Below are 57,671 nucleotides of genomic sequence, written 5' to 3'. Positions count from 1 at the left end.
CGACTTCGGCATCACCATCGACGAGGACGAGCCGGCCGCCGAGGAACCGCCTGCGGCGGCCGCCGAGCCGGAGCTGGTCATCCCCCCGCCGCCGAGCCACCCGCCGACGCCGCCGAAGCCCCAACCGGCCGTCGAATCCGCGGCCGCGGCCCAACCCGCCACCTCTCACGGCTACGGCTACCCGCCGCCGTACCAGCCGGCGCTGCTCCCCGAGCCCGAGGGCTTCGCCCTGCCGCTGCAGGGTCCGCAGTTCCAGGGGGGCCAGCGCTGAAGCCTGCGGCATGTGCATGGCTGGTCGCGCAGTTCCCCGCGCCCCTAGCACGTGCAACTGGCCCAGTTGCAGCCCGCAGGGGCGCGGGGAACTGCGCTGCCAACCAGGCACACGCCGCAGCCGAAAATCCAACAGCCCGCCGCAGGCGTTATGCGCCGACCGGCTTGTAGCCCCGCTGCCACTGCATCCCCCACCCGTAGAGCCGGTCCAGCTCCGCCTGGAAGCCGTAGACGTACCTGGCCTCCCGGCGGACCGTCAGGTTCCCGCCGTTGTTCTCGATCAGCGCCACCGCGCAGGACCGCGCCTGCGAGGCCCGCTGGTCGAGCCGCACCTCAATCGGCCGGCCGCCGGGCGGCGCCAGCGTGACCACCGCGTGGGTACGGTCGAAGGCCGGGGTCTCGTCGTAGATGTAGACGAAGATCAGGATCCGCTTGAAGTGGTCCTTCTTCTCCAGGTCGATGTAGAGCATCTCCCCGGACGGCGCCCCGGAGCGGTCGTCCCGGCTGAGCCGGATGTACGGCGAGTGCTGCAGATCGCCGTAGAAGTTGCCCAGCGGCTGCACCACTCCCTTGGTGCCGTCGGCCAGTTCGTACAGCGCGCCGAGGTCGAGGTCCACGGCCAGGATCTGGTTCGCCGACTGAGGCATCGTCATCGGCCGGAACAGGGTCGGCCGCAGCAGCCCCCGCAACCGCTCCCCCGCAGGCCGGGCCGAGGGTTCCGCCTCGCGCGAGGTCCAGTGCAGATTGACCTGCATGGTCCCGTTCACCGCCCCCAGGTCGCTCAGCGACACCCGGGGCGAGCCCTTGGTGAGCGTCAGCCGGTCCACCCCTGGACCGAAGGTCTGGTCCGTCCTGCGCATGAAGTCCCGAATACCCGCCATGTCCCCACCCCTCCGCACTTCTCCCGAGCACCCAACCAGCGGATTACCCATCCACCGGCCTTCCCGCACCCCTGACTAGTGGTCACAACAGGCTCAGGCGTACGATGCGTTCTCTGCTGACGCGATAGCGTCATGCACGCACGCGTGTCGAGGCGTCAACTGCGCCGCCTCCGGGGGACACCGTCGTCGCACCGCTGCCCGACCCCGTCCCCCCAGTCCATGGCCCCCCGTGCCGCCCGACCCGAAGCCGAGGCTATCCCGCTTATGAACCTTTCCTCCATACAGCTGGTGTGGCTGGCCGTTGGATGTGCGATCGCCCTGGTCATCGCGGTCGTCATGGGCCTGCTGCGCACCAAGAAGCCCAAGCACGCCGCCGAGCCCGCCGACTCCTGGGAGCGCGGCGAAGCACGCCGCCGCCGCAAGGAGACCATCTACGGCAGCGCGTCCTACGTCCTGCTGTTCGCCTGTGCCTCGGTCGCCGCCGCGTTGTCGTTCCACGGGCTGGTCGGCTTCGGTGAGCAGAACCTGAACCTCTCCGGCGGCTGGGAGTACCTGGTCCCCTTCGGCCTCGACGGCGCCGCGATGTTCTGCTCGGTGCTCGCGGTCCGCGAGGCGAGCCACGGTGACGCCGCGCTCGGCTCCCGCATGCTGGTCTGGCTCTTCGCCGGCGCCTCCGCCTGGTTCAACTGGGTGCACGCCCCGCGCGGCGGCGACCACAACGGCGCCCCGCAGTTCTTCGCCGGCATGTCGCTGTCGGCCGCGGTGCTGTTCGACCGGGCGCTGAAGCAGACCCGCCGTGCCGCGCTGCGCGAGCAGGGTCTGGTGCCCCGCCCGCTGCCGCAGATCCGGATGGTCCGCTGGCTCCGCGCGCCCGTCGAGACCTACCAGGCCTGGTCGTTGATGCTGCTGGAGAACGTCCGCACGCTGGACGACGCGGTCGAGGAGGTCCGCGAGGACAAGCGCGAGCGCGAGGCCGCCGCCGCCCGGCAGCGCATGGAGAACCGGCGTGAGCGTGCCGAGTTGAAGGCCATCTCGCGTTCCGCGCCGCTGCGCGAGCTGACCACGCTGGAGGCGTCCGGCAGCTCCGAGACCGCCGCCGCACTGGAGCCCGCCTCGACCCGCGGCGTGCTGCCGCGCCGCCGCCGGCACGACGCGCTGGAGAGCACCGCCCCGGTGTCCTCGACCGGCTCGGACGACGGCGACTCCCCGCTGCCCCGGCTCGACTCGCTGGAGAAGAAGCTCAAGGACCTGGAGCAGCAGTTCGGCTGAGCCTGCGGTCCGGCTGAGCCCGCAGTTCAGCTGAACCGTTGACCGGGAGGGACGCGGTCCGGGGGCACTAAAGTGTGTGCATGATTGCCAGGCCCGCGACCTCCTCCACGCTCAAGGAGATCAACCTTCGGACCGTCCTGGACGTGATCCGCGCCGAGGCCCCGGTCTCCCGCGCGGAGATCGCCAGGCGGACCGGAATCTCCAAACCGACCGTCTCCGCTCTGCTCCAGGACCTCCTGGAGATGGGCCTGGTGTCGGAGACGGTCCGGGCCGAACTCGGGCCCACCTACGGCGCGCTGTTCTTCGCCCCGCGCCCCGAGGCCGCCTATGTGCTGGCGCTGGACGTCGGCGCGCGGCGGCTCCGGGGCGCGGTCGCGGACCTGGACGGCACCATCAGGATCCGCCGCGACGTACTGGTCGAGGGCCTGGACGCACCGAGGATCGTGCAGACCGGCGCCGAACTCGCCGAGGAGCTCTGCGCCGAGGCCGGTATCCCCCGCGAGGCGCTGCAGCACGCGGCCGTGGGCGTGCCCGGAGTCGTCGACCGCCGGGACGGGCGGATCTGGCAGGGCGCCAACATCCCCTCCCTGGACGGCTTCGCGGTCCAGGAGGCGTTCGAGGAGGCCCTCTCCATGCCGGCCACCGTGGAGAACGACATCCACCTGGCCGCGCTGGGCGAACAGCGCCGCGGCAACGGCACCGCCGCCGACAGCTTCACCTTCCTCTCGGTGGGCACCGGCGTCGGCGCGGGCCTGGTCCTGCACGGCGAGCTGCACCGGGGATTCGCCGGCGCGGCCGGCGAGCTGGACTGCGCGGTCGAGCCCGCGGACTTCGACGACCAGGACCCCTGCGCCGCCTCGCTGCTGCGCTACGCCGTCACCCGGCTCCCCGAGGAGGCCGCCCGGGGCGCGCTGACCACCGAACAGGTCTTCGCGCTGGCCCGGGACGGCCACCCGGGCGCCTGCGCGGTGGTGGACGAGGAGGCCAGGCGGATCACCGGCTACCTGGCCCCGGTCGCCGCCGTGGTGGACGTGGAACTGGTGGTCCTGGGCGGCGGCATCGGCCTCAACGGCGACCTGCTGCTGGACCGCATCAGGGAACGGCTGGCCGCCCGGGTCCCCTACCCGCCCCGCATCGAGGTCTCCGCCCTCGGCGACGCGGCCGTACTCACCGGCGCCGTCTCCGTGGCCACCCGCGCCGCCCTGGAGCAGATCCTCACCCTCCGCTTCGCCGCCCCGGGCCACCGCAGACCGTAGGGCCCCGAGGGGCCCCACGGCTTTTGCGGGAGCTACAGCTCGGGAACGTCCCCTGCGGCGGCCACCCGCTTGTTGCGCAGGATCGAGGACAGCAGTGCGAGGCCGATGAAGGCCACGCCGATCAGGCCGGTGACGATCTCCGGGATCGTGTACTTGATGGAGACCATCAGGATGATGGCCAGCGCGCCGATGGCGTAGTGCGCGCCGTGCTCCAGGTAGACGTAGTCGTCCAGGGTGCCCTGGCGGACCAGGTAGACCGTCAGGGAGCGGATGTACATCGCGCCGATGCCCAGGCCCAGGGTGATCTGGAAGATGTCCTGGCTGATGGCGAAGGCGCCGACGACGCCGTCGAAGGAGAACGAGGCGTCCAGCACCTCCAGGTAGAGGAAGAGGAAGAACGCGGCCTTGCCGGCGACCAGGATGGCCGGCTTGCCGGAGCGGGTCGGCGGGGTCGCGGCGACTGCCTCCTCCGCGTCGTCGTCCTCGCCGTCCTCGTCCTCGTCGTCCTCGCCCGCGCTCTCGAAGAGGTTGGACAGGCCGCCCACGGCCAGGTAGGTGGTGAGTCCGGCGACGCCGGCCAGCAGCACGGTCTCCGCGCCGCCCTCGGCGAAGAAGCGGGCGGAGAGCATCAGCACGATCAGCGAGACGACCACCGACAGCTGGTCCAGCTTGCCGATCTTCTCCAGCGGCTTCTCCAGCCACTCGAGCCACTGGATCTCCTTCTCACCGAGGATGAAGTCCAGGAAGATCATCAGCAGGAACATCCCGCCGAACGCGGCGATCGCCGGATGCGCCGCGTCCAGGTGCTGGGCGTAGGTCAGCCCGGCCTGGGTCTTGGTGGAGTCCAGTGCCAGTTGCACCACGCTGACCGGGCTGATGTGCGCGGTCAGCGCCACCACCAGCAGCGGAAAGACCAGGCGCATGCCGAACACGGCGATCAGCACGCCGACGGTAAGAAAGATCCTCTGCCAGAACGGCGTCATCCGCTTGAGGATGGTCGCGTTGATGACGGCGTTGTCGAAGGACAGCGAGATCTCGAGAACAGAGAGGATCAGGACGACGCCGAAGCCGTCCGCCCCCCAGAAATACGCGGCAGCCGCGAGGCCGATCAGGGTGATCCCGAAGGACCACCCGAAGGTACGGAGGAGCACGGAGGGGCCTGAACCTTTCTGTAGCGCGCGCAGCCACAGTCGCGGGGACCGCCCTTCACGACGTGTCCGTCACGCCGTGGGAGCGATCCCCGACAGTCCCCGCCCTGCCCGCAAGATTTTCTTACTGAACGTTAACTCCGAAGTCTAGAGCGATGCCCCTGAGCCCCGACGCGTACCCCTGCCCCACCGCGCGGAACTTCCACTCGTTGTTGTAGCGGTAGAGCTCGCCGAAAATCATCGCGGTCTCGTTGGAGGCGTCCTCGGAGAGGTCGTAGCGCGCCAACTCCGCGCCGTCGGACTGGTTCAGCACCCGGATGTAGGCATTGCGGACCTGGCCGAAGTTCTGCAGCCGGGCCTCGGCGTCATAGATCGAAACCGGGAAGACGATCTTGTCGACCTGCGGCGGGACCTGGGTCAGATTGACCTTGACGACCTCGTCGTCGTCCGCGCCGGTACCGCCCACGAGTTCGTCGCCCATGTGCTCGACCGAACCCTCGGGGCTCTTGAGGTTGTTGTAGAAGATGAAGTACTCATCCCCCAGCACCCGGCCGTTGGAGCACAGCAGGGCGCTGGCGTCCAGGTCGAAGTCGGCACCGGTGGTCGCCCTCGCCTCCCAGCCCAGCCCGATCTGCACGGCGGTGAGGTTGGGGGCGGCCTTGGACAACGAGACGTTGCCGCCCTTGGCGAGCGTGACACCCATCTGTTCTTCCCTCCCTGGGACGTCTACTGCTGAGAAAGCGGGCTGCCCGCGGCCTTGTGCGCGCCGCCGCGGGCAGCCGGTGGAACCTGGCCCGATGGCCCGATGCCCGACGTCAGACGTTGACGCCGAAGTCCTGGGCGATACCGCGCAGCCCGGAGGCGTAGCCCTGGCCGATGGCACGGAACTTCCACTCCGTCCCGTTGCGGTACAGCTCGCCGAAGACCATGGCGGTCTCGGTGGAGGCGTCCTCGGTGAGGTCGTAGCGGGCGATCTCCTGGCCGCCGGACTGGTTGACGATCCGGATGTAGGCGCTGCGGACCTGGCCGAAGCTCTGCAGCCGGGTCTCGGCGTCATAGATGGAGACCGGGAAGACGATCTTGGAGACATTGGCGGGGACGAGCGCCAGGTTCACCTTGATGACCTCGTCGTCGCCCTCGCCCTCACCGGTGGTGTTGTCACCGGTGTGCTCGACCGAGCCGTCCGCGGACTTGAGGTTGTTGTAGAAGACGAAGTCCTTGTCCGAGACGACCTTGCCGCTTTCGGACGTGAGGATGGCGCTGGCGTCCAGGTCGAAGTCTGCGCCGGTGGTGGTACGAGCGTCCCAGCCCAGGCCGACGAGGACCGCGGTCAGGCCGGGCGCCTCCTTGCTGAGCGAGACGTTGCCACCCTTGCTGAGGCTGACACCCACGAGTCCTCCAGATGCAGGGGGAGCACTTCGCCGTGCCCCCGTTGGTGCGGTTGCGGTTGCTGTCCAGCCAACGGATCGATCGTAGTGGCCAGTTCCCCAAAATGTCGGGATCACGCATACCGCAAGCCGCACCGCGGAGGGGTTCGGCTCAGATGGCGGCGAGCGCCTTCAGGTACTCCTGCTGGTCGCGCGCGTCCGGCAGTCCGTTGACGACGGTCCAGCGGACCACCCCGGCCTTGTCGATGACGAAGGTGCCGCGCACCGCGCAGCCCTTCTCCTCGTCGAACACGCCGTAGGCACGGGAAGCGGCGCCGTGCGGCCAGAAGTCCGACAGCAGCGGGTACTCCAGGCCCTCCTTCTCGGCGAACACGCGGAGCGTGAACGGCGAGTCGTTGGAGACGGCCAGGATCTGCACGTCGTCGTTCTGGAACTGCGGCAGGTCCTTCTCCAGGCTGCACAGCTCGCCGGTGCAGACACCGGTGAACGCGAAGGGGTAGAAGACCAGCACGACGTTCTTCTCGCCGCGGAAGTCGGAGAGCCCGACCAGCTCGCCGTGCTGGTTCTTGAGCTCGAAGTCCGGAGCCTCGGTGCCGACCTCGATAGCCATTGCTTTCCTCTCAGAGATGGTCGCGGGCCCCCGGCTCAGCGCCGCGGAACCCTGTCGGTCGTCGTGCCCGCGCTCATCCTGCCACCCGCCCCGCAGTCACCGGAGCCCGGGCAGCCGCCCGAGCAGTCCCACCACGCCCACCGCACGCCGCAGCAGCGCGCCCCCCGGCAGTCCCGGCACCTGCTCCACCAGCGGCGCCAGCGCCATCAGCCCGCCGATCCGGTGCAGCCGGATCTCCCCCTTCGCCAGCAGCGAAGGCAGTGCCGCCCGCCCGGTCGGTACGCCGAGCACGGTCACCGCGGCGCCCTCGATGCCCGGCACGCCCCCGCTCCCCGGTTCGGTCCGCCAGCCGTCGGCATCGGCGTGGAACACCCAGCCGCCGGTCCCCGCCCCCCACACCCCGGCTTCGGCGCGCACCCCCTGCCGGTACGCCAGCGCCCCGACCACGTCCACCAGCGCGGCGATCCCGGCGTCGGTGACCGCCCGGTCCAGCCCGGACCGGGCGGCGGCGCGGTCCGGGAAGCAGTCCAGGGCCGCCACGGCGATCTCATGGGCGGAGGCGTGGATCTGGGTGAGCAGCGGCAGCGGCCCCAGCGCCGAGTCCAGCTCCAGAAGGGCCAGCCGGGGCTGTTCCGCGATCTCCGCCAGCGCCTCGGCGACCCTGCTCCGCGCCTCGCCCAGCGCCGCCAGCACCTCCGGCCGGCGCTCGCCCGAGTGGTCCAGCCGCGGCGCCTCGGCCGGAACCGGAGCAGGACCCCTGGCGTCAAAGCCCCTGGCCTGCGCCATCAGCCGTCCCAGCACCGGGCGCTCGGACCAGGAGCCCAGCTCCGCCAACCGGCCGACAGCCCCGGGCGGCACCGTCGCGGCCAGGTCGAGGAGCGCGTCCCAGGCCCCCAGGGTCCGCTCCGCGAGTTCTGCGGGCGACCCGGTGGCGACGCCGCGATGATGGTCCATCCCAGCATTCTGCCCGTTGCAGAACGCAACGGCCCGCCGTATCGGCTGCACCCCTGGAGCCGGGCGGCCGGTACGGCGAGCCGTCACGGTGTTGAGCTGTCGGTCCCTCTGTTACGCCGTCAGCTGATCAGCGCTGGCCTGCCTTGGCGGCCTTGGGGGTGGCCAGCCGAACCGCCTGCCAGTCCTTGCTGACGGCGACGGTGCTGGTCTGGGAGAGGCCGGCGGTCTGCGCCGCTTCGGCGATGTCGCTGGCCTCGACGTGCCCGGTACGCCCGGTCTTGGGGGTGAGCAGCCAGACGAGGCCGCCCTCCACCAGGTACTCCTGGGCGTCGACGAGGGCGTCGGTGAGGTCGCCGTCCTCGCTGTCCTCGCGGAACCACATCAGCACGGCGTCCGCGACGTCGTCGTAGTCCTCGTCGACGAGTTCGCTTCCGGTGAGGTCCTCCACGGCCTCACGCAGATCCTGGTCGACGTCGTCGTCGTAGCCGAGCTCCTGGACCACCTGTCCGGGCTGGAATCCCAACCGGTTTGCCGGGTTGGTCCTGTCCTCCGCGGGGTCCGCGGTCGCGCTCACGGGAATTGCCTCCTATATCCGACCCTGCCTCCTGAAGGCAGGGCTGTGGCCGTAGTCCACACGGGCGGGGCGTTCAGCGCAAGTACCCGCTGCCCGATCCCGTACCGGCGACGCTGCGCCGCAACGCGACACGCCGCCGAGCGTGACACACATCACGCCCATTTGCCCCAGTATCAAGCGGTGCGGCGGATCCGCGCGGCGGATTGCCGTCTGATGTACCCCTCGCGCCGCCCGCTCACTCCCCGGACACCAATTCCAGAGCACTCCCGCTCCGGGCGTACAGTTCCTGATTGGCCCTCCCCAGCCCGCCCGTCGCCCGCCGCCACCCTTGCAGCGAGCGCTACGCGCACACCTCCTGATCACCACAACGCCGTGGTTTCGGTCGGGCCGCTAAGTCGCAGCCAGAGCCCCCACCCAGGGTTCCGACTGCAACAGCTGGGCCGGTTTCACCCTAATGGGGAGCTTTTGGATGGAGACATCCCAGGGCACGAACCGGTTACCCACTGGTAGAGATGACGTTTCTCGACCTGCGGTCCACGATGGAGGCGGCGCGACACCACCTCAGTTCGACCGACAGTGAAGGAACAGCGTGGCTTCCGGATCCGATCGCAACCCGATCATCATTGGCGGCCTGCCCAGCCAGGTCCCGGACTTCGATCCCGAGGAGACCAGCGAGTGGCTGGAATCGCTCGACGCCGCCATCGACGAGCGGGGCCGTGAACGCGCCCGCTACCTGATGCTGCGGCTCATCGAGCGCGCCCGCGAGAAGCGTGTCGCCGTGCCCGAGATGCGCAGCACGGACTACATCAACACCATCGCGACCAAGAACGAGCCGTTCTTCCCCGGCAACGAGGAGATCGAGCGCAAGGTCCTCAACGCGACCCGCTGGAACGCGGCCGTGATGGTCTCCCGCGCGCAGCGACCCGGTATCGGCGTGGGCGGCCACATCGCCACCTTCGCCTCCTCCGCGTCCCTCTACGACGTGGGCTTCAACTACTTCTTCCGTGGCAAGGACGCCGACGGCGAGTCCGGCGACCAGATCTTCTTCCAGGGCCACGCCTCCCCCGGCATCTACGCCCGCGCGTTCCTGCTGGACCGGCTCAGCGAGCAGCAGCTCGACTCCTTCCGCCAGGAGAAGTCGAAGGCCCCCTACGGCCTGTCGAGCTACCCGCACCCGCGGCTGATGCCGGACTTCTGGGAGTTCCCGACCGTCTCCATGGGCCTGGGCCCCCTGGGCGCGATCTACCAGGCGCGGATGAACCGCTACCTGCAGCACCGCGGCATCAAGGACACCTCGCAGTCGCATGTCTACGCGTTCCTCGGCGACGGCGAGATGGACGAGCCCGAGTCGCTGGGCCAGCTGTCCCTCGCGGCCCGCGAGAACCTGGACAACCTGACCTTCGTGGTCAACTGCAACCTGCAGCGCCTGGACGGCCCGGTCCGCGGCAACGGCAAGATCATCCAGGAGCTGGAGTCGCAGTTCCGCGGGGCCGGCTGGAACGTCATCAAGCTGATCTGGGACCGCAACTGGGACCCGCTGCTGGCGCAGGACCGCGACGGCGTCCTGGTCAACAAGCTGAACACCACCCCGGACGGCCAGTTCCAGACCTACGCCACCGAGTCCGGCGCGTACATCCGGGAGAACTTCTTCGGCGGCGACCTGCGGCTGCGGAAGATGGTCGAGGACCTCACCGACCAGCAGATCCAGCACCTGGGCCGTGGCGGCCACGACCACGCCAAGGTCTACGCGGCGTTCAAGGCGGCCCGCGAGCACGTCGGCCAGCCGACCGTGATCCTGGCGCAGACCGTCAAGGGCTGGACCCTCGGCCCCAACTTCGAGGGCCGCAACGCGACCCACCAGATGAAGAAGCTGACCACCGAGGACCTCAAGCGCTTCCGCGACCGGCTGCACCTGCCGATCACCGACAAGCAGCTGGACGAGGGCTACCCGCCCTACTACCACCCGGGCAAGGACTCGGAGGAGATCCAGTACATGCACGACCGGCGCAGCGAGCTGGGCGGCTACATGCCGACCCGCAAGGTGCGCCCGGTCAAGCTGGAGCTCCCCGGCGACGACACCTACAAGCTGCTCAAGAAGGGCTCGGGCAAGCAGGAGATGGCCAGCACCATGGCCTTCGTCCGGCTGCTCAAGGACCTGATGCGGGACAAGGAGATCGGCAAGCGCTTCGTGCCGATCGCCCCCGACGAGTACCGCACCTTCGGCATGGACTCGCTGTTCCCCTCGGCGAAGATCTACAACCCGCAGGGCCAGCTGTACGAGTCGGTCGACCGCGAGCTGCTGCTCGCCTACAAGGAGTCGCCGACCGGCCAGATGCTGCACGACGGCATCTCCGAGGCCGGCTGCACCGCCTCGCTGATCGCCGCCGGGTCGTCCTACGCGACCCACGGCGAGCCGCTGATCCCGGTGTACGTCTTCTACTCGATGTTCGGGTTCCAGCGCACCGGCGACCAGTTCTGGCAGATGGCCGACCAGCTGGCGCGCGGCTTCGTCCTCGGCGCCACCGCCGGCCGCACCACCCTGACCGGTGAGGGCCTGCAGCACGCCGACGGCCACAGCCACCTGCTGGCCTCGACCAACCCGGCCGTGGTCGCGTACGACCCGGCCTTCGGGTTCGAGATCGCCCACATCGTGCAGGACGGCCTGCGCCGGATGTACGGCAGCAGCGCCGAGTTCCCGCACGGCGAGGACGTCTTCTACTACATGACGGTCTACAACGAGCCGATGCTGATGCCCGCGGAGCCCGAGAACGTCGACGTCGACGGCATCCTCAAGGGCCTGCACAAGTACGCCCCGGCGACCGGCGGCCAGATCCCGGCGCAGATCCTCGCCTCGGGCGTGGGCGTGCCGTGGGCCCTGGAGGCCCAGCGCATCCTCGCCGAGGAGTGGAACGTCAAGGCCGACGTCTGGTCCGCGACCTCCTGGACCGAGCTGCGCCGTGACGCCATCGCGGTGGAGGAGTTCAACCTGCTCCACCCGGAGGAGGAGCAGCGCGTGCCGTACGTCACCAGCAAGCTGAGCGGCTCCGAGGGCCCGTTCGTGGCCGTCTCGGACTGGATGCGCGCGGTGCCGGACCAGATCTCGCGCTGGGTCCCGGGCCAGTGGCAGTCGCTGGGCGCGGACGGCTTCGGCTTCGCCGACACCCGTGGCGCGGCCCGTCGCTTCTTCCACATCGACGCGCAGTCGGTGGTCCTCGGCGTGCTCACCGAGCTCGCCAAGCAGGGCAAGATCGACCGCTCGGCGCTGAAGGCCGCCATCGACCGCTACCAGCTGCTCGACGTCTCGGCGGCCCACCCGGGCGCGGCCGGCGGCGACGCCTGACCGGCAGTCAGCCCCGGTAGTTCCCCTGCAGTACCCGGCCTCGGCCCGGCGACTTCCCAGTCGCCGGGTCGAGGTTTTTTCGTGTGACTTTCTGTTAAACCACTGTGCGGGGTGTCAGTGGCCGCTAGGTTGTGCGTACTCCGACAACATCGGGATCCCCCACCGCGAGAAGGAGCACCATGTCGACAACCCGTCGCGTCACCGCTCTGTCCGCCGGCCTGCTGGCCGTCCTCGGCTCCGCTGCCCCGGGACTGGCCGTGTCGGCCCCCGCGTTCGGCGACGCGCCGCTGCAACTGTCGTCCCCGGCCGGTCACCACCAGGTCGCGCAGGTCGGCGGAATCCGGAACAGCTCCTCCTCCAACTGGTCCGGCTACGCCGCGACCGGCGCCACGTTCACCAGCGTCAGCGCCAGCTGGGTGCAGCCCACCGGCAAGTGCACCAGCGCGACGACGTACTCCAGCTTCTGGATCGGCCTGGACGGCGACGGCAGCAACTCCGTCGAGCAGACCGGCAGCGAGGTCGACTGCTCCGGCGGCTCCCCGCAGTACTACGCCTGGTACGAGATGTACCCGGCCTACCCGGTGAACTTCTCCAACACGGTCAAGCCGGGCGACCACTTCACCTCCTCGGTCACCGAGAGCGGCACCGGCACCTTCACGCTCGTGCTCTCGGACACCACCCAGGGCTGGAGCAGGACAGTCAAGAAGACCTACCGGAGCGCCGCGCTGGCCTCCGCCGAGGTCATCGCCGAGGCCCCGTCCAGCAGCTCCGGCGTGCTGCCACTGACCAACTTCGGCACCGCGTCCTTCACCAGCGCCAAGGCCAACGGTCAGCCGATCGGCAACTACTCCCCCGACCAGATCAACATGGTCTCCGGCTCCACCACCAAGGCCACCACCTCCGCCCTGTCCGGCGGCAGCGCCTTCACCGTGACCTGGAAGCACAGCTGACCCCGGCACCACCGCTCCACTGCTTCGGGCCCGCACCCCCGGATGGGAGTGCGGGCCCGACGTGGCTCTCACGTGTGAAGCAGCCGTGAATCTGTGGGCCGATTGGCGCTGGTTGTGACGGTTGTCGCAGTTTGGTTACGCCGAGTACGGCGTACGCAGACCGGTATTGCGCTTAGGCTGACGCAGAACATCTCAGCAAGACCTCCGGGCACGGCCCGTCTGACGGTCGCCCCACGCCCAAGGAGAATCACGCGTATGCGGTTCAGGCGCACGCTGATAGCTGCGATGGTGTCCTTCACTGTTCTCGCCGGCACCGGGGCGGCAGCCGCGGGTGCCGCAGTCTCCGACGAGCAGATCGCGATCACCACTCCGCCGGCCGGCAGCAAGGCCTGGACCCAGGACCACTCGCTGGGCCGCGACCTCCCGAACCCGGCCAAGGCCACGGCGACCGAGGTCGCCGCGTTCTTCGCCTCGCTCACCAGGGCCCAGCAGCAGCGTCTGGTGCACGCCTACCCGCTGGTGGTCGGCAACTTCGACGGCGCCCCGCTGGCGCTGCGCTACCAGGCCAACGCGATCGCCATGGAGCAGGAGCTCGCCACCCAGAAGGCCCGCGCCGCGGACACCTCGCTCAGCGCCGGTGACCGTGCCACGGCCGCCGGACGGGCCGGGATCCTGAACACCCTGCTCACCCCCGGCCGCCAGATCCTGGCCTTCGACCCGCGCGGACGCGGTCTCGTGGCCGAGGTGTTCGGCAACCTGTCCACCGCACAGCGGGTGTCGGTGGTGGTCCCGGGCTCCGACATGGACCTGGCCCACTTCGTGCGCACCGACCAGCCGCTGAAGGGCGCCGCCGGGATGGCGGAGGCGCTGCGCGCGGAGGAGGCCAAGGTCTCGCCGGACACCAGCACGGCGGTCATAGCGTGGTCCGGCTATGTCACCCCGGTCGGCCTGGGCGCGGACGCGGCGACCGCGCGCCTCGCCGAGGCTGCCGCGCCGCGGCTGGAGAGCCTGCTCGACGGGCTCAAGATCACCTCGCATCCGGAGACGGCGCCTTCGCTGTACTGCCACTCCTACGGGTCGGTGGTCTGCGGTATCGCCGCCCCGAAGATCGACGCCCCGCAGGGCGTCACCGACATGGTGGTCTTCGGCAGCCCCGGCATGGACGTCCCCGACGCGGCGGCGCTCGGCACCGGCGTGCGGCTGTGGGCGACGGCGCGCAACCCCGGTGACTGGATCGGCAACGTTCCTTACCTGGAGGTCGCCGGGCTCGGCCATGGGGCCGATCCGACCAGCACGGACTTCGGCTCCCGGGTGATCGCCTCCACCGGGGCCAGCGGGCACAACGGGTACCTGTCTCCGGGGACGGCGAGCCTGCGGAACTTCGCAGACATTGCGCTGGACAGGTATGCGGATGTCGTCTGTTCGAACAACAACGGCGGGTGCATTTCGGGGCTCTGACCTCGGGTGCAGCTGAGTTGTGGGCTTGTCGCGCGCGCTTTTCATCGAGCAGAGCCCCGCGCCCCTGACGTGTGCAACTGGGCCAGTTGCAGACCCTTGGGGGCGCGGGGAACTGCGCGACAAGCCACCCACCTACTCGCGCGCGGCCGACGTCCCGGTCATATCCGCATACCGGTCGCCCACCACCGCGGCGGCAATCGGCTCCAGTGCAGCGAGCTCATCCGCGCTCAGGTGCAGCGCCGTCGCTCCCACGTTCTCCTCAAGCCGGCTCCGACGCCGCGTCCCAGGAATCGGCACCACCGCGAGGCCGTGGACCTCGGCCTGCTGCTGGACCCAGGCGAGAGCGACCTGCGCCGCCGCCGCACCGTGGGCCGCGGCGATCTTGTGGACCGGGGTGAGCAGCGCAGCGTTGTGCGCGGCGTTGTCGCCGGTGAAGCGGGGCTGATAGTTGCGGAAGTCGCCCGTCCCCAGCTCGCTCGCGTTGGCGAAGGCACCGGTCAGGAACCCACGGCCGAGCGGCGAGTAGGGCACGAAAGCCACCCCGAGCTCGGCTGCCGCCGGCACCGCGGACCGCTCCACGTCCCGGGAGAACAGCGACCACTCCGACTGCAGGGCCGTGATCGGGTGCACCGCGTGCGCCTCGCGCAGCTCCGCGCCGGTGACCTCGGACAGGCCCAGGTACCTGACCTTCCCGGCCGTCACCAGCTCCCCCATCGCGCCGACCGACTCGGCCAGCGGCACCTCGGGGTTGCGGCGGTGCATGTAGTACACGTCGATGACGTCCACGCCGAGACGGCTCAGGCTGGCGTCGACGGCCTGCCGGATGTACGCGGGGTCGTTGCGCACGGCCCGGTAGGTGGGGTCGTCGATCCGGCGTTCGATGGAGAACTTGGTGGCGACCACCACCCGGTCCCGGTTGGCCCGGACGAACGGGCCGATGAGCTTCTCGTTCTCGCCGTGGCCGTACATGTCGGCGGTGTCGAAGAAGGTGACCCCGAGCTCAAGGGCGCGGTCCAGGGTGGCCAGGGCCTCGGCGGTGTCGGTCTCGCCGTAGAAGTCGCTCATGCCCATGCAGCCGAGGCCCTGGACGCCGACCACCGGGCCGCCGGTGCCGAGGGTGGTGGTCGGGATGGTGCTGTTGCTGCTCATACCTGCGTCTGCCTCTCCGCGTAAAGTTCGATCTTGCAGTCGATGATCATCAGCGTGGCCTGCAGGTCCGCGATCCGCTGGCGCACCTCGTCGCGGTGCTGGATCAGCAGTTCCTGGCGGGCGGCGGCGGTGTGCTCGCCCTCGCGACGCAGCTCGGCGTAGCGGACCATGTCCGCCACCGGCATCTGGGTCAGCCGGAGCTTGTTGAGGAACTCCAGCCAGACCAGGTCGCGGTCGCTGAACCGCCGCTGGCCCGAGTGCGAGCGGGCCGGGTGCTCCAGCAGGCCGATCCGCTCGTACCAGCGCAGCGTGTGCGCGGTGAGGCCGGTCCGGGCGACGACCTCGCCGATGGTGTGGCGCGGGGTTTCGTCGGGTTCGGTCGGTTCTGCCGGTTCTGCGGCCATCGCCAGTGACATGCTTCGAACCTACCGACTTTGAGTGCGCTCTAAGCAAGCGCACCGACCCGGCACAACCGGTGCCTCCGTCCGAGTGCGGGCATCGATAGGCTGTCCGGCATGGACAGCCTGTTGATGATCGACAAGTGGCCGGTGCCGACGGCGGCCGCCGCCGTGGTGCTCCGGGACGGCACCCTGGCGGGGGCGCGCGGGCCGCAGGGGCACGCCTTCGCGCTGGCGTCGGTCACCAAGCCGCTGAGCGCGTTCGCGGTGCTGGTCGCGGTCGAGGAGGGGGCGGTCGAGCTGGACCAGCCGGCCGGCCCCGAGGGCTCGACGGTCCGTCATCTGCTGGCCCACACCTCGGGGCTGGCCTTCGACGAGCACCGGCAGATGGCCGCCCCCGGCACCCGCAGGCTCTACTCCAACGCCGGTTTCGACGTGCTGGCCGAGACCGTGGAGAAGGCCACCGGCATCCGCTTCCCGCAGTACGCCGCGGAGGCCGTGTTCGAGCCGCTGGGCATGGCCGACACCCTGATCGACCCGGGGTCCAAGAGCCCGGCCGGCGCGGGCGGCGTCTCCACCGCCGCCGACCTGGCCCGCTTCGCCGCGGAGCTGCAGGCGCCCCGGGTGCTGCACCCGTCCACCCTGGCGGAGGCGGTCACGGTGGCCTTCCCCGGTCTGGACGGCGTGCTGCCGGGCTTCGGACACCAGCGGCCCAACGACTGGGGCCTGGGCTTCGACCTGCGCGACCACAAGGCGCCGCACTGGATGGGCCTGAACAGCGCCCCCACCGCCTTCGGCCACTTCGGCCAGACCGGGACCTTCCTCTGGGTGGACCCGGTCGCCGGCGCGGCCTGCGTCGCCCTCACCGACCGCCCCTTCGGCACCTGGGCCGCGGAGCTGTGGCCCCCGTTCACCGACGCGGTGCTGCGGGAGCTGGCCGGGGGGTCTTGACGGATCCTGGGTGCGGCGTGTGCTGGGCTGGTCGCGCAGTTCCCCGCGCCCCTAGGGGCTGCTGCAGCACGATAGGGGCGCGGGGAACTGCGCGAACAGCCCACTACGGTCCGGAGCGTAGATCCGCCCGCTCAGCCGTAACGGACCGGCGAGTGCATCTCCCACACCAACGCCTCCACACCCTCCGGGCCCGCCACCGGGTCCACCGGCCCGGCCGCCCCGGTCATCCTCAGGCTGTCGCCAGGGCCCAGCTCCCGTCCCACCCCGCGCGGCCCGCCCGCCGTGCGGAAGCCGAGGCCGCCGCGCACGACATGCAGATAGCGGTAGTCGGCATCGGGCAGCGCGGGCAGCGCCGCGCCCGGGCCGACCCGCAGCAGGTGCAGGGCGGCGTCGGCGCGCCGCAGCTCGCCCAGGTCGGCGAGGGTGAGCAGCCCGGAACCGGTCGGCGCGGGCCGCAGGGCGTAGCGGGGCTCCGTCCCGAACGCGTCCGGCTGCAGCCAGAACTGCACGAAGCGCACCGGCCCGGCCGCACCGCCGACATTGGACTCGCTGTGGACGGCTCCGCTGCCCGCGCCCAGGTACTGCACCCGGCCCGGCCGGACCACCGCCGCGTGACCGTGGTCGTCCCGGTGCGCCAGTGCCCCGTCCAGCACCCAGGTCAGGATCTCGGTGTCGCGGTGCTTGTGCGGGGCGAAGCCCGCCCCGGCCGCCAGGGTCTCCTCGTTGCAGGCCAGCAGCGCCCCGAAATGGGTGTTCGCCGGGTCGTAGTGGCCCGCGAAGGAGAACGCATGCCGGGTCATCACCCCCGGCTCGGGCGCGGAGGCATAGCGCTCGAACGCGAGGTGGACCGTGAGGGCGGAGGCGGGCTGCTCGGACACGCGACCGACGCTACCGTGCCCCGGTTGTGACCGTTGCCACGCACCGGGAAGCTGCTGCTCGGCGCGCATCCCGCCGTAGGTAGGGCAGTCTTGTGCCTGTGCCAGCCGTCCCAGTCGATAAGCCAGCGAAGAAGACCGCCAAGAAGGCCGCAGCCAGGGCGACGCCGCCCGCCGCGCCGCCGGACGGCCCCGAGCCGGAGCCCGAGCGCCGGGGATCGCCCCGGGGGACGGCGATAGAGCGCCGGACCGCCGCCGAGCGGGCCGAGCGGCATGCCGCCACGCTCAAACGGCTGGAGAAGGCCGCCGGGAAGCTCTCCACTGCGGCGATCGCCCGGATGGACGAGCAGCTGTCCTGGTACCGCAACATGCCGCCGGAGCACCGCTCCTGGATCGGCCTGGTCGCCCAGGCCGGCATCGCCGCGTTCACCGAGTGGTTCCGCCATCCGGAGGCCCCCCAGGCGATCAGCACCGACGTCTTCGGGACGGCCCCGCGCGAGCTGACCCGGGCGGTGACGCTGCGCCAGACCGTGGAGATGATCCGGACCACCATCGAGGTGGTCGAGGAGGCCATCGACGAGGTCGCGGCCCCCGGCGGCGAGGACGGGCTGCGCGAGGCGGTGCTGGTCTACGCCCGGGAGATCGCCTTCGCCACGGCGCAGGTGTACGCGCAGGCCGCCGAGGCGCGCGGAGCCTGGGACGCCCGTCTTGAGGCCCTGGTGGTCAACTCGCTGCTGTCGGGGGACGCCGACGAGGGCGTGCTCTCCCGGGCCGCAGCGCTCGGCTGGAGATCGCCCGACCGGGTGATGGTGGTGATGGGCAGCGCGCCCGCCGGGGACAGCGAGCTGGTGGTCGAGGCCATCCGCAGGGCCGCCCGGCACGCCAAGCTGCATGTGCTGACCGGGGTGCTGGGGGCCCGGCTGGTCGTCGTGGTCGGCGACGGGGGCAGGAACTCGGACCGGGTCTGGGACCCGGTCCCGGCCGCCCGCGCGCTGATCGGGCAGTTCGCCGCGGGTCCGGTGGTGATCGGCCCCACCGTGGGCGACCTGCTGTCGGCGACCCGCTCCGCCCAGGCCGCCGCCGCCGGGCTGCGCGCCTGCGCGGCCTGGCCCGACGCGCCCCGTCCGGTACTGGCCGACGACCTGCTCCCGGAGCGGGCGCTGGCCGGGGACCAGGCGGCCCGCGCGCAGCTGGTCGAGGAGATCTACACCCCGCTGGACGAGGCCGGGTCCGCACTGCTGGACACCCTGTCGGTCTATCTGGAGCAGGCGTCCTCGCTGGAGGGCGCGGCGCGGATGCTGTTCGTGCACCCCAACACCGTCCGCTACCGGCTGCGGCGTGTGACCGACGTCACCGGGTATGCGCCCAGCGACGTCCGTTCTGCCTTCACCCTGCGCATCGCCCTGGCCCTGGGACGACTCCAGCCGTCATGACCTGGGGCTGCGACCTTTCGGGGGGCCACCCCCCGCGCCCCCGGGTGAACCCCCGGCGGGCGAGGCCCGCTGCGCAGACACCCCGGCTGACCTGCTGAAGTTTCGAACTGTAGGGAATCCACAACGACGACTGCGGTTATTGGTCGCCGTCCCCACCCGCGTCCGGTAGGTCCGGCGAGAGAAGGTTGGTTCTGTGCTCGTAATCGTTGCTCCCGGACAGGGTGCCCAGACGCCAGGATTCCTCGCCCCGTGGCTCGAGGTCGACGGTGTGGCCGACAGGCTGCACTGGTGGTCCGCCGTGGCCGGGCTCGACCTGGTGCACTACGGCACCGAGGCCGACGCGGAGACGATCAAGGACACCGCCGTCGCCCAGCCGCTGCTGGTCGCCGCCGGGATGGCCGCGGGCTCCGTCCTGTTCCCCGCCTCCCAGCCGCTGTCGGCGGGTCGGCTGGGCGCGGTCGCCGGACACAGCGTCGGTGAGATCACCGCCGCCGCGTTCTCCCGGGTGATGTCCCCCGAGCAGGCCGTCGCCTTCGTCCGGCAGCGCGGTCTGGCCATGGCCGGCGCCGCGGCGGAGACCGCGACCGGGATGTGCGCGGTCCTCGGCGGGGACCCGGACGAGGTGGCCGCGAAGCTCGCCGAGCACGGCCTGACCGCCGCGAACAACAACGGCGGCGGCCAGATCGTCGCCGCCGGCACCCAGGAGCAGCTCGACGCCTTCAAGGCCGACCCGCCCGCCAAGGCCCGGATCATCGCCCTCTCGGTCGCCGGCGCCTTCCACACCGCGCACATGGCCGCCGGGGTGGAGCGGCTGGCGAAGCTCGCCCCCGGCCTCACCGTGCAGGACCCGCTGACCGCCTATGTCTCCAACGCGGACGGCAAGACCGTGGAGAGCGGCGCCGAGGTGCTGAGCAGGCTGGTCTCGCAGGTCTCCAACCCGGTCCGCTGGGACCTCTGCATGGAGGCTCTGGAGCGGCTGGGCGCCACCTGTGTGATCGAGGTCCCACCTGCTGGGACACTGACCAACCTGGTTAAGCGCAACCTGAAGGGGGTGGCTACCCTCGCTCTGAAGACTCCGGACGACCTCGACAAGGCCCGCGAGTTGATCGCTGAGCACGCCGCACCCGAGGGGGCCGCTACATGACCATTGTTCCCGCTATCACCCCGAGCACCGGTGCCGCGTTCGCGCGGATCCTGGGCGTCGGCGGCTACCGCCCGGTCCGGGTCATCCCCAACTCCGAGGTGCTGAACTGGATCGACTCCTCGGACGAGTGGATCCGCACCCGCAGCGGGATCACCGAGCGCCGCTGGGCCGGGCCCGAGGAGAGCGTCGCCGAGATGTCGGTGCAGGCGGCGGCCAAGGCCATCGCCCAGTCCGGGATCGCCCCCGAGCAGATCGGCGGCGTGATCGTCGCCACCGTCTCGCACCTCAAGCAGACCCCGGCCATCGCCACCGAGATCGCCCAGCGGCTCGGCTGCGGCACCGCCCCGGCCTTCGACATCTCCGCCGCCTGCGCCGGGTTCGGCTACGGCCTGAGCCTGGCCGACGGCATGGTGCGCAGCGGCAGTGCCGAGTACGTCGTGGTCATCGGGGTGGAGCGGCTGTCCGACCTCACCGATGTGACGGACCGTTCGACGGCCTTCATCTTCGGCGACGGCGCCGGCGCGGTCGTGGTCGGCCCGTCCGAGACCCCCGGCATCGGCAAGGTGATCTGGGGCTCCGACGGTTCGCAGAAGGACGTCATCAGCCAGACGCAGGCCTGGGACACCGCCTTCGCCAAGCCGGACGCCGTCAACGGCACCGGTGACGAGGTGAAGTGGCCGGCCCTGCGGATGGAGGGTCAGGCGGTCTTCCGCTGGGCGGTCTGGGACATGGCCAAGGCCGCGCAGCGCGCCCTGGACGCCGCCGGGATCACCGCCGACCAGCTCGGCGCGTTCATCCCGCACCAGGCCAACATGCGGATCATCGATGCCATGATCAAGGCGCTGAAGCTGCCCGAGAGCGTTCCGGTCGCCCGCGACATCGCGGAGACCGGCAACACCTCGGCGGCCTCCATCCCGCTGGCGATGGAGCGCATGCTGCAGAGCGGGGAGGCCAAGAGCGGCGACCTCGCCCTGATCATCGGGTTCGGGGCGGGTCTGGTGTACGCAGCCGCTGTCGTTACCCTCCCCTAGTAGTCCCCCGCGGGCTCCGGCCTGCTGGGGTTGTGAAAATGACGACCGTGCCCCGCATTCCGGCGGGGAACGGACAGTGCACAACACGAAGGAGTGCCGACATGGCCACCAAGGACGAGGTCCTTTCCGGTCTCGCGGAGATCGTCAACGAGATCGCCGGGATCCCGGCCGAGGACGTCGAGCTGGACAAGTCGTTCACCGACGACCTGGACGTCGACTCGCTGTCCATGGTCGAGGTCGTCGTCGCCGCCGAGGAGCGCTTCGGCGTGAAGATCCCGGACGACGAGGTCAAGAACCTGAAGACCGTCGGCGACGCCGTGGACTTCATCCTCGCCAACAGCTGAGTCGCAGTAGCTGAGTCGCACCAGCAGCTGAGCCTCAGCGGTTCGACCCGGGTCGCCCCCCGGCCCGTTCTCAGGCCGGGGGCGTCCCGCCCCCTCCGCCGGCCCGATCCAGAAGCCATCCAGCAGACGTACACGTGGGAGATTTGCAGTGACGAACGACAGCCGCACCGTGGTCGTCACAGGCGTCGGCGCCTTCACGCCGCTCGGCGGTGACGCCGCCTCCACCTGGGAGGGCCTGGTCAACGGGCGCTCCGGGGTACGGCTCCTGGAAGAGGAGTGGGCCGCCGACATCCCGGTGCGCATCGCCGCCCGCACGGCGGTGGAGCCCGGTGACGTCATTCCCAGGCACCAGACCCGGCGACTGGACCGCTCGGCGCAGTTCGCGCTGATCGCGGCCCGCGAGGCCTGGGCCGACGCCGGCTTCGAGACCGCGGCCACCGCCCCCGGATCCACCGTGGACCCGGACCGCCTGGGCGCGGTCGTCGCCTCCGGCATCGGCGGCGTGACCACCCTGCTCGACCAGTACGACGTGCTGAAGGAGAAGGGCGTCCGCAGCGTCTCCCCGCACACCGTGCCGATGCTGATGCCGAACAGCCCGGCGGCCAACGTCGGTCTGGAGATCGGCGCGCGGGCCGGCGTGCACACCCCGGTCAGCGCCTGCGCGTCGGGCGCCGAGGCCATCGGCTACGCCATCGAGATGATCCGCACCGGCCGCGCCGATGTCGTGGTCGCCGGCGGCACCGAGGCGGCCATCCACCCGCTGCCCATCGTCGCCTTCTCCAACATGATGGCGATGTCCAAGAACAACGAGCACCCGCAGGCCGCCTCGCGTCCCTACGACAAGGCCCGTGACGGCTTCGTCCTGGGCGAGGGCGCCGGCGTGATCGTGCTCGAGTCCGCCGCGCACGCCGCCGCCCGCGGCGCCCGGGTGTACTGCGAGGCCGTGGGCCAGGGCCTGTCCTCGGACGCCCACCACATCGCGCAGCCGGAGCCCACCGGCGCCGGCATCGCCCGTGCCCTGGCGCACCTCTTCGAGTCGACCGACCTGGACAAGGCCGAGGTGGTGCACCTCAACGCGCACGCCACCTCGACCCCGCAGGGCGACGTCGCCGAGATCAAGGCACTGCGCAAGGAGCTCGGCGACCACGTCGACCACATCGCGATCTCCGCGACCAAGTCGATGACCGGCCACCTGCTGGGCGGCGCCGGCGGCATCGAGACCGTCGCCACCGTGCTGGCCCTGCACCACCGGCAGGCCCCGCCCACCCTCAACGTGGACGACCTGGACCCGGAGGTCGACGCCGACATCGTCACCGGCGAGGCCCGCAAGCTCCCCGAGGGGCAGATCGCGGCGCTGAACAACTCGTTCGGCTTCGGCGGCCACAACGTGGTGCTGGCCTTCCGCAGCACCAGCTGACGCAGCATCAACTGACACACCGACAGCGCCCGGTCGCCGCACTGAAGTTGCGGCGACCGGGCGCTGTTTTCGTCAGGAGGTCAGGCCGTCCGACCGGCCTGGCCGAGCAGCCGGCCAACCTGGAGGGCGAGCGCGAGCCCGCGCTGGCCCTGTTCGACCGGGCCGGGAAGATCGCCTCCCTGCTGGACATCTTCAAGAGAAAGCGCAGGTGAGCACTGTGAGATTCCACCGCAGCAGCGCGGCGTGAGGGTCCGGGGGTTCGCTCCCCGGGAAGCTGGAGCAAGCGGAAGCGCAGGTGAGCACGGTGAAGCTCGATCGCTCATGGCTCTGGTTCGGAGCCTGGGTGCTGGTCGGCGGCGGTTACGCGCTGGCGCTGGCGACGCTGCTGTCCGTCGGCGTCTTCGTGCTGGTGCTGACCGCGGCGGCGACCGTGCTGCTGGCTTCGCGCAGGGGCTCGCTGGTGGGGCTGCCGGGAGCGCTGTCGGGCCCGGCGCTGCCGCTGCTCTGGATCGCCTACCTCAACCGGGGCGGTCCGGGCACGGTCTGCTCCGGAACCCCGGAGGGCGGCAGTTGCACGGAGGAGTGGAGCCCCTGGCTGTTCCTCGGCCCTGGGGTACTGCTGCTGGTCGCCGGGGTGGTGCTGTTCCTCGTCGTCCGACGCAGGACGCGTGCAACGAGCAGCACCGGGGCCGGGCGAAACGTTCCGCCGGCCCCGGTGCCTGGGGTACCGGTACCGCTCAGATGTGAAGCACTACCGCTCTACCTACCGGCCGTAGCCGAACGAGTCCAGGTAGGCCTCGGTGGGCGAGCCGACGCCGGTGGCGTTGTCGTAGCCCTTGGTGGCGGCCAGACCGTAGTCACGGCCGAAGGCGACCAGACGGACCCTGAGCGATCCGCTGACGATGCCGGCGTCGAATACCGCGTTCAGCGGCTCCTTGCCCGGCGCGGTCGTCTTGTTGACGACGTCGGTGAAGGCCTTGCTGCCGGCCTTCAGGTAGATCTCCGGGTTGGCGAAGCCGATCGCACGGCCGTGCTGGGCCTGGATGGCGTCGGCCTGGACCGCGGAGAACTCCGGCGCCGAGACGCTGGTGCCGCCGTAGCCGCCCTCGCTGTACGGGGAGCCGTCGGACATGCCGACCAGCACCGAGGTGTACAGGTCACCGTTCATCGCGACGTCCGGGGTGACCCGCTGCGCGGTCTTGCTGGTCGCACCGGTCATCAGGGTGTGCGACAGTGAGCTCGGGACGGTCCAGCTCTGGTACCACGGCTGGGCGAAGTCCTCGCTGGTGCCGCCGCCGCCGCCGAAGTAGAACTTGCCCGGGAAGGGCGACCAGGAGGTTCCGTCCGCCGACAGCACCGAGCGCAGGGTGCCCATGTCGGTCTCGAAGCCGTAGGAACCCTTCTTGTTGGAGATCGCCAGCGCGGTGCCGCCGACGCTCGTGGCCCAGTTGTCCGAGCTGGGGAAACCGGTCTGGGCGCGGGTGCTGGTGCTGTCGCAGTTGACACCGGTGGCCGCCGCGGCCGGCGAGTTGTCGCCGCAGTCGCCCGAGCTGAAGTCGAAGCCGATGCCCTCGATGGCACCCTGCTCGAAGATCTGCTCGTAGGCCGCGATCTGCGCGGCGGGCTCATCGCCCCAGGTGCCGTGCATCAGGCCGTCCCAGGAGTTGGAGACGACGTCGGCGAGGTGGTTGTCGACGATGTTGGCCAGGGCGGCCGAAAGGTCGGCGTCCGTGCAGGAGTTGGCGCCCACGTAGACGACGTTGGCGTCGGGCGCGAGCCCGTGCACCATCTCGACGTCCAGGGCCTCCTCGCCCGCCCAGCCGGCGGCGCCGCCGCAGGCGTCCTGGTTGTTCCACTGGGCCGGGGTGACGACCTCGGTGTACTGGCCGGTCCGGAAGGCCTTGTCACCGTGGTTGGTGGAGAACTGGTTGGCGTCCGCCTCCATCGTGGTGGAGCCGTAGGCGTCCACGATGGCCACGGTCGCACCCTTGCCGGTCAGGCCGGAGGCGGTGATGCCGTAGGCCTTGCGCAGCTGCGAGGGCTGGAAGGAGCACTCGTCGAAGCTGGTCTTCTTGGTGTAACCGGTCGGGCCGGCCTTGACGGCCTTCTGTCCCCAGTAGTCGGAGCAGGTCGCCACGGTCGGCAGGCTGCCGCTGGACGTGGAGCCGGCGCCCGCTGCGGCGGTCTTCACCGAGACCGACTGCGGCTTGACCGTGGGCGCGGTGCCGCTGAGGCCGACGACGCCGCTGACCAGAGCGGAGACCGAAGCCGGCACGACCGCGTCCTTGGTCGGCGCGTCGACCTTCTTGCCGTTCAGCGAGTACTGGTGCAGCTGGGTGTTGAAGGCCTTCTGGATCGCCGAGGTCCTGCCGCTCACGCTGACCGCGTGGTCGGTGGCGCCGGTGACCGTGAGGCCGGCCGAGGTCAGCCAGTCCTTGACGGTCTGGATCTGGGCCGGGGTGGCCAGGTACTTGGCCTTGGCCTGAGCGGCCGTCAGGAACTTCCCATAGGTGGCGCTGCCGGGTGAGGAGACCGCCTTCGCGTACGCGGCGAGGCCGGCCGGGTCCTGGCCGGCCAGGTACACGGTCGCGGAGGTCACGGTGTCCGCGGCCACGGCGCCCTGGTCCGCCGTGGCGGTGGCCCAGGCCGGGTGGCTGCCCATGAGGGTCTTGGCCGTGGGCGTGACCGATGCTGCGTGGGACGGCGCAGCGAGCGCGAGCGTGCCTCCGGCCAGAGCCATGGAGGCGAACGCCGCGGTGGCTATGCGAGTACGCCGCCCGCGTGTGGACTGGTTATCGGTAATGACGACTCCAGGAGTGAGGGTCCGTCAGGACATGGGGACCGAGCGACCCGCGTGAACGCCCGTTCGGAATACCCCTGTGATGTGTACACGGGTCAAGAATTGTGGCGCAAGGGGTTGGCGAGAACTGATTCCAGACCTGCCACCACGCCGAGTGGATGCAACAGGGGATTTACGCAGGCGACATCTGACGGTCCGCCATGAGTGCGGAGTGCGCCTATTATCGGACAACTGCGGGTCAGGGGCGGTGCTCCCGGTCCCCAGGGTGGTCGCTTCGAGGTTCCGTGATGCGGATATACCCGGACATGATGCCCAGCCGACCTGATTGCGGCCATGAGTTGGATCACGGCGCCGACGCCCGGCGCAGAATTATGCGGATGCGCCCCCTCCGCGCATCCTCCGGCGGCCTGTCCCCAGCAGCTCAGACGACCTGGTGCAGCCAGCGGACCGGAGCTCCGTCGCCGGCGTGCCGGAACGGCTCCAACTCGTCGTCCCACGGCTTGCCCAGCAGCCGGGAGATCTCGGACTCCAGATCCCCCTCGCCCATCCGGGCCCGCAGCAGGGCGGAGCGCAGCCGGTCCTCGGGGATCAGGATGTCGCCGTGCACACCGGTGACGGCGTGGAAGATGCCCAGATCGGGCGTGCTGCAGTAGCGCTCGCCCTCCAGGCCGGTCGAGGGCTCCGCGGTCACCTCGAACCGCAGCAACTGCCAGCCGCGCAGCGCGGAGGCGAGCCGGGAGGCGGTGTCGGGCTCGCCCTGCCAGGAGAATTCGGCACGCCAGGTGCCGGGAGCGACCGGCTGGCGAATCCAGTCGAGACTGACGCGCACGCCGAGCACGCCGGCTGCGGCCCACTCGACATGCGGGCAGAGCGCACGCGGCGCGGAGTGCAGATAGAGAACTCCACGAGTCGTCACCGGGACCTCCAGTGTGGTGCGAGGGGCGCCTTCCCCAGCGGCCTCGTTGCCACGTCCGAGAACTCCAGATGCCGACATGATGTCAACACGTCACCATGGGGATGACTACCCGAAGTGACGTTCCGTAAACACTACTCGGTCAATTATCTCAACAAATCGGACACGGGCTCACTCGTCGTGTCCAAAATCCGCCCGATTAGGCCCATCCATCAAGAAGTTGAGCGCTCATCGGAATGCTGAGGAAACGGTACCGCGCTGCGGCCCGCTGTGGGTGACGGTCCATCGGAACCACCCAAAAGCACGCGCATCCCACCCCGGAAGGGTGGAATGCGCGTGCTTGTCGGATGACCGTATTCATCCTCTTGGATGATTAACCTAATTGAGCGTCAGAATGGTCAGCGAGTAGGCGGCGAAGGTCCGGGTGAAGGTCGTCCCGAGCCCGTGCACCGGACTGGTCACCGGGACGACATGGGCGGGGTCGCTGATGGTGTTGGTGTCGGTCGGGTGGGCCGAGCTGAGCACCGTCTGGCTCCCGGTGTCGGCGACCGTGCCGGCGCCGGCCAGGTCGACCGTGACGGGCTGGGCGGTGCCGCCCGGGTTGACCACGGCGATGTAGATCCGGCCGGTCGCGGAGTCCTTGGTGACCACGGTGTTCAAGCCGCCGATTCCCGCGTAGGCGGCGCTGAGCACCTGGTCCCCATGGTGCTGGGCCAGCATCGACTGGGCGTAGTAGCTGGGCGAGCCGTAGCTGGTCAGCGCGTCGAAGCCGATCAGGTTGGTGTTCCACTGCACGCTGTTGACATTGGCCAGCAGCGGCGCGTACGCCTCCTGGGTGACGACGTCGGAGTTGCGTTCCAGGCCGGTGAGCCAGGAGGCGTCGCCGAGCGCCGCGTTGAGGTCCGGGGTCGGCTTGCCCTCCTGCGAGGCCCACTCCCCCACCATGATCTTCGGGCCGCTGCGGGAGGTGGAGTCGTACAGGTTGGCGTGGCTGTTCATCCAGGCCGGGGTCTCGTAGTAGTGCTCGTCCAGCACGTCCGGGGTGCGGGACTTGACCGCAGTGGTGGCGATGATCTTGATGGCGGGATATGCCTTCTTGATGGCGTCGTAGAACTGCGCGAAGCGGCCGTTGTCGCCGTCGTAGCTGCCGGAGCCGTCGAACTGGTCCTCGTTGCCGACCTCGACATAGCCGATGCTGAACGGCTTGGGGTGACCGTCGGCGGCGCGCTTGGCGCCCCACACCGTCTTGGTGGAGCCGGTGGCGTACTGGATCTCGTCCAGGGCGTCCTGGACGTAGGGGCCGAGCTGGCTCAGATCCACATGGCTGCCGTTGAGGTTGTAGCCGGCGTAGACGGCGAGCAGCGGCTGGGCGCCGAGGCTCTCGGCCCACTCCAGGTACTCCAGCAGGCCCATGCCGTCGGTGGACCAGTAGCCCCAGGCGTCGTCCTGGTGGCCGGGGCGGGTCCAGACCGGGCCGATGGTGTTCTTCCAGTCGAAGCGGGTGGCGAGGGTGTTGCCCTCCAGGTAGTTGCCGCCCGGTTCGCGGATGAACGAGGGCTTCAGCCCGGCGATCTTGGTCATCAGATCGGTGCGCAGACCGTTCTTGACCTTGCCGTAGGTCGGCGGGAAGAGCGAGACGTCGTCCAGCCACAGGGTCGCGCCGCTGCCGGTCTGCGCGGAGACGACGAAGCGGGCGGCGGCGGTGGACGGAGCGTCGTCACCGGTCCTGATGGTGGTGGTGAACTGCTTCCAGCCGGTGCCGACCCCGTCCACCCGGCCCTTGGCGTAGACGGTGCCGTCGGGGCCCTCGACGTCGACCGTGAGCGGACCGCTGAAGCCCGCGCTGGCCTTGGCGAAGAAGCTGACCTTGTAGCTGCGGCTCGCGGCCACCGGGATGCCCCAGAAGCCCGAGTTGGCGACCCCGGCCCGGCTGTCCTTGGTGGCGGTGTTGAGCGAGACCTTGAGCGACTGGGTCAGCGCGGTGTTGAGCGGGTTGGCGGTGTCCAGGGCGATGGCGGAGTCGCCGACCGCGGACCAGTCGACCGGGCTGGTGCTGCTGGCCATCATCGAGCGGTTCTGGATCAGCTCGGCGTAGAGGCCGCCCTCGCCGGAGTGGTTGATGTCCTCGGTCATCACCCCGAAGAAGGTGGAGGGCAGCGCGTGGGCCGGGTTGGCGGCGTCCACGCTGAGGGTGCCGCCGGAGGTGCCGACCACGGTCTGCACCTCGTCGGCGGTGAGCGCGTGGTCGAACAGTTGGACGTCGTCCACGCCGCCGCCGAAGAAGTCGGCGGGCGCGGCGTTGTAGCGGCCCCGGCCGATCACGGTGTCACCGGTGGCCTGCCAGTCGCCGGTGTACGCGGTGGTCCCCTGCAGCACGCCGTTGACGTACAGCGAGAGCTTGCCCGCCGCTACGTCGTCCACCCCGACCAGGTGGTACCACTGGCCCGCGGTGGGCGCGGCGCTGGCCGGTACGGTGGCGACGGCCGCCGAGTCCGAGTCGGAGGCCAGCCTGGTGAAGGCGAACTTGCCGGTGTCACCGCGTAGTTGCAGATAGAAGCCGCTGACGTTGGCGCCGTCGATACTGACCGCGGTCTGGAAGCCGCTGACGGTGGTGGGCTTCACCCAGGCAGAGACCGAGAAGGACTGCCGGGTGTCGACCACGGCGCCGGTCGCGGTGGCGTTGCCGTTGGCGGTGCCGTCCAGGGTCAGCGCGTGCGCGCCGACCCGGCCCGGGGTGGCCCAGCTCGCGCCGCTGCCCAGGGTGGCGGTGTGGCCGTTGCCGGAGGAGTCGGCGGCGCTGGTGCCGCTGCCCTCGTCCAGACCCCAGTGTGCGGAGGTGTTGATGGCGGAGACCTGATCGGCTGTCAGTGCCCCCTGGTAGAACTGGACGTCGTCCACCGATCCGTTGACGAAGTCCACCGGGTTGCCCCCGAACAGGCCGCGCCCGATCAGGGTGTGCCCGGCGGCCTTCCAGCCCCCGCCGGTGTAGGCGGCGTCGGTCTGCGCCGCGCCGTCGACGTAGAGGTGCAGCTTGCCGGCGCTCTCGTCGTCGACGCCGACCAGGTGGTACCAGGTGCCGGTGGAGGGGGCGGCGCCGTCGGTGGCGATCGCCGAGGTGGCGGCGGAGGTGGAGTCGGAGGAGAGCCGGGTGAAGGCGAAGTCGCCGGTGTCCCCGCGCAGTTGCAGATAGAAGCCGCTGACGTTGGTGCCGTCGATGCTGACGGCGGTCTGGTAGCCGGAGGTGTTGTTGAGCTTGACCCAGGCGGAGACGGTAAAGCTCTGGGTGGTGTCGACGACCGGGGTGGGGATGTCGACGTTCCCGTTGCCGGTGCCGTTGAAGCTGACCGCGTGCGCCCCGACCTGGCCGGCGCTCCAGGTGGCGCCGCTGCCGAGGGTGCCGGTGTGGCCGTTGCCGGAGGAGTCGGCGGCGCTGGTGCCGCTGCCCTCGTCCAGGGCCAGGTGCGCGGCGAGGCTGGGCGCGGTGGTGGCCGCTCCCGCGGTGCCGCTGCCGATGGCGGTGGTGAGGCCGCCGAAGAGCATCGCGGCGGTGGCGGTGAGGGCGACGACGCGACCGCGCCCCGGTCTCATTCGTGATGTGAACATGACACCTCTCAGCTGACGATGGATCCCGATCCGTACGTGCTGTGCTGTGATGATGTGGGGCCGAGCCGGGGCCCGGGCATGCCGAGCCGAGAACTCGCGCGGGTCGGCGACCGGGGTGCCCGGTCGCCGACCCGAGTCAGCTCTCCGCTGTCGGTCGGTCAGACGATCAGTCGACGGTTCAGCGTCGTTTGGCGAGTCGGCGTGCCCGCAGCCGGTCGGCGGTGATCGCGATGCCGAGCACCGTGCCCAGCACGATCTGGGTGTAGTTGGAGTTGATCTGCAGGGTGGTCAGGCCGTTGTTGATGAGCTCCAGCAGAACCGCGCCGGCCACGATGCCCACGATGCGTCCCTGACCGCCCATCAGGCTGACCCCGCCGATGACCGCCGCGGCGATCGCCGAGAGCTCCCAGCCGACGCCGACCCCGCTCGCGGAGCCGACGCCCATCCGGCCGAGCACCAGCATGCCGCCGAGCCCGGAGAGGAGGGAGCTGGTGACGTACATGGACACCACCCGGCGGTTGCCCCGGATGCCGGCCAGCCGGGCGGCCTCGGCGTTGCCGCCGACCGCGTACACCTGACGGCCCTGGTAGGTCCGCTCCAGGAAGAACCAGGCCGCCACCGCCACGATCACGAACAGCACCAGCGGCACCGGGATCTGGGCCAGGTAGCTCTGGCCGAGGTTCGCGAAGAAGCCGGAGATGCCGGGGATGGAGGTGCCGGAGGTGATGGCCAGGGTCACGCCCTGGGCGACGGTGTAGGTCACCAGGGTGGTGACGAAGGGCGGCATCTTCAGCCGGGTCACGGCCAGCCCGTGGATCAGGCCCACGGTGCCGCAGATCGCCAGCGTGAACAGGATCGCCACCCCGGCCGGCAGCCCGGCCCTGACGTTGAACCAGGAGGCCAGGATCACGCTGGTGCCCAGCAGCGCCCCGACCGAGAGGTCGATGCCGCCGGTCAGGATCACCAGGGACTCACCGATGGCGATCAGTCCGTACTGGGCCAGGTCGAAGCCCATGCCCTGCAGGTTGACCGCGCTTGCGAAGGTCGACTTGTCGATCGCCAGCGCGGTGAACACCACCACGCAGGCCACGACCACACCCACCTCGGGCGTCTCCACCAGCCGCCGGAGCAGGCCTGCGCCCGGCTTCGGCGCGGCGGCCGGCGCCGCCGGAGCGGGCGCGGTGTCCGTGCTGCTGCTCATGCCATCGCCTCTTTCGCTGCGGCCTGCGCTTCCGAGGACTCAGTGCCCTGCGTCCCCGCTGCGGCCGTCATGATCAGTTCCTTGCTGAACCGCTCCCTGGGGATGTCGGCGACCACCCGGCCGTTCGCCATCACCACGATCCGGTGGCAGATCCACAGCAGCTCCTCCAGTTCGGAGGAGGCCGCGATCACCGCCAGACCCTCCTTGGCCGCCTCGTCGATCAGCCCGTAGATCTCCGCCTTGGCCCCCACGTCCACGCCGCGGGTCGGCTCGTCCAGCAGCAGCAGTCGCGGCTCGGTGGCCAGCCAGCGGCCGAAGACGACCTTCTGCTGGTTGCCGCCGGACAGGTCGCCCACCGGCTGCTCGGCCGAGTGCAGCCGCACGCCCAGCTCCTGGACCAGCCGGGCCGCGTGCTCGCGGTCGGCGCGCGGGGTCAGCACCCCGCGGCGGCTGATCCGGCGCAGGGTGGCCAGGGTGATGTTCCAGCGCACCGAGGCGCCCAGTACCAGTGACTGCTCCTTGCGGTCCTCCGGCACCAGACCGATCCCGGCCGCGACCGAGTCGGCCGGATGGCGCGGGTGGAACGGCTCGCCCTTGAACTCGACGGTGCCACCGGTCCTGGGCTGGGCGCCCATCACGGTGTGCAGCAGCCGGCTGCGGCCCGAGCCCATCAGCCCGGCCACGCCGAGGATCTCCCCGGCCCGCACCTCCAGATCGACCGGGCCGAGGCCGTCGGCCGTCAGACCCTCGGTCCGCAGCACCACCTCGCGCTCGACCGAGGGCGGCGGGCTGACGTCGGCCTTGGCCAGCTCGCTGCCGACCATCTCCCGGATCAGCCGCTCCTCGGAGGCATCTTGCGGCGTCAGGTCGGCGACCAGTCGGCCGCCGCGCAGCACGATCACCCGGTCGGCCAGCGACCTCACCTCGTCCAGCCGGTGCCCGATGAACAGCACCGCTCCGCCGGACTCGGCGTGCCGACGGGCCAGCGCGAGCACCTTGTCCGCCTCCACCGGCCCCAGCGAGGAGGTCGGCTCGTCCAGGATCAGCACCAACGGGTGGTGGCCCCAGGCCTTGGCGATCTCGATCATCTGCCGGACCGGGACGGGCAGCCGCTCCACCGGGCGGTCGACGTCCACGCCCTCGACCCCGACGTCCGCCAGCAGCGCCCGGGCCTCAGCCTTGGTGCCGGCCCGGTCGTAGCGCCAGCTGCTGCCGAAACGGCGGCCCTCGCTGCTCGTGGGACGGCGGCCCAGCAGCAGGTTCTCGGCCACGCTCAACTGCCCGACCAGGGGGAACTCCTGGGCGACCAGGCTGACCCCGAGGCTCTGGGCGTGGTCCGGGCGGCCGCTGTGCAGCTCCTGCCCGTCGATCACGATGCTGCCGGTGCTGGCGGCCACCGTGCCGGACAGCACTCCCATCAGCGTGGACTTGCCGGCGCCGTTCTCGCCCACCACGCCCACGATCTGACCGCTGATCAGTTCCAGCTCCGGGATGTCCAGCACCTTGACCGGCCCGTAGCTCTTGCTCACTCCCCGAAGGGACACGGCGACGCGAGCCGCCGTGTCCCCCGCGGTCCGTGCTTCCACGGCTGCCATATCGTTTACCTCAGCCTATGCCGAGCTGGGTCAGCATGGCCTGGTAGGCGGCGATGTTGGACTGGGTCACCACACCCGCGCCGGTGCTGAGGCTGGTCCCGTCGCTCTCCAGGTAGGGCTTGACCAGCGCCAGGGTCGCGTCCTTGCCGAGCACCTTGAACGCCGCCAGCAGGTAGGCGCCGGTGTAGCCCTGCTGGTAGGGCTGCTGGAGCACGGTGGCCTGGATGACGCCGCTCTGGATGAACTTGAGCGTCTGCGCGTCGCTGTCGGAGGAGATGACCTTGATCGCACCGGTCTTGCCGGCCGACTGGACGGCCTGCCCGGCGGCGGGGCCGTCGTAGGAGTAGACCCCGTACAGGCCCTTGACGTTGGGGTCGGTCTGGAACGAGGTGGAGGCGTTGGACAGGGCCTTGGAGGCGTCCGTGCCGTCGTTCAGGGTCTGGGTGATCTTGATGTTGGAGCCTTCCAGGGCCTTCTTGAACCCGGCGATGCGCTCCAGCGAGTTGGAGGCGGTCAGCGACCCGGTGAGGATCACCACCTCGCCCTGGTTGTTGAGGACCTGCTTCATGGCCTCGCCGGCCTTCTCGCCCAACTGCTCGTTGAGGCTGCCGAGGTAGAGCGCGGAGCCGTCCTCGGCGGGCAGCGGGGAGTCGATGGCCACGACCGGGATCCCGGCCGAGTTGGCCGAGGCGATCGGGGCCTTGATGGCGGTCGGGTCGATGGCGGAGACCGTGAGGCCGGTGATGCCCTGGCCGCGCAGGGTCTGGATGATCGACAGCTGCTGGTCCAGCCGGCCGTTGGGCGGCGCCTGGAAGGTGCCCTTGATGCCGAGGTCGGACAGGCCCTTGTTGAAGCCGACCTTGCCCGCGTTCCAGTAGTCCACGGCGACGTTGACGACCATGGCCTCGTCCAGCTTGGAGAGGTCCTTGCCCGCGAGTGCGGCCTTGATCGCGGCGTCGAGCTTGGTGAGGTTGGCGTCGTTGAACGAGATGTCACCCGAGAGGGTGACGGCCGGGGCGGAGCTGGTCCCCCCGGAGGCCGCGGCCGACGTACCTCCGCCGGCGGCGCCGGTCTTGCTGCAGGCTGCGGCACCGAGGGCGAGCAGCAGCGCGGTGCCCACGACGGCGAGCTTCTTGGATCTCGTGCTGCTGGAGTTGAGTGCGGACGGCATGGTGGTGGTCCTCTCGATCGGTTTCCAGGCACGGCGGAGCGAACACCCCGCCAGAATTGTTTGCGCTAACAATTGAGCAGACGACAGCTAACAATTGAACAAGTGCAACGTGCATTCGAGCGTGTGCGGACGTGCTTCCGTACTGCCGTGCAGCCGTGCTTTCCGTACTTCCGTGCGGTGCTACCGCCGGCCCTCAGCCGACGCGACAGGCGGTGCCGCCGCTGTGCTTCCCCGGAGCACCAGCTCAGGGGCGACCAGCACCCGATCCTTGCTGCCGGCCTCGCCCTCGACCTGCGCCACCAGCAGTTCCAGCCCGCGGCGGCCCAACTCGCCGAAGTCCTGGCGCACGGTGGTGAGCGGAGGAGTGAAGTAGGAGGCCTCGGGGATGTCGTCGAAGCCGACCACGCTGATGTCAGCGGGGATACCGCGACCGGCCTCGTTCAGCGCCCGGAGGACCCCGAGCGCCATATGGTCGTTGGCGCAGAAGATGGCCGTGACCTCAGGGTTCTCCAGAAGGTGCAGCCCGGCCTCGTAGCCGGACCTGGCGCTCCAGTCCCCGCTGACGACCTCGGGCACCGGAGCGCCCGCGTCCGCCAGCACGGCACGCCAGCCGGCGCGTCGGGCCTGGGCGTCCAGCCAGTTCGAAGGTCCCGCGACATGGTGCACCGTGCGGTGACCCAGATGGAGCAGGTACTGCGTGGCCGCCCTCGCCCCGGCCTCGTTGTCCACGGCGGCCCCCGGCACCCGGGCCTGGGTGCCCGAACCGACGGCGACCACCGGAACCGCACTGCGGACCTGCGCCAGCGCCCCGACGGCCGAGGTCTGCGGCGCGATCACCAGCACACCTTCCACCGCCTGGTCCCTGAGCCGGTCCACGGCCTCCTGCACCGACCGGCCGTCCAGCGAACGCAGACTCGCGATGCTGACGAAATACCCGGCGCTGCGAGCAGCCTGCTCGATGCCGTACAGCATCGAGGCCGGCCCGTAGAGGGTGGTGTCGAAGCTGACCACCCCGAGCGTTTGCGACCTGCGGGTGACCAGGGTGCGCGCGGCCGAGTTCGGACGGTAGTCCAGCTCCCGGATCGCGACCAGCACCCGCTCCCTGGTCTCCTCCTTGACGTGCGGATTGTCATTGAGCACTCGGGAGACCGTCTGGTGCGAGACGCCCGCCAGCCGCGCGACGTCGGCCATGACCGGCTGACGCCCGTTGACGGTGTTCGCTGCTCCCATGAATTCCTCACTCCGACCTGCGCCGATACGGCGTTCTTGAGCACTCGGGACTCTTCGACAAGGTACGGCATCTGTTTCCCCGCCGTTTCCGACACTGCATTGTTAACGCTCACATGACAACGCGTCAACGGGTAGCGCAGGTCACATTTCGGCTACCTGGGAGCGCACCCACAGCGACCCGGGAACCCGCCCGACACGGACGGCCGGCACGGCGCCCGGGAGCACAGGGCCCGAGTGCGGTGCAGACCGGAAAAACCCCTGGCGCCCAAAACCGGCCAGCTGCTTGAGTGCCCGTCAGTCCCACACCACAACCACACCCTCCGCACCCGCTCGCACCTGTACCCCCACCGCACCACTTGCCCGTCCCGCCTCGCCCCTGCCCTGCCTCGGCCCCGCACCGGGCTCGGCCCCGCACCGCCGGGCAACGGCAACGTTGAGTGGGGCGCGTCGGCCGCCGTCTCCCGGGCTCCGCCCGGACAGAAGCGGCTCCGCCGCGCGACAAGGGCCGGGGCGGGGTTGCACTGGCGCGGAGCGTTTCGCGGTGGGCCGGGGTGGCGCCCCACGCTTGCAACGGCAGCGTGTGGCGGGGCGTGTTGCCCGCCATCTCCCGGGCTCCGCCCGGAACGAGGCGGCTCCGCCGCGCGACAAGGGCCGGGGGCGGCCCCGGTCCGGCGCGAAGCGTTTTGCGGTGGGCGGGGGTGGCGCCCCACGCTTGCAACGGCAGCGTGTGGTGGGGCGCGTTGCCCGCCGTCTCCCGGGCTCCGCCCGGACAGAAGCGGCTCCGCCGCGCGACAAGGGCCGGGGGCGGCCCTGGTCCGGCGCGAAGCGTTTGGCGGGGGCGCGGGGCGGGGGGCGGGGCTTTCGCGCCTGCCGTTCGGGTGGTTGGGGAAGTCTGGCCTCACCCTGGGGAGTGCTGGACTCGCTCAGCGAGGCGGATCTACCCCAGGGCGAGGCCAGACGTCCCCAACGACCCCGCTCGAGGGCCATTCGAGCGGTTTGACGGGCTGCTGGGGAGAGTTACAACCACGCTGGGTGCCGTAGCAACCATATATGGGTGTAATTCACCCCAGCATGGTTGTAACTCCCCCCAGAACGGGCAATCCGGCCCGAAGGAACGTTTCTGCAGCCCCGACACCGGCGCGCACCCGGCAACGCACGCCCCACCAACCGCCCCGCTCCTCGCAGTTGGCCAGCGAGCGGAGCGAGCCACCCCAGACACCCACGGACCGGCGTGCCCCACGGAGGCGACGGACGATCAGCGGGAGCAATCGCGCACCGGAAACCCGGCCGCTGGAAGGGGGCTCGGCAGCGAGACGGACCCCGCCCCGCCACCGGCGGACGCCGCCCCGCCTCCCCCGCCCGCCCGCCGCCAGTCACCCCACCCGGATCACGTTCCACGACAGCGGCGGGAGCAACGCGTTCAGGGTCGTGCCCGCACCCGCGCCCGCCCTGTCCGCCGCCAGCGCGGTCCCCTCGACCGCCCTCGGGGTGACCCGCTCCGGCTGCTCCAGGGTGTTGCGGGCGTCGGGGTCGGCGTCCGTCAGGACGGAGTGCTCGATGACCTTGGTCAGGTGGTTCAGCCCGCGCAGGTCGACGGTGAGCGGGAGGGCTTCGGTCTGGCTGCGGTTGACGGCGAAGACGGTGACCGCGCCGGTCTCGTCGTCGATGGTGGCGGTCGCGTGCAGCAGCGGGACCTCGCCGTACTTGGCGGTGGTGTAGGTCGGGCTGTCGACGTTGACGGTGAGCACGCGGCCGCGGCCGTAGGCCGAGGCCTGGGCGAAGGGGTAGAAGGTGGTCTGGCGCCACGCGGGGCCGCCGGGCTCGGTCATGATCGGGGCGATCACGTTCACCAGCTGGGCCAGGCAGGCGACGGTGACCCGGTCGGCGTGGCGCAGCAGTGCGATCAGCAGCGAGCCGAAGACGACGGCGTCGGTGACCGAGTAGACGTCCTCCAGCAGCCGCGGCGCCTCCTCCCAGTTGAGCGGCTCGGCGGCCTGGGTCTTCGTCAGGTACCAGACGTTCCACTCGTCGAAGGAGATGTTGATCTTCTTCGACGACTTGAGCCGCGCCCCCACGTGGTCGCAGGTGGCCACGACGTTGTCGATGAAGGACTCCATGTCGACCGCCGAGGCCAGGAAGGAGTCGCGGTCGCCCTCCAGCTCCTCGTAGTAGGCGTGCATGGAGATGTAGTCCACGACGTCGTAGGTGTGCTGGAGCACCGTCGCTTCCCAGGTGGCGAAGGTCGGCATGGACTGCGACGAGCTGCCGCAGGCGACCAGCTCCAGATCGGGGTCGATCATGCGCATGGCGCGGGCGGTCTGGGCCGCCAGGCGGCCGTACTCGTCGGCGTCCTTGGCGCCGATCTGCCAGGGGCCGTCCATCTCGTTGCCCAGGCACCACAACCGGACCCCGAAGGGATCCTTGTCGCCATGGCTGATCCGCCGGTCGGCGAGGGCGGTGCCGGCCGGGTGGTTGGCGTACTCCTGCAGCTCAAGGGCCTCCTGGACGCCGCGGGTGCCCAGGTTGACCGCGATCATCGGCGAGGTGCCCTCGACCTTGCGGAGGAAGTCCATGAACTCGGAGAGCCCGAAGCGGTTGGTCTCGGTGGACCGCCAGGCCAGGTCCAGCCGGCGCGGCCGCTCCTCCGCGGGGCCGACACTGTCCTCCCACTTGAAGCCGGAGACGAAGTTGCCGCCGGGGTAGCGGATCGCGGTGACCCCCAGCTCGCGCACCAGGTCCAGGACGTCGGTGCGCAGGCCCTCGGCGTCGGCGGCGGGGTGGCCCGGCTCGTAGATACCGGTGTAGACGCAGCGGCCCAGATGCTCGACGAAGGAGCCGAAGAGGCGGGGGTCCACCGTGCCGACGGAGAACGCGGGGTCGAGGACGAGACGGGCGTCGCTGGGCATGACTGCCTTTCGGGGATTGCTGGGGAGTGCGGGAGGTGCGGCGGGTGCGGGGCCCGTCGGATCGGTTCAAGGCCCCGCACCCGGTCCTGTTGCGCGGCGTGGCCCGCAGGGCAGGGGCCACGCCACGCACGATATGGCGCTGGAGCAGCGCAAAGCTGACACGGCAGCCCGCTCCCCGTAGCCGCCGTGCCGCCGTGTCACACCGACATGTGTCCTGCGCTGCGCGCACCGCAGGACACACACCATGCCTGATGCCCCGTCAGAACCCCTGGGCCAGCCGGTAGTAGGCCTGGTTCCAGCGGAGCTCCTGGGTGAGCCTGCGGGTGGTGGTGTCCGCGTCGACCAGGGCCAGTTCGGTTCCGGTCATCTCGGCCAGGTCGGCGAGCTCCTCCGCGCCCACGGCGCTGGAGTAGACCGTGTGGTGCGGGCCGCCGGCGGTGAGCCAGGACTCGGTGGAGGTGCGCAGGTCGGGGCGCGGGCGCCAGACCGCGCGGGCGACCGGGAGCTCCGGCAGGGGCTCCGGCGGGGCGACGGTGTCGATCTCGTTGGCCACCAGCCGGAAGCGGTCGCCCAGGTCGGCGAGGCCGACGACGATCGCCGGGCCCGGCGCGGCGTCGAACACCATCCGGACCGGGTCCTCCCGGCCGCCGATGCCCAGCGGGTGGATCTCCACGCTGGGGGTGTCCACCGCGATGGTGGGGCAGACCTCCAGCATGTGGGCGCCCAGGATCAGCTCCTGACCAGGAGTCAGATCGTAGGTGTAGTCCTCCATGAACGAGGTTCCGCCGGGCAGGCCGACCGCCATGGACTTGAGGGTGCGCAGCAGTGCGGAGGTCTTCCAGTCGCCCTCGCCGCCGAAGCCGTAGCCGTCGGCCATCAGCCGCTGCACGGCCAGGCCGGGGAGCTGCCGCAGGCCGCCCAGGTCCTCGAAGTTGGTGGTGAAGGCGCCGAAGCCGCCCTCGCCGAGGAAGCCGCGCAGGCCGAGTTCGATCCGCGCCGCGTAGCGCAGCGACTCGTGCCGCTCGCCGCCCTGGCGCAGCTCTGGGGCGACCCGGTAGCGGTCCTCGTACTCCTTGACCAACTCGGAGACGGAGGCGTCGGTGGCCGCGTCCACCACCTCGACCAGGTCGTTGACCCCGTAGGTGTTGACGGAGAGGCCGAAGCGCAGCTGCGCCTCGACCTTGTCGCCCTCGGTGACCGCGACATCGCGCATGTTGTCGCCGAAGCGGGCCAGCTTGAGGGTGCGCAGCTCGGCGCGGCCGACGGCGGAGCGGACCCAGCCGGCCACCCTGGCGACCGTCACCGGGTCGCTGACATGGCCGGCGACCGTCTTGCGGGCGACTCCGAGCCGGGACTGGATGTAACCGAACTCGCGGTCGCCGTGGGCGGCCTGGTTCAGGTTCATGAAGTCCATGTCGATGGTGGACCACGGGAGTCGGACGTTGGCCTGGGTGTGCAGGTGCAGCAGCGGCTTGCGCAGCGCGTCCAGTCCGGCGATCCACATCTTGGCCGGCGAGAAGGTGTGCATCCAGGCGATCACGCCGATGCAGGCGTCGTCGGCGTTGGCCTCCAGCATCACCCGGTGGATCGCCGAGGCGTCGGTGAGCACCGGCTTGACGACCAGCTGCACCGGCAGCCCCGCGGCCAGGGTCGCGGCTATCTCCCCGGACTGGTCCGCGACCTGACGCAGCGTCTCCTCTCCGTACAGGCCCTGGCTACCGGTGAGGTACCAGACCTGGCGGGTGGGGAACGGGGTGGAGGCGGTCATACGTGGTCTCCTTCGGAGCCGACAGTCACGGGAGCCTGGGCCTCATCCGGGGCCGGGGCCTGAGCCTTGGCCTGGCCGTAGACGTTCTGGTAGCGGTCGTAGAGCCGGTCGATGTCCTGCTGCGGCAGTCGGCTCACCGGCCCGAGCTGGCGGGCCAGATGGACGGTGCGGGCCACGTCCTCGCACATCACGGCGGCCTTCACGGCGGACTTGGGGTCCTTGCCGATGGTGAAGACCCCGTGCTGCCGCATCAGCACGGCGGGCGAGCGGTGCCCGTCCAGGGTGGCCACGATGCCCTGGCCGATGGAGTCGTCGCCGATCAGGGCGAACGGCCCGACCGGGATGTCGTCACCGAACTCGTCGCCCATCGCGGTGATGGCGCAGGGGATCGGCTCCCCGACCGCCGACCAGGCGGTGGCGTACGGGGAGTGGGTGTGCACCACGCCGCCGACGTCGGGGCGGTTGCGGTAGACGTAGGCGTGGGCGGCGGTGTCGCTGGAGGGGGACAGTTCACCCTCAACGACCTTGCCGTCCAGATCGCAGACGATCATCTGCTCGGGCGTCAGCTCGTCGTAGGAGAGCCCGCTCGGCTTGATCACCATCAGCTCGGTGCCGGGGAGCCGGCCGCTGACGTTGCCGCTGGTCCAGGCGACCAGTCCCCAACGGAGCAGTTCGGCGTGCAGGGCGCAGACCTCTGCCTTCAGCCGGTCGAGAGGGGTGGTCATCGGGCTTCCTCCAGCAACAGAGCGGGGTCAACGGGGTCGGTGCCAGGAGCACCGGAAGCGCCGGCGGCACTGGCGGCGCCCGCGGCGGCCTGGGCCGCGGTGCGCGTCGCGTCGCGCAGGACGCGCAGCCGGTGCAGCGCGTCGCTGCCGCCCCGGCCGAAGTGGTCGTGCAGCTCGCGGTACTCGGCGAAGAGCAGGTCGTAGGCGTCGGCGCGCTTCTCGTCCGGGGTGTGCACGGCGAGGTTGATCCGGCCCATGGCCGCCGAGGCGGTGCGGATGTCCGGGTACGCCCCGGCCGCGACCGCGGCGTGGATCGCCGAACCCAGGGCCCCGCCCTGCTCGGAGCCGATGACATTGACCGGGCGGCGCAGTACGTCGCTGTAGATCTGCATCAGGAAGTGGTTCTTGGGCAGCCCGCCGGCCACGGTGAACTCGGTCACCGGGACCCCGGCCTGCTCGAAGGCCTCGACGATGACTCTGGTCCCGAACGCGGTGGCCTCCAGCAGGGCCCGGTACAGCTCCTCCGGACGGGTGTCCAGGGTGAGGCCGAGGACCAGGCCGGAGAGGTGGTGGTCCACCAGCACCGAGCGGTTGCCGCTGTGCCAGTCGAGGGCGACCAGGCCGTGCGCGCCGACCGGCTGGGCGGCGGCCTTCTCGGTGAGCAGCTCGTGCAGGCTCAGCCCGCGCTCCCGTGCCTCGACGGCGTAGGACTCGGGCGCGGCGGTGCGGACGGCCCAGGCGAAGATGTCGCCGACCCCGCTCTGCCCGGCCTCGTACCCCCACAGCCCGGGGACGACGCCGTCGCGGACCACCCCGCACATGCCGGGGACCTCGGCGAGGACGTCGGAGTTGAGGATGTGGCAGGTGCTGGTGCCCATGATGGCGAGCATGTGCCCAGGGTCGAGAGCCCGGGCGGCGGCGTTGGTTACGTGGGCGTCGACATTGCCCACGCTGACCGGGGTCCCCTCATTGAGCCCAGTCAGCGCCGCCGCCCGGGCGGTCAGTGTGCCCGCTGCGTCGCCGAGGGCGGCGAGCGGGTGGTCCAGTTTGGCCGTGAAGCCGGCGAAGCCGGGGTTCAGCCGGCTCAGGTACTCGGCGCCGGGTCGGCCGCCGTCCTCGGCGGGCAGCAGGTCGGGCTGGTGGATGCCCTTGTAGCCCGCGGTGCAGAGGTTGCGGTTCTCCTGGCCGGTGAGCTCCCAGACGATCCAGTCCGCCGCCTCGATCCAGCGGTCCGCGGCCGCGTAGAGCTCGGGGTCCTCCTCCAGCAGCTGGAGCGCCTTGGCGTACTCCCACTCGCTGGAGATCTTCCCGCCGTAGCGGGCCAGCCAGGGCTCCCCCAGCTCGGCCGCGAGCGCGTTGATCCGGTCGGCCTGCGGCTGGGCGGCGTGGTGGCGCCAGAGCTTGGGGTAGGCGTGCGGCCGGCCGGCCAGGCCGGGGAGCTCGCAGAGCGGGGTGCCGTCGGTGGTGGTCGGCAGCACCGTGCAGGCGGTGAAGTCGGTCCCGATGCCGATGACCTGGTCAGCGGTGACCCCGGCGAGCTCCAACGCCCTGGGAATGGCGTTGCGCAACACGTCCCGCCAGTCCTCCGGGAGCTGGAGTGCCCAGTCCGGCGCCAGCGTGGTCGTCCCGTCCGGCAGAACGGTGTCGATCACGCCGTACCGGTACTCGTGGACGGCGTCGGCGAGCTGGGTGCCGTCCGCGACGGAGATGACGACGGCCCGGCCGGAGAGCGTGCCGAAGTCGATGCCCACAGTGACGGGGGTGGTGATGTTAACGCTCACAATTGGCTCTCCGAGGAAGCGGCAATCCCAGCGGGACAGGTTACAGGCGGCATGCAGAGGCCGTCGCAACGGTTCTTCCGGCGGATCCGGGGGTCCGTCGGCCCCTCCGTGCTGGCGGCGTGGTCAATTGTTAACGCTCACATGCGGGCAGCGTCAATAGATTGCGCAGAAGTAAACGGACCACCGAAACCCTTTCGCCCGCGCCGGTACAACCCAGCCGCGCACCCCGGCCCGTGCACCCGGCCGCCGCCCCCGGAGCGGAGGGCGGCGGCCGGGGCAGGCGGCGGCCCGGCGGCCGCAGCAGCCGAGGGAGGGTCAGCCCTCCACGCGCACCAGCATCTTGCCGGTGTTGGCCCCGCGCAGCATGCCGATGAAGGCGTCCACGCTGTGCTCGAAGCCGTCCACCACGGTCTCCTCCACCCGCAGCTTCCCGTCCCGCAGCCAGCCGCCGACCTCGGCGGCGAAGGCCGGCTGCAGCCCGAAGTGGTCGCCCACCAGCATCCCCTGCAGGCGCAGCCGCTTGCCGATCGCCAGCGCCAGATTGCGCGGCCCGACCGCGGCGCCGGTCTCGTTGTACTGGGCGATCGCACCGCACAGCACCGCGCGGCCCCTGAGCGTGAGGGCGCCGATCGCGGCCTCCAGGTGCTCGCCGCCGACGTTGTCGAAGTAGACGTCGATGCCCTCGGGGGCGGCCTTGGCGAGCTGCTCGGCGACCGGGCCCGCCTTGTAGTCGAAGGCTGCGTCGTAGCCGAACTCCTCGACCAGCCGGCGGACCTTCTCCGGCGAGCCCGCGCTGCCGACGACCAGTGAGGCGCCGCGCAGCTTGGCGAACTGGCCGACCATGCTGCCGACAGCCCCGGCCGCGCCGGAGACGAACACCGCCTCGCCCTCCTTGAACGAGCCGACCTCCAGCAGCCCCGCGTAGGCGGTGAGCCCGGTCATGCCCAGTACGCCCAGGTAGGACTGGAGCGGCAGCGAGTCGTCGACCTTGACCGCCTTGGCGGCGTCCAGAGTGGCGTACTCGCGCCAGCCGAGACCGTGCAGTACCGCGTCGCCCACCGCGAAGCCCTCGGCCTCGGAGGCGACCACGCGGCCGACCGCGCCGCCGTCCATGACCGCGCCGAGCCGGAACGGCGGGACGTACGACTTCACGTCGTTCATCCGGCCCCGCATGTAGGGGTCGACCGACAGGAACTCGTTGCGGACCACGATCTGGTCCGCGCCGGGCGCCAGCACCGGCGCCTCGACCAGCGCGAAGTCCTCGGGGGTCGGCCAACCGCTGGGGCGGGCCGCCAGGTGCCACTCGCGACCGGTCGCGGGGAGGGTCTGCTGCGCCATGTCGGGTTCCTTCACTTTCTCGTTCATTGACTACATCTTTAGTTGAGCTCAGTAAGTAAACCTGCACCAGAAAGGTTAACCATGTCAAATATTCAGCTACCCTGAGCGTATGTCGCAGCAGCTGGATCCGCTCTCCCTCGAAGTCGTCGACCTGATGGCCAACCTGGTCGCGCTCTTCCACAAGGAGTACGAGGAGGCCGCTTCGGCCCGTTCGCTCACCGGCGCCCAGGCCAAGGTGCTGGCACTGCTGCGGCGCGGACCGATGCCGATGCGCCAGATCGCGCAGACCATGAGCTGCGAGCCGTCCAACATCACCGGCATCGTCGACCGACTGGAGCTGCGCGGCCTGGTCGCCCGTCAGGCCGACCCGGACGACCGGCGGGTCAAGCGGGTCGCCGCCACCGAGGCCGGCCGCGTCGCCTCCGCGGAGCTCCGTGAGTCGCTGAACTTCGCCCGGGCGCCGCTGGCGGCCCTGGAGCCGGACGAGCGCGAGCAGCTGCGGGATCTGCTGCAGCGCATCGTCGAGGGTGCGCAGCAGCCGCGCTGACTCCGATGCGGCCGGCCACACCCCCGTCCCAGCTGCGTTGGTGCACGAAAAAGCGCAGATCAGAGCGCTTTGTGGTCCAAAAGGATGACTTCCGCCCACCCGCCCAGGGGGACGTTCCCGTTTGAGCGAACCGCTAGACTCCCGCGGATGACGAGTCGACAGGGGACCCGTCGGACGCACGATTCCAACGGGGGACATGGCGGGGGATGTGGCAGTAGACGGCAGTCAGCAGAGCACGGCCACCCAGAGTTTCGAAAACCTCGACAGCGGCATCGACAGCGGCCTGAAGAGCGGCCTGCGGCTCAGCCGTACGGACGAATCACCGAACCGGAATCGGAACCGTAGCCGGAACCGGCCCGGCACGCCCCGCGTGACCCGCTGGGTCGTCGGCGGCACCCTGCTCTCCCTGCTCGGCTACGCGTTGGTCCGGCACTTCACCCGGGTCGACATGGTGGACATGGTCGTCTACCGCGCCGAGGGCGACACCGTCCGCCAGGGCCGCGACCTCTACGCCATGGTCGTGCCGCAGTTCAACCTGTCGGCGACCTACCCGCCGTTCGCGGCGCTGCTGTTCGTCCCCACCTCCCTCATCCCGGTCGGGGTGCTCCGGGTGCTGGTCACCGTCGGCAACTTCGCCCTGCTGGGCACACTGGCCCGGCTCGCCTTCCAGCTCGTCGGCTGGCCCCGGCGCTCGCTGCGGCCACAGGCGGTGGTCGCCGCCGTGGGGTTCGGCGTCTGGCTGGAACCGGTGTGGACGACGCTCAGGTACGGGCAGATCAACCTGCTGCTCGCCTGCCTGGTCCTGGCCGACCTGAACCGGCCCGACGGCTCGCGGCGCAAAGGGCTGCTGATCGGCATCGCTGCCGGGATCAAGCTCACCCCCGGCCTCTTCGGCGTCTACCTGCTGCTCACCGGCCGCCCACGGGCCGCGCTCACCTCCTTCGCCGCCTTCCTCGGCACCGTGCTGCTGGGCGGGATCGCCCTGCCGAACGACTCCTGGCACTTCTGGACCCACTACCTCTACGACGCGCACCGGGTCGGACGGACCCAGATCTCCGACAACCAGTCGGTGCGGGGCACCCTGGCCCGGCTGCTGCACGAGCCCGACCCCACCCTGTCCTGGGCGGTCCTCGCCGGACTGACGGCGCTGGCCGGCCTCGGCATCTCCGCCGCCATCGTGCGCAACCGGCAGCACCTCCCCCGCGCCGAGGCCTGGGGCGTGCTCTGCGCGGCCGTCACCGCGCTGCTGATCTCGCCGATCAGCTGGACCCACCACTGGGTCTGGTGCGTCCCCATCATCGTGCTGCTCGGCGCCGAGGCCGCGGCGGAGCAGGCCCGGCCGCACGGCCCACGCCGTCTGCGCTGGCGCCTCGTGCTCGGCGGCGCCCTGATCTGCTTCCTTTGCTTCAGCATGTGGCTGACCCCGCACAGCCCCGACACCAGCCTGCGGCTGCGCTCCTGGGAGCAACCGCTCTCCTCCGTCTACTCCCTGTTCGGCCTGCTCCTGCTCGGGGTCGCGCTGACCCGGCTGCTGCGCTGCCGGCACGCGGCGGACCTGCGGCTCACGGCGGTGCTCCCGACGCAACGGGAATGCCCGCTCGCCCCCCTGGAAAGATCCACCTAATAGGAACCCCCCGCGCGAACAGCGCGTCTCACCAGCTATGCTGCGGCGAGCGGTGCTCACCAGAGCCGCTCGTCCTGCTGTACGACGATCAGTCAGAATGTCCAGTACTGGTCAGTACAGGGGAACCCCGGACGGTCCGCCGACCGGGTTGCCAGGGGGCGGTAGCTCAGCCGGTTAGAGCAGGGGACTCATAATCCCTTGGTCGTGGGTTCGAGTCCCACCCGCCCCACCGCAGGAAGTAGGGCTTTATCAGCCACTACGTTAGTTGAAGGGCCCCGCGATGCATGCATCGCGGGGCCCTTTTCCACTCGAACGGGTCCACAGGAACGGGCCGAGGGGCGATGGAGTGGGCTGACGGTCCCCGACGCGTCAGTGCGCCGCGTCCAGGCGGGCTCGCTGGTCGGTCGTCAGGTCCAGGTCGACGGCGGCCAGGGACTCGTTCAGCTGGGCCACTGAGGAGGCGCCGACCAGGGGGAGGATCGGGACCTCGCCGCCGATGAGCCAGGAGAGCACGACCTGGTTGACGGTGGCTCCGGTCTCGCCCGCGACCTGGCGCAGCGCAGCCAGTCTGACCTGCGTGCCGGGGTGGTCGAAGGCCGGGCTCAGCGGCTTGTCGGTGCGGGTGTAGCCGCCGGCGATCAGCGGGGAGTAGGCGATCATGGTCAGCTCGGGGTGCTCCCGCAGATAGCTCAGCAGGTCGGCCCCGACCAGGCCGTGGTCGCCGTCCTGGGAGAGCTGGCCCGGCAGGTCGGCGCGGGGGCGGAGGTAGGTGTGGCGGTACTGCAGCACCTCGTAGCCCGGCAGTCCGGCCGCCGCCGCGATGCTCCTGGCCCGCTCCACCCGCCAGGCCCAGTGGTTGCTGACGCCCAGCAGGCCGACGGTACCCTCGGCGACCAGTTCGGCGAAGGCCTCGACCGTCTCCCGCAGGTCCACCCGCGGGTCCTCGATGTGGGCGTAGAGCAGAGGCAGCCGGTCCAGGCCCAGCCGCTCCCGGCTGCGCTCGGCGGACTCGCGGATCACCTTCGCCGAGAGGCCCTCGGGGTTGTCGATGTAGCCGGTGCCGGGGGCCAGCGGACGGGCGCCGAGCTTGGTGGCGATGGTGATCTCGTCCCCGATGCCGCGGCTGCGGCGCCAGCGGCCGAGCAGTTCCTCGCTCTGGCCGCCCTGGCTTCCGTCGTCCCAGAAGGCGTAGTTGTCGGAGGTGTCGATGAAGTTGCCGCCGGCCTCGACATAGCGGTCCAGGATGGCGAAGGAGGTCGCCTCGTCGGTGCGGCTGCCGAAGAGCATGGCACCCAGGCTGAGCACGCTGACGTCACGACGGGTGGCGGGGTCGGTGCCGATCGTACGGTTGCGCATGGGGACTCCTCAGCGTCACGGCCCGTCACTCGCGGGCCCTGACAGGGAGTCTGCTTGCTGGAGCGCGCTCCAGGTCAAGCACCGTCAAGCACGATCAGGCACGGTCAGGCGCGGGCCTTCTGGACCCGGGCCCAGAGCCGGCCGTCGACGGCGCCGACCCGGCGGCGGAAGTGGTCCAGCGGAACCTCGCGCGGCTCGTCGGTCTCCAGCCAGCTGGCGCGCTGGTCGCGGTCGCCCACGCTGCCGGGAGGGAGCGGGAGGACGCCGGGGCGCTCGGTGTGATGCTTGCTGGTGATCTTCAGCACCGTCGCGGTACGGGCGTTGCGGTGCAGCACCAGGCAGGGGCGGTCCTTGGAGCCGGGGCCGTCCTCGAACGGAACGTCCGCCCACCAGATCTCCCGGGGCTGCGGCAGCCGGGAGGGAGCGGTCCTGGGCGGCCCGGCCGGGGTCGGACGCGACGATCCGCCCCGGCGCCTGCGGGCCGCGCCGTAGCCGAGTGCGCCGGCCACCACGACCGCCACGGCGGCCAGAATCTCCAGTATCTGAGCCTGCGTCATCCCCTGGTCCCTCCCTGCTGCACGCCGCAACAGCCCCGCAACGGCAAGGGCCCCGACCGTGGTCGGGGCCCTTGTGTGGAGCTCCTCCAATTGGACTCGAACCAATAACCTGCCGATTAACAGTCGGCTGCTCTGCCAATTGAGCTATGGAGGATCGTTCGTAATACCGGTCTGGCTTTCCGGCAGCTCCCCCAATTGGACTCGAACCAATAACCTGCCGATTAACAGTCGGCTGCTCTGCCAATTGAGCTATGGGGGAAGGTGCGGCTGCGAGGACCGTCGCCCCGACTCCGTCGGGCTGCTGGGCCGCGCTTGCTGCGGGTCATACATTAGCGCACGTAGGGGGGTGCTCCGCCAATCGTTACCCCGGCCCGCCCCCGGCCCGCCCCGGCCCGCGCCCGCGCCCTCCCGCACCTGCCTGGTTCACCCTCCGTCGTGGCGGGTAGGCGAGCCCGGACGAGCCCCGTAGGCTCCGAAGCAGGATGCGGTGCGGACCCGGACGGAGCGCGCGGGCCCTCCGCACGGAGAGAGGTGGAGGCGACATGCGCAAGCTCACGTTCCTCGCGGGGCTGGCCCTCGGCTACGTGCTCGGCACCCGCGCCGGGCGCGAACGCTACGAGCAGCTCCGCAAGACTGCCCGTGATCTCTCGCAGACGCCGGCCGTGCAGAACGCCACCCGCAGCGCCAAGGACGCGGCGGGCAACGCGGCCGGGAAGGCCGCCGACGCGGTGGCCGGACGGGTCGGCGACAAACTGCCCGCCTCGGTCACCGACCGGGTCCCCTACCTGCGGGAACGCACCGCGGCCGCGAAGAACGACGCCTGGGGAAGTACCGGGAAGTAGTCGCCCCCGACACGGCCGGAGTGTCCCCCCGTGCCGGGGTGGTGCTGACGGCCCTCCGGGTGCGGCATGATCTCGTTCCATGGCGATTTCTGCTGGCATCGACTGCTCCACCCAGAACACCAGGATCGTTGTCTGCGACACCGACACGGGCGCTGTCCTCCGCGAAAGCCGTGCTCCGCACCCGGGCGCGGCCGCCGCCGGAAGCTCCGTGGCCGAGATCGACCCGCAGTCCTGGCTCCGCTCGCTGGGCGCCGCGGCGGACGGCGGGATGCTCGAAGGCGTCCGGGCGATCGGGGTCAGCGCCCAGCAGCAGGGCGTGCTCGTCCAGGACGCCGGCGGGGTGCTGGTCCGTCCGGCGCTGCTGCGGGCCGACCCGCGCGCCGCCGGCGCGGCGGCGCACCTGGTCTCCGAGCTCGGCGGACCCGGCGCCTGGGCCGAGGCCGTCGGCGGGGTGCCCACCACCGGATCGACCGTCGCCAAGCTCCGCTGGCTGGCCGAGCACGAACCGATGTCGGCCCACCGCGTCGCCGAGGTGCTGCTGCCGCACGACTGGCTGGTCTGGCAGCTGCTGGGCCACCCGGCCCGGCGCACCACCGACCGCGGCGACGCCTCGGGCACCGGCTACTGGTCGTCCGCGACCGGTCGCTACCGGGGCGACCTGCTCACCCTGGCCCTCGGCCACGAGGCCGCGGTCCCCGAGGTGCTGGACCCCTCCGAAGCCGCCGGCCACAGCCCGGAGGGCCTGCTGATCTCGGCCGGCACCGGCAGCACCATGGCCACCATGCTCGGCCTCGGCCTGGAACCCGGCGACGCCATGGTCTCCCTCGGCAGCAACGGCACCATCCACGCCGTCCACGACAAGGCCGTCATCGACCCCAGCGGCATGGTCACCAGCTTCGCCGACGCCACCGGACGGCATCTGCCGCAGGTCACCACGCTCAACGCGGCCCGCGTACTGCAGGCCACCGCCGAACTGCTGCGCACCGACGCGTCCGGGCTCAGCGATCTGGCGCTGCGCTCCACCCCCGGCTCGTACGGACTGGTGCTGCTCCCCTATCTGGAAGGCGAGCGCACCCCCCGGCTGCCGCATGCCGCGGGCACCCTGGCCGGACTGCGGATCGAGTCGATGCGTCCGGAGCACCTGGCCAGGGCGGCCGTCGAGGGCATGCTGTGCGGGCTCGCGGACGCGCTGGACGTGCTCAGGGACCACGGGGTGACGGTCCGTCGGGTGTTCCTGACCGGCTCCGCCGGACGGCTGGCCGCCGTGCAGAGCATCGCCCCGCTGATCCTGGGCGTGCCGGTGGTGGTCCCCGCGCCCGGCGACTACGCCGCGATCGGGGCCGCCCGCCAGGCCGCCTGGGCACTGGCCGACACCGCCCTGCCGCCGGCCTGGCCGCTGCGCGACGCGGTCACCATCGACCCCGGCGAGGACGTCAGCGTGGGCCGCGCGATCCGGCAGCAGTTCGCCGCGGTACGGGCGCAAGCGCACCCAGAGCTGAGCTGACGGTGCGGCAGCACCCTCCTAGTCCAGGTAGCCGCGGAGCTGGTCGGCGAAGGCGTGGTCGCGCAGCTTGTTGAGGGTCTTGGACTCGATCTGGCGGATCCGTTCGCGGGTGACCCCGAACATCCGCCCGATCTCCTCCAGGGTCCGCGGGCGGCCGTCGATCAGCCCGTAGCGCAGCTGGACCACCCGCCGTTCGCGCTCGCCGAGGGTGGAGAGCACCGCCTCCAGATGCTGGCGCAGCAGCATGAACGCGGCGGACTCCACCGGGGAGGTCGCGTCGCCGTCCTCGATCAGGTCGCCCAGGGCGACGTCGTCCTCCTCGCCGACCGGCGCGTGCAGCGAGACCGGCTCCTGGGCCAGCCTGAGCACCTCGACGACCCGCTCGGGCGGCAGCTCCAGCACGGCGGCGACCTCGGCCGGGGTGGGCTCACTGCCCCGCTCCTGGAGCAGCCGCCGCTGCACCCGGACCACCCGGTTGATCAGCTCCACCACATGCACCGGGACCCGGATCGTCCGGGCCTGGTCGGCCAGCGCGCGGCTCATCGCCTGCCGGATCCACCAGGTGGCGTAGGTGGAGAACTTGTAGCCGCGGGCGTAGTCGAACTTCTCGACCGCGCGGATCAGGCCCAGATTCCCCTCCTGGACCAGGTCGAGCATGGTCAGGCCGCGTCCGACGTACCGTTTCGCCACCGAGACGACCAGGCGCAGATTGGCTTCGATGAGGCGGCGCTTGGCGATCCGGCCCAGCACGATCAGCTTGTCGAGATCGCTGACCAGGAGGTCGTCGTCCAGGCCGGGACGGGAGTTGAGGTACTCCTCGGCGAACAGCCCGGCCTCGACCTGGCGCGCGAGGTCCACCTCGTCGACGGCGGTGAGCAGCGGAATCCGGCCGATCTCGCGGAGGTACTGGCGGAACAAGTCGGCGGAGGGACCGGCCGTGTCGTCCAGGGAGGGGACGGGAGCGTCCGAGCGGTCGTCGGCACGCTCGTCCGCCTGTACAGGATCGATGAGGGGATCGATGGCGGGCTCGTCGACGGGATCGGCGACAGGTTCGGCGTCCTCGTCGGCGAGGAGGTCGGGCGGCGGCAGGTCGGGTGCGCTGAGCCGCACCTGCGCGTCCTGCTCGGGACTGTCCTGCTGGGCTGGGCGGATGGCCGTGGCGAGGTCCACGTCCTTCCCTTCCGGCGCCGGATGTCGCATTGCGGACGAGGGGGCCGACGCCTGCTGGCCGGGGCTGGGACCGTTCGTGGAACTGTGGATCCTGGAGGGGGGCGGCGGAGCAGGTGGCATCGGGACGGCGGGGGCCTCGCCGCCCTCCGTCCGGGACGCGGTAGGCGAGATTCCGCCGGGCTCGACGGTCTCGCGCTCTGATGAGTCGGGCACCGCAACCCAGTGTGCTCCTGCGCTGACGCTCAGGCAGAGACGTGTGCGCGGACTTTCTCGGTACGCACGGTGACTGGCATGTGCCCGGCGCAGCGCTTCAGCAGCCTGCTACAGGGCTGCGGCACCGCGCTCGCGCAGCGACTGGCCGTACTGCTGGAGCGCCCACAGCTCGCCCTGGACGGCGGAGAGCTGCTCCGCCGTGGCCCGGGGCCCGAGCCGCTGGAGGTGGGCGCGGCAGTCGGCGACCCTGCGGTCCACCGCCTGGAGCCGCAGCTTGACCAGGAACTCCCCGGCGTAGACGGCGTCGGCGGCGCGGCGGGTGCGGACCGGTTCCACCGTCAGCTCGGTGATCAGCCCGCGTACGCCGTCGTCCGGCGCGGCCGCGCGGACCAGACCGGACCAGGAGTCGGGGGCGGCCGCCCCCGCCTCGACGCCGCCGGCCGCCGCGATGGCGGCCCGCACCGCGCCGTAGGGCGGGGTGGGGAACTCGTCCTGGGCGTAGAAGTCGAAGGTGGGGGCGACCAGCGCGGGGTGCTGGAGCGCCAGCTTCAGCAGCTCCCGCTCCACGAACTGGGCCGGGTCGCGCGGGTTCAGCCGGTACGCCGGGCGCATCGGCGCCGCCGCGGCGGGAGCCCCCTGCTGCTGGCCCTGGCGACGGACTCCCGAGCGCGCCGCCTGCTGGTCCCGCTCCCGCTGCCAACGCGCCAGCTGGCTGACCCGGCGGACCACGAACTGCTCGTCCAGGATGCCGACCATGCCGGCGAGTTGGACCGCGTAGTCGTGCTGGATCGAGCCGTCCTTGATCCGGGCGACGATCGGCGCGGCCTGCTCCAGCGCGGCCGAACGGCCTTCCGCGGTCTCCAGGTTGTGGCTGGCGACGGCGGCCCGGATGGCGAACAGGAACAGCGGCACCGGGTGCTCGATCAGCGTGCGCACCGCCTCGTCGCCCTGGGCCAGCCGCAGTTCGCAGGGGTCCATGCCGCCGGGGCTGATGGCGATGGAGGTCCTGGCGGCGAACTTCTGGTCGTCCTCGAAGGCCCGCAGTGCGGCCTTCTGTCCGGCCGCGTCGCCGTCGAAGGTGAACACCACTTCGCCGCGGTAGGCGGAGGTGTCCATCAGCAGCCGGCGCAGGATCTTGATGTGGTCCTCGGCGAAGGCGGTGCCGCAGGTGGCCACCGCCGTGGTGACGCCCGCGAGGTGACAGGCCATCACATCGGTGTAGCCCTCGACCACCACCGCCCGGCCGGTCCTGGCGATGTCCTTCTTGGCCAGGTCGATCCCGTAGAGGACGTTGGACTTCTTGTAGAGCGGGGTCTCCGGGGTGTTCAGGTACTTGGGGCCGTTGTCGTCCTCGCGCAGCTTGCGCGCGCCGAAGCCGACGACCTCGCCGGTGATGTCGCGGATCGGCCAGACCAGCCGGCCGCGGAAGCGGTCCATCGGGCCGCGCTGCCCCTCCGAACAGATGCCGGAGAGCAGCAGTTCGCGGTCGGAGAAGCCGCGCCCGCGCAGAAAGCGGGTGAGGTGCTCGAAGCCGCCGGGGGCGTAGCCCACGCTGAAGTGCCCGGCGGCCTCGGCCTCGAACCCGCGCTCCTTCAGGAAGCGCCGCCCGATCTCCGCCTCCGGGCTGCTCAACTGCTCGGTGAACCAGGCGGCGGCGATCTTGTTGATCTCCAGCAGTCTGGTCCGCTCGCCCTTCTGCTGGCCCGGCTGGTAGCCGCCGCCCTCGTAGCGCAGGGTGATGCCGACGCCGGGCGCCAGCCGTTCGACCGTCTCCACGAACGACAGATGCTCGATCTTCATGACAAAGCCGAGGGTGTCGCCGCTCTCCTGGCAGCCGAAGCAGCTGTACACGCCCTTGCTGGGGTTCACATAGAAGGACGCGGACTTCTCGTCGTGGAACGGGCAGAGGCCCTTGAGCTGACCGCCGCCGCCATTGGTGAGCTGGACGTACTCCCCCACGACAGCGTCGATCCGGACGGCGGCCCGAACCGCGTCCACGTCCTCGTCCTTGATGCGCCCTGCCACGTCGTGCAGTGTATGCCCGGGGGCCGACAGTGCCGGACGGTGCGGGAGCGACCCCCGTGGTCGCTCCCCGGCCCGTCAGAGTTCGCCGAGCGGGATCGCGGGGTCGGCGAGCCGGTCGGGGTCGATCGGACGCCCGGAACGGACCAGCTGCTGGATGCCGCCGGCCACGTCCCAGACGTTGACGTTCATCCCGGCCAGCACCCGTCCCTCGGGGTCCTGCCAGAAGGCGATGAACTCCCGCTTGCCCGCGTCGCCGCGGACCACCACGTGGTCGTAGGAGCCCGGGGCGGCGTAGCCGGAGTACTCCAGGCCGAGGTCGTACTGGTCCGAGAAGAAGTAGGGGACCCGGTCGTAGACCACCGGCTGCCCCAGCATCGAGCGGGCCGCCGCCGGGCCGCCGTTGAGCGCGTTGGCCCAGTGCTCGACCCGCAGCCGTCGCTGGAACAGCGGGTGCTCGGCCGAGGCGACGTCACCGGCCGCGAAGACGTCCGGGTCGGAGCTGCGCAGCGCGGAGTCCACGGCGATGCCGCCGCCCTCCTCGCGCGGGGCTAGGGCGAGGCCGGCGGCCTCGGCCAAGGCGGTCTGCGGGGCGGCACCGATGCCGATCAGCACGGCGTGCGCCGGGTGCTCGTCCCCGTCGTCGGTGTGCGCGGCCAGCACCATGCCGTCCTCGCCCTCGATCCCGGTCACCCCGGCGCCGAAGTGGAAGTGCACCCCGCGGTCCTCGTGCAGCCGGGAGAAGAACTCGCCGAGCTCGGGGCCGAGCACCCCGTGCAGCGGGGTCGGCTGCGGCTCGACGACGGTGACCTCCGCCCCGTAGCCGCGCGCCGCGGCGGCGACCTCCAGGCCGATCCAGCCCGCGCCGACCAGCAGCAGCCGGCCGTTCTCCCGGCCCAGGGTCTGCAGCGAGGCCCACAGCCGCTCGGCGTCGGGCAGCTTGCGCAGGTAGTGGACCCCGCCGAGGTCGATCCCGGGGACGTCCAGGGTGCGCGGCGCCGAGCCGGTGGCGATGAGCAGCTTGTCATAGGTGAGCACGGTGCCGTCGGCGAGGTGGAGGGTCCGGGACGGGCGGTCCAGCCGGGTCGCCGGGGCTCCGAGCCGCAGCTCGATGTCGTGCTCGGTGTACCAGTGCGAGTCGTGGACGAAGAGATCGGCCCGGGACGCGGTACCGGTGAGAAAGCCCTTGGACAGCCCGGGGCGTTCGTACGGAGCCTCGCGTTCCTCACCGATCAGGATGACCCGGCCGGTGAAACCCTCGGCGCGCAGGGTCTCGGCGGCCTTGGCCCCCGCCAACCCGGCTCCGACGATGACATAGGTCTCGTGTGCGTCCACCATCGTGGTCTCCTTTGTCAGTTCGGCCCGCACCCTTCATAGCGCCTGTGCGCCCCGCGCAAAAGGCCGCGGCAAAGCCCAGGCAAACACCCGCACAGCTGCCCGACTACCCGGAGGCGAACTCCCGGTGCCGGGCCGCCGCCGAAGCGTCGGTCAGCGTGGCGATCTGGTCCACCACGGCGCGCAGCCGGCCGGCGTCGTCCGCGGCCTCCTCGTACAGCGCCCGGAACACCGGGTCCAGGCCGACCGGTGCCGCGGCGACCAGCGCCTCGGCCAGTTCCCCGATCACCGCGCGCTGCCAGGTCCGCAGCTGTCCCTGGTCGTCACGCTGCATCACATAGCGGACCGCGACGGCCTTCAGGACGGCGCACTCCAGCCGGACCCCGCGCGGGACGATCAGATCGGCGCTGTAGCGGCTGAGCGGGCCCGGGCCGTAGCGGGCCCGGGTGGCCTGCTCGGCGGCGGTGCAGAAACGGCCGATCAGCTGGCTGGTGGCGTCCTTGAGCGCGGCCCTGCCCCGGGCCGAACCGTCGTAGCTGTGCGGCCACCACTCCTCGGCCTGCAGCCGGTCCAGCGCCTCGGCCAGCTCGCCCTCGTCCGCACCGGGTGCGTAGTGCCCGGCGACCGAGAAGAGCTCGGCCCGCTCGGTGGCGGAGTGCAGCGCGGCGGGCGCGACATGCCCGGCCTGCAGACCGTCCTCGACGTCGTGGACGGAGTAGGCGACATCGTCGGACCAGTCCATGACCTGGGCCTCGAAGCAGCGGTGGCGCTCCGGCGCGCCCTCCCGCAGCCAGCTGAAGACGGCCAGGTCGTCGGCGTAGGCGCCGTACTTCAGCGGCAGTTCGGGGTGGCTGCCCCTGGTCCAGGGGTACTTGGTGGCGGCGTCCAGCGCGGCCCTCGTGAGGTTGAGGCCGACGCTGCGGCCGTCGTGGCCCGGGAGGTCGTCGAACCGCTTGGGCTCCAACCGGGTCAGGATGCGCAGGCTCTGGGCGTTGCCCTCGAACCCCCCACAACTCGCGGCGGCCCGGTCCAGGGCCGCCTCGCCGGTGTGGCCGAACGGCGGGTGGCCGATGTCATGGGACAGACAGGCCGTCTCCATCAGGTCCGGGTCGCAGCCCAGGGCGGCGCCCAGCTCCCGGCCGATCTGGGCGCACTCCAGCGAGTGGGTGAGCCTGGTCCGGGGGAAGTCGCTGGCCAGCGGGGCGACGACCTGGGTCGTCCCGGCCAGCCGGCGCAGCGCGGCGGAGTGCAGCACGCGGGCGCGGTCGCGCTGGAAGGCGGTCCGGCCGGGACGCTTGTCCGGCTCCTCCACCCAGCGGTCCTGCGCCGCCGCGGTGTAACCGGCGCTGACCTGTTCCTTGTCGTCCATATCCGGCAACCGTATCCGCCGGGTACGACAGAAACCGCAGGACACGCCTCCGGAGAGGGCGTCAGACCGCCTGCGCGGCAGCCATCACCCGGTCCCCCGCCGCGGCCCGGTCGAAGCGCTCCAGCACCAGCGCCGCCATCGCCTCCTGGGCGCCGAGCGGGGCCGCCACCAGCCAGGGCGCGGCGCCGGCGGCCAGCCGGGCGAAGTCGCCGGGGGCGGTGAAGTAGGAGGAGACGGCGATCCGTCGGTAGCCGCGGGCGCAGAGGGCGGCCACCGCCTGCGTCACGGTCGGCGCAGCCGCCGAGACGAACGCGGGTACGACCGGGACGTGCAGCCGGGCTGCCAGCAGCAGCGCCTGGGTCTGCGCGTCCTTGACCGAAGCCGGGTCCCTTGACCCGGAGGCGGCGAGGACGACGGCGTCCCTGGCCTCGCGCCGGCGCAGCCTGACGGTCTCGGGCTCGTCCCACCCGGCCTCGGCCAGCCGCACCTGCAGCGCCTCGGCGAGCAGCGGGTGCGGGCCGAGCGGCGGGGCGACGGCGGCGTCCAGATGCGGGTGCCGGGCCAGCTGCTCGGGGATGTCGACGCGTACGTGGAAGCCGCGCCCCAGCAGCAGCGGGACCAGCACCACGTCGCTCCGGCCCGACCGGGGCAGGTCGCCCAGGACCTCGTCCAGCCGGGGCTCGTTCAGGTCCAGGTGGGCCAGCCGGACGTCGAGCCCCGGACGCTGCGCGCGGACCTGGTCCAGCAGCCGCAGCGCGGTCGCCAGCGCGGCGGGGTCACGGGAACCGTGCGCCACGGCCACCAGCACGGGTCGCGCGGACCGCCGCGGGGACCGGGACGGCAGGGCCCGGAGGTGCCGGTGCGGGTCCGAGGGACGGGGCGTGAAGCGGTGGGCGATCTCCGCGATCAGCTCGGCATGGCTGCTGCCGAGCGGGCCCTCGTCGGGTGTGGAGTCGGTCGGCGTCATGACGCCAGCCTGCCGGACGGGTGTTTCCAGCCAGTTGCACCCCCGTCACACCGAGTTTCCCCACCCCTCACGGCGGGCGGGGGCGGCCGTCAGCAAGGGACACCGGCCACCACGGGTTTCGCGGGGGTACGGGGGGTCGCTCCCCGGGAAGACGCAGCCCCACCCCTCACGGCGGGCGGGGGCGGCCGTCAGCAAGGGGCACCGGCCACCACGGGTTTCGCGGGGGTACGGGGGGTCGCTCCCCGGGAAGACGCAGCCCCACCCCTCACGGCGGGCGGGGGCGGCCGTCAGCAA

The 57,671-nt window shown here is 71.1% G+C and carries 46 protein-coding genes and 3 tRNA genes (1 of these 49 running past the window's edge); 18 read left to right on the top strand and 31 right to left on the bottom strand.

Annotated features, from left to right (window positions below):
- On the top strand, positions 1–271 hold the end of the coding sequence (locus tag ABH941_RS37435; protein WP_370135279.1) for a TerD family protein. The gene continues 518 nt to the left of window position 1, outside the view; 271 of the gene's 789 nt are visible here — the last part of the coding sequence; the start codon falls outside the window, past its left edge; its stop codon occupies positions 269–271.
- A 148-nt stretch (positions 272–419) separates the two neighbouring features.
- On the opposite strand, the gene ABH941_RS37430 is transcribed toward ABH941_RS37435, so the two are convergent.
- Positions 420–1,151: a Tellurium resistance gene (locus ABH941_RS37430; RefSeq protein WP_370135276.1), complete on the bottom strand. Its 732-nt coding sequence runs from the start codon at positions 1,149–1,151 to the stop codon at positions 420–422.
- Positions 1,152–1,415: 264 nt separating this feature from the next.
- On the opposite strand from ABH941_RS37430, the gene ABH941_RS37425 reads away from it, so the two are divergent.
- Positions 1,416–2,420 (top strand): DUF2637 domain-containing protein, encoded by a 1,005-nt coding sequence (locus tag ABH941_RS37425; protein ID WP_370135273.1) that lies wholly within the window; start codon positions 1,416–1,418, stop codon positions 2,418–2,420.
- Positions 2,421–2,500: 80 nt separating this feature from the next.
- Complete coding sequence (locus ABH941_RS37420) at positions 2,501–3,676, top strand: ROK family protein (RefSeq protein WP_370135270.1); 1,176 nt, start codon at positions 2,501–2,503, stop codon at positions 3,674–3,676.
- A gap of 32 nt (positions 3,677–3,708) precedes the next feature.
- On the opposite strand, the gene ABH941_RS37415 is transcribed toward ABH941_RS37420, so the two are convergent.
- The 6 genes from ABH941_RS37415 to ABH941_RS37390 all read right to left on the bottom strand — a co-directional run bounded on the left by ABH941_RS37415 (position 3,709) and on the right by ABH941_RS37390 (position 8,350).
- Positions 3,709–4,827, bottom strand: coding sequence for a DUF475 domain-containing protein (locus ABH941_RS37415; protein ID WP_370135268.1), 1,119 nt, complete (start codon positions 4,825–4,827; stop codon positions 3,709–3,711).
- Between the two features lie 121 nt (positions 4,828–4,948).
- Positions 4,949–5,527, bottom strand: coding sequence for a TerD family protein (locus tag ABH941_RS37410; RefSeq protein ID WP_370135266.1), 579 nt, complete (start codon positions 5,525–5,527; stop codon positions 4,949–4,951).
- Between the two features lie 112 nt (positions 5,528–5,639).
- Positions 5,640–6,215: a TerD family protein gene (locus ABH941_RS37405; RefSeq protein WP_370135264.1), complete on the bottom strand. Its 576-nt coding sequence runs from the start codon at positions 6,213–6,215 to the stop codon at positions 5,640–5,642.
- A gap of 148 nt (positions 6,216–6,363) precedes the next feature.
- Positions 6,364–6,822 (bottom strand): peroxiredoxin, encoded by a 459-nt coding sequence (locus tag ABH941_RS37400; protein ID WP_370135261.1) that lies wholly within the window; start codon positions 6,820–6,822, stop codon positions 6,364–6,366.
- 96 nt (positions 6,823–6,918) lie between these two features.
- Positions 6,919–7,776 (bottom strand): hypothetical protein, encoded by an 858-nt coding sequence (locus tag ABH941_RS37395; protein WP_370135258.1) that lies wholly within the window; start codon positions 7,774–7,776, stop codon positions 6,919–6,921.
- A 127-nt stretch (positions 7,777–7,903) separates the two neighbouring features.
- On the bottom strand, positions 7,904–8,350 hold the full coding sequence (locus ABH941_RS37390; RefSeq protein WP_030251092.1) for a DUF3052 domain-containing protein: 447 nt from the start codon (positions 8,348–8,350) through the stop codon (positions 7,904–7,906).
- Between the two features lie 589 nt (positions 8,351–8,939).
- Between ABH941_RS37390 and aceE the strand changes: the two genes are divergently transcribed.
- The 3 genes from aceE (at position 8,940) to ABH941_RS37375 (ending at position 14,098) form a co-directional block, all read left to right on the top strand.
- Positions 8,940–11,690, top strand: coding sequence for a pyruvate dehydrogenase (acetyl-transferring), homodimeric type (gene aceE, locus ABH941_RS37385; RefSeq protein ID WP_370135255.1), 2,751 nt, complete (start codon positions 8,940–8,942; stop codon positions 11,688–11,690).
- 179 nt (positions 11,691–11,869) lie between these two features.
- Positions 11,870–12,640 carry a G1 family glutamic endopeptidase gene (locus ABH941_RS37380; protein ID WP_370135252.1) on the top strand — a complete coding sequence of 257 codons (771 nt, stop codon included), beginning with the start codon at positions 11,870–11,872 and terminating at the stop codon, positions 12,638–12,640.
- 255 nt (positions 12,641–12,895) lie between these two features.
- Positions 12,896–14,098 carry an alpha/beta hydrolase gene (locus tag ABH941_RS37375; RefSeq protein ID WP_370135249.1) on the top strand — a complete coding sequence of 401 codons (1,203 nt, stop codon included), beginning with the start codon at positions 12,896–12,898 and terminating at the stop codon, positions 14,096–14,098.
- A 132-nt stretch (positions 14,099–14,230) separates the two neighbouring features.
- On the opposite strand, the gene ABH941_RS37370 is transcribed toward ABH941_RS37375, so the two are convergent.
- Together ABH941_RS37370 and ABH941_RS37365 are read right to left on the bottom strand one after the other, a co-directional pair.
- A complete protein-coding gene (locus ABH941_RS37370) occupies positions 14,231–15,247 on the bottom strand; it encodes an aldo/keto reductase (protein ID WP_370135247.1) in 1,017 nt (338 codons plus the stop codon).
- On the bottom strand, positions 15,244–15,663 hold the full coding sequence (locus ABH941_RS37365) for a MerR family transcriptional regulator (RefSeq protein WP_370135243.1): 420 nt from the start codon (positions 15,661–15,663) through the stop codon (positions 15,244–15,246). Before ABH941_RS37365 ends, ABH941_RS37370 begins: the two co-directional genes overlap by 4 nt.
- Before the next feature lie 99 nt (positions 15,664–15,762).
- Here ABH941_RS37365 and ABH941_RS37360 point away from each other — a divergent pair, with 99 nt between their 5' ends.
- Entirely contained in the window at positions 15,763–16,596 is an 834-nt protein-coding gene (locus ABH941_RS37360; RefSeq protein ID WP_370135240.1) for a serine hydrolase domain-containing protein, read from the top strand.
- Positions 16,597–16,727: 131 nt separating this feature from the next.
- Here ABH941_RS37360 and ABH941_RS37355 read toward each other — a convergent pair whose 3' ends face one another.
- Complete coding sequence (locus ABH941_RS37355; RefSeq protein ID WP_370135238.1) at positions 16,728–17,474, bottom strand: pirin family protein; 747 nt, start codon at positions 17,472–17,474, stop codon at positions 16,728–16,730.
- A gap of 233 nt (positions 17,475–17,707) precedes the next feature.
- Between ABH941_RS37355 and ABH941_RS37350 the strand changes: the two genes are divergently transcribed.
- The 6 genes from ABH941_RS37350 to ABH941_RS37325 all read left to right on the top strand — a co-directional run bounded on the left by ABH941_RS37350 (position 17,708) and on the right by ABH941_RS37325 (position 23,052).
- Positions 17,708–18,904 carry a PucR family transcriptional regulator gene (locus ABH941_RS37350; RefSeq protein WP_370135388.1) on the top strand — a complete coding sequence of 399 codons (1,197 nt, stop codon included), beginning with the start codon at positions 17,708–17,710 and terminating at the stop codon, positions 18,902–18,904.
- A 193-nt stretch (positions 18,905–19,097) separates the two neighbouring features.
- Positions 19,098–20,048, top strand: coding sequence for an ACP S-malonyltransferase (locus ABH941_RS37345; protein ID WP_370135236.1), 951 nt, complete (start codon positions 19,098–19,100; stop codon positions 20,046–20,048).
- The gene (locus ABH941_RS37340; RefSeq protein ID WP_134009867.1) at positions 20,045–21,079 is read left to right on the top strand and encodes a beta-ketoacyl-ACP synthase III; all 1,035 of its coding nucleotides are present in this window, start codon (positions 20,045–20,047) and stop codon (positions 21,077–21,079) included. Before ABH941_RS37345 ends, ABH941_RS37340 begins: the two co-directional genes overlap by 4 nt.
- Positions 21,080–21,180: 101 nt before the next feature.
- Positions 21,181–21,423, top strand: coding sequence for an acyl carrier protein (locus ABH941_RS37335; RefSeq protein ID WP_030251060.1), 243 nt, complete (start codon positions 21,181–21,183; stop codon positions 21,421–21,423).
- Between the two features lie 148 nt (positions 21,424–21,571).
- On the top strand, positions 21,572–22,840 hold the full coding sequence (locus ABH941_RS37330) for a beta-ketoacyl synthase (RefSeq protein ID WP_370135231.1): 1,269 nt from the start codon (positions 21,572–21,574) through the stop codon (positions 22,838–22,840).
- A gap of 47 nt (positions 22,841–22,887) precedes the next feature.
- A complete protein-coding gene (locus tag ABH941_RS37325; protein WP_370135229.1) occupies positions 22,888–23,052 on the top strand; it encodes a hypothetical protein in 165 nt (54 codons plus the stop codon).
- A 551-nt stretch (positions 23,053–23,603) separates the two neighbouring features.
- Here the strand turns inward: ABH941_RS37325 and ABH941_RS37320 are convergent.
- The 12 genes from ABH941_RS37320 to ABH941_RS37265 all read right to left on the bottom strand — a co-directional run bounded on the left by ABH941_RS37320 (position 23,604) and on the right by ABH941_RS37265 (position 43,898).
- Entirely contained in the window at positions 23,604–25,580 is a 1,977-nt protein-coding gene (locus tag ABH941_RS37320; protein WP_370135226.1) for a protease pro-enzyme activation domain-containing protein, read from the bottom strand.
- Between the two features lie 481 nt (positions 25,581–26,061).
- Positions 26,062–26,556 (bottom strand): DUF3145 domain-containing protein, encoded by a 495-nt coding sequence (locus tag ABH941_RS37315; protein ID WP_370135222.1) that lies wholly within the window; start codon positions 26,554–26,556, stop codon positions 26,062–26,064.
- Between the two features lie 375 nt (positions 26,557–26,931).
- Positions 26,932–30,156: a LamG-like jellyroll fold domain-containing protein gene (locus tag ABH941_RS37310; protein WP_370135219.1), complete on the bottom strand. Its 3,225-nt coding sequence runs from the start codon at positions 30,154–30,156 to the stop codon at positions 26,932–26,934.
- A 178-nt stretch (positions 30,157–30,334) separates the two neighbouring features.
- Positions 30,335–31,357 (bottom strand): ABC transporter permease, encoded by a 1,023-nt coding sequence (locus ABH941_RS37305; protein WP_134009846.1) that lies wholly within the window; start codon positions 31,355–31,357, stop codon positions 30,335–30,337.
- Entirely contained in the window at positions 31,354–32,952 is a 1,599-nt protein-coding gene (locus ABH941_RS37300) for a sugar ABC transporter ATP-binding protein (protein ID WP_370135216.1), read from the bottom strand. Before ABH941_RS37300 ends, ABH941_RS37305 begins: the two co-directional genes overlap by 4 nt.
- A gap of 10 nt (positions 32,953–32,962) precedes the next feature.
- Positions 32,963–34,123, bottom strand: a complete 1,161-nt coding sequence (locus ABH941_RS37295) for a substrate-binding domain-containing protein (RefSeq protein WP_370135213.1) — start codon at positions 34,121–34,123, stop codon at positions 32,963–32,965.
- A gap of 180 nt (positions 34,124–34,303) precedes the next feature.
- Positions 34,304–35,353, bottom strand: a complete 1,050-nt coding sequence (locus ABH941_RS37290) for a LacI family DNA-binding transcriptional regulator (protein ID WP_370135210.1) — start codon at positions 35,351–35,353, stop codon at positions 34,304–34,306.
- Positions 35,354–36,726: 1,373 nt separating this feature from the next.
- Positions 36,727–38,259 carry an alpha-N-arabinofuranosidase gene (locus ABH941_RS37285; RefSeq protein ID WP_370135208.1) on the bottom strand — a complete coding sequence of 511 codons (1,533 nt, stop codon included), beginning with the start codon at positions 38,257–38,259 and terminating at the stop codon, positions 36,727–36,729.
- A gap of 259 nt (positions 38,260–38,518) precedes the next feature.
- Positions 38,519–40,027: an L-arabinose isomerase gene (araA, locus tag ABH941_RS37280; RefSeq protein WP_370135206.1), complete on the bottom strand. Its 1,509-nt coding sequence runs from the start codon at positions 40,025–40,027 to the stop codon at positions 38,519–38,521.
- Positions 40,024–40,752 (bottom strand): L-ribulose-5-phosphate 4-epimerase, encoded by a 729-nt coding sequence (locus tag ABH941_RS37275; RefSeq protein ID WP_370135203.1) that lies wholly within the window; start codon positions 40,750–40,752, stop codon positions 40,024–40,026. Before ABH941_RS37275 ends, araA begins: the two co-directional genes overlap by 4 nt.
- Positions 40,749–42,533: a ribulokinase gene (gene araB / locus ABH941_RS37270; RefSeq protein WP_370135200.1), complete on the bottom strand. Its 1,785-nt coding sequence runs from the start codon at positions 42,531–42,533 to the stop codon at positions 40,749–40,751. Before araB ends, ABH941_RS37275 begins: the two co-directional genes overlap by 4 nt.
- 315 nt (positions 42,534–42,848) lie before the next feature.
- Positions 42,849–43,898 carry an NADP-dependent oxidoreductase gene (locus tag ABH941_RS37265; RefSeq protein ID WP_370135196.1) on the bottom strand — a complete coding sequence of 350 codons (1,050 nt, stop codon included), beginning with the start codon at positions 43,896–43,898 and terminating at the stop codon, positions 42,849–42,851.
- Between the two features lie 82 nt (positions 43,899–43,980).
- Here ABH941_RS37265 and ABH941_RS37260 point away from each other — a divergent pair, with 82 nt between their 5' ends.
- The 3 genes from ABH941_RS37260 (at position 43,981) to ABH941_RS37250 (ending at position 46,271) form a co-directional block, all read left to right on the top strand.
- Positions 43,981–44,418, top strand: a complete 438-nt coding sequence (locus ABH941_RS37260; RefSeq protein ID WP_370135193.1) for a MarR family winged helix-turn-helix transcriptional regulator — start codon at positions 43,981–43,983, stop codon at positions 44,416–44,418.
- A 196-nt stretch (positions 44,419–44,614) separates the two neighbouring features.
- Complete coding sequence (locus ABH941_RS37255; protein ID WP_370135190.1) at positions 44,615–46,042, top strand: glycosyltransferase 87 family protein; 1,428 nt, start codon at positions 44,615–44,617, stop codon at positions 46,040–46,042.
- Positions 46,043–46,197: 155 nt separating this feature from the next.
- Positions 46,198–46,271, top strand: a tRNA-Ile gene (locus ABH941_RS37250).
- 140 nt (positions 46,272–46,411) lie between these two features.
- Here the strand turns inward: ABH941_RS37250 and ABH941_RS37245 are convergent.
- The 4 genes from ABH941_RS37245 to ABH941_RS37230 all read right to left on the bottom strand — a co-directional run bounded on the left by ABH941_RS37245 (position 46,412) and on the right by ABH941_RS37230 (position 48,214).
- Positions 46,412–47,398: an aldo/keto reductase gene (locus ABH941_RS37245; RefSeq protein ID WP_370135187.1), complete on the bottom strand. Its 987-nt coding sequence runs from the start codon at positions 47,396–47,398 to the stop codon at positions 46,412–46,414.
- Positions 47,399–47,502: 104 nt separating this feature from the next.
- Positions 47,503–47,955: a type II toxin-antitoxin system PemK/MazF family toxin gene (locus ABH941_RS37240; RefSeq protein WP_370135184.1), complete on the bottom strand. Its 453-nt coding sequence runs from the start codon at positions 47,953–47,955 to the stop codon at positions 47,503–47,505.
- An 81-nt stretch (positions 47,956–48,036) separates the two neighbouring features.
- A tRNA-Asn gene (locus tag ABH941_RS37235) sits at positions 48,037–48,109 on the bottom strand.
- Positions 48,110–48,141: 32 nt separating this feature from the next.
- Positions 48,142–48,214, bottom strand: a tRNA-Asn gene (locus ABH941_RS37230).
- Positions 48,215–48,497: 283 nt separating this feature from the next.
- Between ABH941_RS37230 and ABH941_RS37225 the strand changes: the two genes are divergently transcribed.
- Together ABH941_RS37225 and ABH941_RS37220 are read left to right on the top strand one after the other, a co-directional pair.
- Positions 48,498–48,797 carry a YtxH domain-containing protein gene (locus ABH941_RS37225; RefSeq protein WP_370135181.1) on the top strand — a complete coding sequence of 100 codons (300 nt, stop codon included), beginning with the start codon at positions 48,498–48,500 and terminating at the stop codon, positions 48,795–48,797.
- 79 nt (positions 48,798–48,876) lie between these two features.
- Positions 48,877–50,301 (top strand): FGGY family carbohydrate kinase, encoded by a 1,425-nt coding sequence (locus tag ABH941_RS37220; RefSeq protein WP_370135178.1) that lies wholly within the window; start codon positions 48,877–48,879, stop codon positions 50,299–50,301.
- An 18-nt stretch (positions 50,302–50,319) separates the two neighbouring features.
- On the opposite strand, the gene ABH941_RS37215 is transcribed toward ABH941_RS37220, so the two are convergent.
- The 5 genes from ABH941_RS37215 to ABH941_RS37195 form a co-directional block, all read right to left on the bottom strand.
- Positions 50,320–51,471: an RNA polymerase sigma factor gene (locus ABH941_RS37215; RefSeq protein WP_370135175.1), complete on the bottom strand. Its 1,152-nt coding sequence runs from the start codon at positions 51,469–51,471 to the stop codon at positions 50,320–50,322.
- Between the two features lie 321 nt (positions 51,472–51,792).
- Entirely contained in the window at positions 51,793–53,709 is a 1,917-nt protein-coding gene (gene dnaG / locus ABH941_RS37210) for a DNA primase (RefSeq protein ID WP_370135172.1), read from the bottom strand.
- Between the two features lie 75 nt (positions 53,710–53,784).
- Positions 53,785–55,044, bottom strand: a complete 1,260-nt coding sequence (locus ABH941_RS37205; RefSeq protein WP_370135169.1) for an NAD(P)/FAD-dependent oxidoreductase — start codon at positions 55,042–55,044, stop codon at positions 53,785–53,787.
- 103 nt (positions 55,045–55,147) lie between these two features.
- The gene (locus ABH941_RS37200; protein ID WP_370135167.1) at positions 55,148–56,410 is read right to left on the bottom strand and encodes a deoxyguanosinetriphosphate triphosphohydrolase; all 1,263 of its coding nucleotides are present in this window, start codon (positions 56,408–56,410) and stop codon (positions 55,148–55,150) included.
- Between the two features lie 61 nt (positions 56,411–56,471).
- A complete protein-coding gene (locus tag ABH941_RS37195; protein ID WP_370135165.1) occupies positions 56,472–57,377 on the bottom strand; it encodes a sirohydrochlorin chelatase in 906 nt (301 codons plus the stop codon).
- Between the last annotated feature and the right edge of the window lie 294 nt (positions 57,378–57,671).

It is taken from the genome of Streptacidiphilus sp. EB103A (genome assembly GCF_041261405.1).
Taxonomy (GTDB): Bacteria; Actinomycetota; Actinomycetes; order Streptomycetales; family Streptomycetaceae; genus Streptacidiphilus.
Note: the sequence above shows the minus strand (reverse complement) of the source record. Positions and strands in the feature narration are given on the sequence as shown.

Bases quoted from the DNA above. Each gene is read 5' to 3' on its own strand.
- ABH941_RS37370 (WP_370135247.1), bottom strand. From the start codon at position 15,247: ATGAGCAGCAACAGCACCATCCCGACCACCACCCTCGGCACCGGCGGC.
- ABH941_RS37220 (WP_370135178.1), top strand. From the start codon at position 48,877: ATGGCGATTTCTGCTGGCATCGACTGCTCCACCCAGAACACCAGGATC.
- ABH941_RS37260 (WP_370135193.1), top strand. From the start codon at position 43,981: ATGTCGCAGCAGCTGGATCCGCTCTCCCTCGAAGTCGTCGACCTGATG.
- ABH941_RS37340 (WP_134009867.1), top strand. From the start codon at position 20,045: ATGACCATTGTTCCCGCTATCACCCCGAGCACCGGTGCCGCGTTCGCG.
- araA (WP_370135206.1), bottom strand. From the start codon at position 40,027: ATGACCGCCTCCACCCCGTTCCCCACCCGCCAGGTCTGGTACCTCACC.
- ABH941_RS37255 (WP_370135190.1), top strand. From the start codon at position 44,615: ATGGCGGGGGATGTGGCAGTAGACGGCAGTCAGCAGAGCACGGCCACC.
- ABH941_RS37360 (WP_370135240.1), top strand. From the start codon at position 15,763: ATGGACAGCCTGTTGATGATCGACAAGTGGCCGGTGCCGACGGCGGCC.
- ABH941_RS37245 (WP_370135187.1), bottom strand. From the start codon at position 47,398: ATGCGCAACCGTACGATCGGCACCGACCCCGCCACCCGTCGTGACGTC.
- ABH941_RS37240 (WP_370135184.1), bottom strand. From the start codon at position 47,955: ATGACGCAGGCTCAGATACTGGAGATTCTGGCCGCCGTGGCGGTCGTG.
- ABH941_RS37420 (WP_370135270.1), top strand. From the start codon at position 2,501: ATGATTGCCAGGCCCGCGACCTCCTCCACGCTCAAGGAGATCAACCTT.
- ABH941_RS37195 (WP_370135165.1), bottom strand. From the start codon at position 57,377: ATGACGCCGACCGACTCCACACCCGACGAGGGCCCGCTCGGCAGCAGC.
- ABH941_RS37365 (WP_370135243.1), bottom strand. From the start codon at position 15,663: ATGTCACTGGCGATGGCCGCAGAACCGGCAGAACCGACCGAACCCGAC.
- ABH941_RS37400 (WP_370135261.1), bottom strand. From the start codon at position 6,822: ATGGCTATCGAGGTCGGCACCGAGGCTCCGGACTTCGAGCTCAAGAAC.
- ABH941_RS37225 (WP_370135181.1), top strand. From the start codon at position 48,498: ATGCGCAAGCTCACGTTCCTCGCGGGGCTGGCCCTCGGCTACGTGCTC.
- ABH941_RS37290 (WP_370135210.1), bottom strand. From the start codon at position 35,353: ATGGGAGCAGCGAACACCGTCAACGGGCGTCAGCCGGTCATGGCCGAC.
- ABH941_RS37205 (WP_370135169.1), bottom strand. From the start codon at position 55,044: ATGGTGGACGCACACGAGACCTATGTCATCGTCGGAGCCGGGTTGGCG.
- ABH941_RS37380 (WP_370135252.1), top strand. From the start codon at position 11,870: ATGTCGACAACCCGTCGCGTCACCGCTCTGTCCGCCGGCCTGCTGGCC.
- ABH941_RS37320 (WP_370135226.1), bottom strand. From the start codon at position 25,580: ATGGCTCTGGCCGGAGGCACGCTCGCGCTCGCTGCGCCGTCCCACGCA.
- ABH941_RS37395 (WP_370135258.1), bottom strand. From the start codon at position 7,776: ATGGACCATCATCGCGGCGTCGCCACCGGGTCGCCCGCAGAACTCGCG.
- ABH941_RS37310 (WP_370135219.1), bottom strand. From the start codon at position 30,156: ATGTTCACATCACGAATGAGACCGGGGCGCGGTCGCGTCGTCGCCCTC.
- ABH941_RS37425 (WP_370135273.1), top strand. From the start codon at position 1,416: ATGAACCTTTCCTCCATACAGCTGGTGTGGCTGGCCGTTGGATGTGCG.
- ABH941_RS37295 (WP_370135213.1), bottom strand. From the start codon at position 34,123: ATGCCGTCCGCACTCAACTCCAGCAGCACGAGATCCAAGAAGCTCGCC.
- ABH941_RS37375 (WP_370135249.1), top strand. From the start codon at position 12,896: ATGCGGTTCAGGCGCACGCTGATAGCTGCGATGGTGTCCTTCACTGTT.
- ABH941_RS37265 (WP_370135196.1), bottom strand. From the start codon at position 43,898: ATGAACGAGAAAGTGAAGGAACCCGACATGGCGCAGCAGACCCTCCCC.
- ABH941_RS37305 (WP_134009846.1), bottom strand. From the start codon at position 31,357: ATGAGCAGCAGCACGGACACCGCGCCCGCTCCGGCGGCGCCGGCCGCC.
- ABH941_RS37410 (WP_370135266.1), bottom strand. From the start codon at position 5,527: ATGGGTGTCACGCTCGCCAAGGGCGGCAACGTCTCGTTGTCCAAGGCC.
- ABH941_RS37200 (WP_370135167.1), bottom strand. From the start codon at position 56,410: ATGGACGACAAGGAACAGGTCAGCGCCGGTTACACCGCGGCGGCGCAG.
- ABH941_RS37430 (WP_370135276.1), bottom strand. From the start codon at position 1,151: ATGGCGGGTATTCGGGACTTCATGCGCAGGACGGACCAGACCTTCGGT.
- ABH941_RS37300 (WP_370135216.1), bottom strand. From the start codon at position 32,952: ATGGCAGCCGTGGAAGCACGGACCGCGGGGGACACGGCGGCTCGCGTC.
- ABH941_RS37335 (WP_030251060.1), top strand. From the start codon at position 21,181: ATGGCCACCAAGGACGAGGTCCTTTCCGGTCTCGCGGAGATCGTCAAC.
- ABH941_RS37275 (WP_370135203.1), bottom strand. From the start codon at position 40,752: ATGACCACCCCTCTCGACCGGCTGAAGGCAGAGGTCTGCGCCCTGCAC.
- ABH941_RS37285 (WP_370135208.1), bottom strand. From the start codon at position 38,259: ATGCCCAGCGACGCCCGTCTCGTCCTCGACCCCGCGTTCTCCGTCGGC.